The organism is Neobacillus terrisolis (genome assembly GCF_051233475.1).
In the GTDB taxonomy this organism is placed as follows: Bacteria; Bacillota; Bacilli; order Bacillales; family Cytobacillaceae; genus Bacillus_BU.
On the sequence record NZ_JBKFGH010000032.1, the window covers coordinates 1 to 44,545 of the forward strand.

The window sequence follows — 44,545 nt, forward strand, 5'->3', positions numbered from 1 at the left end:
CCACGTCACCATGGACACCCTTGCGTTAAGCTAACCACTACAACTGCCTTCGTGGCTCGGGACTTACACCCTATAGACTGCACCCATGCCGGGCGCACAACTATCGAAAAAAGCGTCCGGGGACGCTTTTTTGTTTTGCTTATTGGATTAGAATCGATTTTTTTCGTGAGCTAGGTTAAGCTTTTCGTCAAGTTAAACCAGGTCACTCCACCATGTTCGGAGTCCGAAACTCCTTTATTGATGTAACCGTGATTTTCATAAAAGCGAATGAGATTTTCCTTACAGGTTAGCGTTATTGTTTCACGCTGACTTGTTTTGGCTTCATATTCAAGGTTGGCAAGTAACATTGAAGCGACTCCTCGTCCCTGAAAATCCGGGTGTACGGCTAAACCTAAAATGCTTTGATGGCACCCAGACGCTGGATTTTCTTTAATATTATTAAATAAGTCATCTGAAATAAACTCTGTTTCTATGACTGGACCATTGATTAAGCCAACGATCTCTCCATTCTCTTCGGCTATAAAAAAACTATCCGGAATTAGTTCTATCCGCTTTTCAAACGCTGCCTTGGATGCAGCTTCTTCTTTGGAGAAACAAAGGTTTTCAATCGTGACTAGTCTTGGTAGGTCCGTGTTTTTTACATTTCGAATCGTCAGCATGATGTCTATTCTCCTCTTTTTCTATGTAGTGACCGAATTTTGGGATTTTCTTATTAGTTGTGGCATCACGAATCTCCCTTGTGGCCACTTTGGTGATTTTTCTTCTTCGTTTTGGTCACATGAACCGCTCATGTAGCCACTTTTGTGATTTTTCTTCTTCGTTTTGGTCACATGAACCCCTCATGTGGCCACTTTCATGAATTTTCTTCTTCGTTTTGGTCAGTGGGAGCCCGCTACTGACCACTTTTGTGATTTTTCTTCTTCGTTTTGGTCAGTGAGAACTTGCTACTGGCCACTTTGACGGGTTTTCTTCTTTGTTTTGGCCAGTGAGACCAAGCCACTGGCCACTTTCGCGTTTTTTCTTCTTCATTTTGGCCAGTGAACCCCCGCTACTGACCACTTTTGTGATTTTTCTTCTTCATTTTGGCCAGTGAGACCACGCCACTGGCCACTTTGCTGGTTTTTCTTCTTGATTTTGGCCAGTGAGACCGCGCCACTGGCCACTTTGTATTTTTGGTCACTGAACCTCTATGTGACCACTTTGGTGCTACCATTATACAACATATTCCCAGCTCGCTTTTTTCAAATCAATCTGGAGCAAGAACTTTATCTAAGACTTAAGACGTAGAAAAAATTCGGACTCTACAAAAAAGGTAAAACATGTAATATTTAAGACGTTGAACAAATAAAAGTGGTGATAGTGGAAAAAGGTTCAGGGGGGTGAAAACAACTACATCACGATCACGATATTTCAGAAGTGTAAATATTTTATATTTTTTGGAAATATTTGCCACGCTACATCAAAATTATGATATGATTTTACTCGATTTTATTTTTTAAGGAGGAGTGTTATCTGTGTCTATTTTTACAAAATGGGCGTTTCGGAACAAAGCTGCGGTCTCATTGATGACGATTTTAATATTGGCCATTGGGGTTGTGAGCTACTATCGACTGCCAATGGAGTTCTTGCCCTCTGCGGATAATCCGCAAGTAACCATCATTACGATGGGGCAGGGTACGGACTCTAAAACAATGGAAACGGAAGTGACCACTCCGATTGAGCGCTCAGTTACCGGGATCAAAGGTAAAAAATCGGTCTATTCGACAACCGGAGACGGTTTTTCAAAGGTTGATCTATTTTTTGAAGCAGGTTCTGATATGAAACAGGCAAAGCTGGATGTCCAAGAGGCATTAGCCAATCTGCCGCTCCCATCTTACATATCAAAGCCAATTATTTCACAGCTAAATACCTCCATGATTCCCATCTCAAATATCGCGATAACATTTGAAGATGGCCTGACAGCTGAAAACCTAGAATTGGTAAAAGAAAAAATTGAACCGTTATACAAAGACATTGACGGTGTGGCACGAGTCGATACTTACGGGATTGAAGATTCAGTTGTTTCCGTAAAAATCGATAATCAAAAGTTTGCCGAAAAACAAGTATCCCTTCAAGCCGTTATGGGCCTTCTACAAGGTCAAAACACCGCTATTGCTGTCGGTGAAAAGGTCATCGATGGAAAAACAAGTAATATTAAGGTGATCGGTGACTTATCAAGCTTAGAAAAATTAAAAAGCTTACCGGTTGCACCAAATGTAGCACTTAAAGATATCGCAACGATCGAAGAAACAAACCAGTCCAATTTTATTAATCGCTTTAACGGAAACGAAGCCTTAAACATTAGCGTTACAAAGGACAGTCATTCAAATGCTGTAACAATAAGTAAAGACATAGAGAAAGTCACGAAGGAAATCAACAAAAAATTTGATGCACAAGAATCTACTATCTATGTGGCATCCGCTGATATGGTTCAAACGTCTGTTCATACGATGGTAAAAGAAGTTCTCCTTGGTGCTTTATTTGCAACGATTGTCATTATGATTTTTTTGCGTAATATCCGAACTACTTTTATTACGATTGTATCAATCCCGCTATCGCTTTGCTTTACTCTTTTCCTATTGTCACGCTCTGGAGTAACCTTAAATATTTTAACGCTGGGCGGGGTTGCGGTTGCAGTTGGGCGCCTTGTCGATGATAGTATTGTCGTCATAGAAAATATTTACCGCAAAATGCAAACAGAGAAATTTTCCGTTCAAATGGTCATTGATGCAACAAAGCAAGTCGGTGTTGCGATTACGGCCTCTACCTTAACAACAGTCGCAGTTTTCTTACCAATGAGTTTATTAAATGGCGGACTTCAAGAATTCCTATTACCATTTGCGCTAACCGTAACGTATTCCTTGCTAACTTCCTTGCTGGTTGCCTTGACGGTGGTTCCATTAATGAGTGCGGGATTATTGAAAAATACAAAGGTTCCTGAGCATAAGCCTGCTGTTCGCTTTCCAAAGCTTGTCACCTGGTCTCTTAACCATAAATGGATTGTATTCTCGATTTCTTTCCTTCTTTTTATCGGATCGATCGGTGCTTATTTCATAATTCCGAAGGGTGCAGTCGATAATTCTTCTGCAGACTACGTGACAGCGACACTACGCTTTCCAAACGAAACACCTTTCAAGCTCGTAAAAGAAGAATCAATTAAACTAGAAGAATCAGTACGTAAAATGGATGAAGTAAAGTATGTTTTCACCCAAGTAGGATCTTCCGCTGATTTAGCTCAATTTGGCCAAGTCGGTTCTCCAACAGAAGCCGTCTTCAGTATTTTATTAAAAGATAAAGATGATACGGATAAGATCCTCAAACAAATTGAAAACAAGAAAGACCAATATTCGAATGCCGTCTTAGAAGTAGCCACCGCTTCCTTCATGATGGGTGGTTCACGTACAAATATCACCATTGATGTCATTGGCGAAGAGCCCGACCAACTCGAAAACATAGCAAACGATATTAAAGACAAGGTTCAAGACATTAAAGGTGTAGAAGAAGTAACGACTAATCAAGATGAAAAGAAAACAATCTACTCTTTAACGGTTGATCCTGCAAAAAGCAACACAGAACAAATTGCTCAGCAGCTTGGGGTGATGTTAAATCAAACACCGCTCGGAACAGTCAAAATAAATGACAAACAAACAAAAGTAGTTCTAGAACCTTTACTAAACACAAAGACACCTGAGGACTTGAAAAACATTCCTATAATGACCGATAGCGGAATGGTACCAGTCTCTCAAGTAGCATCACTTGAAAAGAATGAAAGCTCAACTAGTCAATTTCATAAGGATGGCGAAACCTACCTTCGTATCTCTGCGACCGTAGATCCTGCTAAGCTCTCTGAAATTTCTACTAAGATTAACGAAGAAATATTCGGTGATAAAAAAGACAATAAAGGGATGGAACTTCCTGACGATGTCGAAGTATTGGTAGGAGGGGCAAGCGCTCAACAAGCAGATGATTTTACCGATTTGTTCTTAACGATGCTTGTATCGATCGGAATCGTATTCTTAATTATGGTGATTACATTCAAATCGATTAAAGCGCCAATTGCGATCTTAGCCTCCCTGCCACTTGCAGCTATCGGTGCGATTTTAGGAATCCTCATCAGCCGAATTTCAGTGGATATTACCGCGTTGCTTGGGGCCCTGATGTTGATCGGAATTGTCGTCACTAATGCGATCGTTCTGATTGATCGTGTTCGCCAAAATGAAGAAAAAATGACGATTCGAGAGGCGATTGTTGAAGCATCTGCAACAAGAATGAGACCGATTTTGATGACGGCCGTTGCGACAATCTGCGCGATGCTCCCGCTTTTATTTAAAGAATCACAGACCGGAAGCTTAGTTTCACAAAGCCTGGCCATCGTCGTCATCGGCGGACTTGCATTAGCAACACTCTTAACTTTAATCGTCATCCCATGCATCTACGAATTGCTCTACTTTAAAAAATCAAAAAAACAAAGAAAGATCAAATCAACAAACGAAGCTCTACCAATGTAAACATAGGGACGGTTCTTCTGCTTCTTTTTGAAGCAGAAAAACCGTCCCCCTGATTACCCCTGATTAGAAAAGAATTTGAATTCCAGTCAAGAACAGCCCAATGATAAAGCCACAGACAGCTCCGTTAACACGAATCCATTGAAGGTCTTTTCCGATTTTGTTTTCCATCATGTCAATTAAGGTTTCATTATCTAGCTTATCTAAATTCTCCTGCACGAGATCCCCAATTTTCGAATGATTATTTTCAACGAGAACAGTGATTTGTTCCTGGATCCAATTATCAATCTTAGGACTGTTTTCTTTTACGATCTCTACAAGATGATTCATCATTGGCATAAAATAAGTATCGGTAAAGGTATCCTCCTCAATAAGTTGTAACACACTGTGTTGAACTTTTTGCAGACTTTCCGTAATGGCTTGATCAGGCTCCCATGTTGCTATTAATGAGGTTTTCCATTTTTCAATCCCGTCAATGAGCTCCTGATTATCGTTCAAACCGGTTATTTCTTTCTGAATATATAAGAGTAATGCTTGTCGATTCGGTTCGTGCTCATGTTTTAAACTATTAACACCAGATAATAAAAGGTTCCGGACTAATTTCCCCATTTTCTCTTCAGTCATTAGATTCTGAACGGATTTAAGGGCAAACTGAAGAAAGCCATCTACCTCGATCTTGTTGAGCACATTCATTGATATTGTACCTAATTGCTGAATCGTACTCCCCTTACTTAACCATATTTCTGCCTTCTTTAATCCATAATCCAAAGCTTTCTTATCAACCTGTTCACTAAGTAAATGCGAACTAACCAATGGAATAAATTTGCTCAATTCTATATTTGTCAGTGCTGACTCAATTTGTTTTTTCACAAACGGGGTCATCTTTTCAGCATCTAGGGAACCAATCATCTTCTTGATGAAGACAATAAGATTTTTCCTAAAACGCTCCGTCTGTATTTCTTTTTCTAACATAACAATTAACTTATCTGTAAAATGAATATGTTTCACTTTTTCATGGATGCTTTCCTTAGAAAGCCAATCATTTTTTAATGTAGAAACGAGTGCATGGGTCATTCTTTGGCGATTATTGGGCAACAAAGCCGTATGAGGGATTCTCAACCCAAGCGGATGGCGGAAAAGCGCCGTAACAGCGAACCAGTCAGCTAAGCCACCTACCAGCCCTGCTTCAAAGCCCCCTTGAATTAAATCAACCCATAATGAACCTTGAAATGGGAGGGTTGAGAGAAAACCAATCCCCATAATGATTAATGAAATTCTTGCAATTTTTCTTGACTCTTTTGTTTGTTTTGGCATCGTATACTCATCCTTACTTTAAATCCATTTACTAAACCCTATCATATAGAAAAAATCCTCTTCCGACTATCTTAATAGTATAACTTGAATAAAAAAATTTCCATTTCTAAGAAATATTTTCTGTTCATGTCAAAAGCAAAGCCTGTCTGCTCGATTTTTCCAGACAGGCTTCTGATATTAATAGTTTAAACGGTACTGACTTCACCTTGATTGTGGACCTAAATATAATCGTTTACTGATGTAGACGGTAATGATTAAAAGCAGGTTAGGATAAAGAATGTAATAATATGTGTCCCACCAAACTAAACTGTGTAAAATCCCGATCATTCTTAGAAAGATTGTCACAGCAAAAATACTAATCGAAATGATGATATATTTCATCCAACCATTTTTCCAATCGAGCTTAGCAAGAATGGTTAAAAGGAGACAAGAGCCTAAATAATAAATAGTCGAAAAGGCATTTGTATCCTGGGAAATATTGTCAAAAAAACCAAAATCATAATAGCGAGCAGAAAAAAACATGATTGGGAAAATGTGAAAGGAAGCTAATAATGGTCCAATGACCAATAATAAAAGTAACGTATGCAATACCCCTTTTTGAGGCTTCATGATCATCCGGTTCAACCATTTCGCAAACGGAAAGTAAAAAATTAGTAGTCCTAACGCTGTGTACTCTATTCTCCACCAGTTATGCGTATAAATTTGTACCTTTAAGAAAAGCCATTCAACTCCGCTAAAGAAGCCTATAAAAGCAACACTCCACACCCAATTCTTTCGTAATACCGCAAGAAAGGTGGCCGCAACTGGCAACGCCAAGGCATTGGAGGCAATTGCGCCTAGATTACTATCATATACCGGATCATGTTTAATAATATGAGGGTAATACTGATAGCAATGAAGGAAAATATATATAACCGCTTCAATTAGGTAACCTGTACCAATCGTTGCCAATAATGTTAAAAAGATTCGGCTACTACGTGTTTTAAAATAAACATAAAGTAAAAGGATGAAGCTTAAAACAGTTAATCCGATATACCAATATGAATTAGAACTAATAAATGCTCACTCCTTTACTTTAATTATTTATAATAGTATTTCACTTTTTAACAGAAACAAACATAGGGGCGGTTCTTCTGCTTCCAAAAGAAGCAGAAGAACCGTCCCCTATGCGACTTCAGCATTAGATTTTTCGACTAGTTCATGTTGTGGAATTTTCATCAACTGAATCCATTTATTGATGGATGCAATCATAATGACAACTCCAAGTGTCAGCATGATGATGGAAATAACTCCGTTTATAACGTTGTAGCCTGGGCTAGCTGAATTTAAATAAACATTTTTAATCATCCAATATCCAGCTACATTTACTGTCACATAAAGGTAGGCAAGCGGTACTAAACAGGTCAGCATATACCATCGTTTATCTGCCACTTTGAGAATGACAGTAGCACCGATAATTAATCCGATCGAAGCCATTAACTGGTTTGATACTCCAAATAATGCCCAGACCGAACTGATGTCACCGGAGAATAGCAGGTATCCCCAGAAGAAACAAGCAATCATACTGGCAATAATGTTAGCAGGCAGTGAATCTGTCCGTTTTAGAGGCTTAATAAAATCGCCTAAGAAGTCTTGAATCAGATACCTTGAAACCCGCGTCCCCGCATCTATAGCTGTTAATATAAACACCGCTTCAAAAAGAATTACAAATTGGTAAAAGAACGATGCCAGATTTCTGAAGAATGGAATTTCAGTGAAAATATAAGTCATACCAACTGCTAATGTAACCGCACCACCTGTTCTGCCGGCAAGGTCCATGCCCACCTCTGAACTAAGCTCATCGAGATGAACGGTTTCCATTCCCAATGTAGCAAATTTCTCCGGTGCAGAATTGATCGCAAAGTAATCAGCGGGCTGCAAGGATACAGCGGCGACTAAGGCCATAACCCCTACCAAGCATTCAACGAGCATCGAACCAAACGCCACTCCTTTAATGTCTCCCCAGCGATTGATCATCTTAGGCGTCGTTCCGGAGCCAACAAATGCGTGGAAGCCTGAAATGGCGCCACATGCGATTGTAATCGAGATAAATGGCCAAACTGGACCAGCCACGATAGGTCCTCCGCCATTAATAAAATCTTTAACGACAGTAGGGAATTGAATTTCTGGGTTGACGTAGAAAACTCCAATAATTAAGGCAATAAATACACCAATTTTCATAAATGTACTTAAGTAATCGCGCGGTGCAAGCAATAACCAAACCGGCAACGCTGCAGCGAAAAATGCATAAATAGGAAGAATAAGTGCTAATGTCGTTTTTTCAAGTGTTAATAAATCACCCAACCATGTTCCGTTCAAATCATGTCCAAAGAAGATGGCAGCCATAATAAGGACAAATCCAACAATGGTCGCCCACTTTAAGTTCCCTGTCTTCTTATGGTACAAGCCAACACCCATCGCAATCGGAATCGTACTTCCTACCGCAAATGTTCCCCATGGGTTTCGCTCAAGTGCACCCAAGACAACTAATGAAAGTCCAGCCATTGTAATCGTGATAATAAATAACATCGCTAAACCTGTACAAAAGCCAGCCACGGGACCAAGCTCTTCTTTTGCTACCTCGGACAACGATTTTCCGTTACGGCGCATCGATGCAAATAAAACAACCATATCATGGACTGCGCCTCCGATAACAGCACCGATTAAAAGCCAAAGTAAACCTGGCAAATAGCCGAATTGAGCGGCCAGGATCGGACCAACTAACGGACCAGCTGCTGCAATCGCTGCAAAATGGTGACCAAACGCCACCCATTTATTCGTTGGTACGTAGTTTTGCCCGTCTTCAAGTTTATAGGCCGGAGTCTGCTTTGAATCATCAAGCTTTAAAACTTTAGCTGCTAAAAACGTACCATACAAACGATAAGCAATTAACAGAATACATATGGCACCTATTACGATCGTAGCTGCATGCATTCTTTCATACCTCCTCCATCATTTTGTTAAGAACACCTTTATCTTACAAAATGAAAACGGATTTTTTCCTTTTTTGCTATGAAATGCAAAAATGGAGAGGTAAGTTGCAAAATAAAGGAGTTGAAATGCAACCAGTCGATCGACACTATAACCCGATATTTTGCTTCAATTCTTTAACATAAGTCCTGCTGACCGGCACTTTGGACCCATCCTTCATTAGAAGATTATAGGTAGAGTTAAACCAAGGCTCAATTTCTGCGATATGGTCCAAATTCACAACATAGCTTCGATGGACGCGAAGAAATTGATCCATGTTCAACTTTTTCTCCAACACAACGAGCGCTTCGTTGACTTTAAATTCTTGCTCCATTGTTTTAATCGTACACTTACCGTCATTTGTTTCTACATAAATAATGTCAGGATGAGTTAATAAAATAATTCTATCATCGACGAGAATGGCTATTTTACCGTTGTGTTCGTTTTTGTTCGGTATATGCATGGGAATCTCCTTATTCCCCATATGCTGGATTTTCCTGATTTTACTTAAAGTTTTTTGAACTCGAGCTTCATCAAATGGTTTTTGGATATAATCGACAGCATTTAACTGAAAAGCCTGAAGCGCATATTCGTCATAAGCCGTCGCAAAGACAATCGCTGGTGCAGGCTCAATCGAATTCAATCGTCTTGCTAAACTTAACCCGTTATCATCGGCAAGCTCAATATCCAAAAACACAAGATCAGGATTAAGCTCAAATATCCCTGAAACCGCATCCTCTATGCAATCACTTTCCCCAATAATCTCAACTTGCTTCGTTTGAATAAGGAGATATTTTAATTCATCTCTCGCCAAAGGTTCATCATCCACAATATAAGCTCTCAGCATGGTTTTCTATATCTCCTTTCCTATCAAATGGAATCGTAATGGTAATATTTGTTCCGAAATTCGCTTTACTTTTAACAGAAAAATGGGCTTGACCGTTATAAATTCCTTTCAGTCGTTCATTAATATTAAAGACTGCCATGCCATTTCCCTTGTTAGAATCCACAACTTGTTTACCCAGCAATTGAACCTTTTCCTCCGAAATTCCCGTACCATTATCCGCAATGATGATATGGATTTGACTGTTTTCAGAAAAAATCCTGATCGTAATCTTCCCTTTTGTTTTACTTCCCGGAAAGCCATAATGAATCGCATTTTCCACTAATGGCTGCAAAGTAAACGGTGGGATTAGGACGTTTTCAAGCCCTGGCTCGATTAATAAATCGACGCAGTATTTATCTGGAAAACGAGTTTGTTCCAAAGATAAATATGCCTTCACATTTTCTAATTCTTTTTCTAACGAAATGACCGTCTGCCTTGCTCCCTGAAGATTGCCACGTATAAAGGAACTCAATTGGATGAGCAGCGTACGTGCTTTATCCGGATCGGTTCTGCACAGTGCCGAAATGGTGTTAATGCTATTAAATAAAAAGTGCGGATGAATCTGTGCTTGCAAAGCCATAATCTCTGCTTCCTTTAAGAGCTTCGTTTGCCGTTCTGCCTCAGCTAGCTCTAATTGAGCAGAAAAAAGATTAGCCAGCCCCTCTGCTAATTCGCGCTGGACCTTATCTAGTTTTCCTGCCTCCGTAAAGTACATTTTCAAAGTACCAACGACCTTGTTTTTCACCTTTAACGGTAAAACAATCGCTTCCTTGAGCGGGCAATCTTCATGCATACAAAAGATCTCTTGTTTCGATGTTGCAACGGAGATATTCCCGCTTTTCAGTGCACTAATCGTCAACCCCGTCACAGGTTTTCCCTTTGGAATATGGTGATCGGATGCGGCTCCGACATGGGCCAAAACCTGATGATTATCGGTAATCGCCACGGCGTCGGCATCCGTCAGCTTTAACATAATTTTTGCGATCGCATTACAGGAATGAATGTTTAACCCTTGACGAAAGAATGGTAAGGTTTGATCAGCGATTTTAAAGGCAAGATTCGTTTGATTTGCACGAGTCCGTTCATCATCACGCATGACCCATTGAATAATGAACATAAACATCAACGTTCCAAACCCATTAACCGCAATCATTGGAAAAGCTATTAGCTCAACTAGGTTCCAGGCCTGGTCAAATGGTTTAGCTGTGGTGAGGATAATCAGCATTTGGATTGATTCCAAGGCTATCCCGGTCGTGACCGCGAAAGCAGAGGTAATCTTTTTGCCATTTTGCTTCCTTTTCATTCCTAAGAAACCCGCTACGATTCCGGCAATGATGGTGGAAATCGCACATGAAAAAGCCGTAAATCCTCCCATGGTAAAGCGGTGGATCCCCGCAATCAGCCCTGCACCGATTCCAACCATCGGCCCTCCTAGTAAACCGCCAATAACAACACCCATAACTCTTGTATTGGCCAGTGCCCCCTCCGAATGGATATCAGATAGCCACTCCGTCTGGCTAATAGTATTTTGATAGATTTCGATTCCCGTATAATTGCTGATCACCCCAAACATCCCAAACAGGAGAATAAGGGCAATTTTCTCATATACTTTGTGATCTCTTTGAACAAGTTGTTGAAAGGACTTCATTTGTAAAAGTAAAAAAGCTACGATAACAATGATTCCAACCTTTTCAAGCATAAACGGAACTAAATTAATCATTTAACCGCTTCCCTTTTTATGTAATGGCTAACTCGCACTAGAATCCATTTTTTTCACATTATACTACAAAAGCCCAACCACTTCTGAATATTCACAAAAGTTTCAGAGGCCGTTCTTCCTTTGAAACACGGGTAGCAAAGGGGACATCAACTTTCTCGAAGCTAATTTCTTGATAGTAGCCAAAAAATTCCAACCTTTTGATACAATTAAAAATAGTTCGAGGTTAGGCTTAACTAAAGAAATTTAATTTTTCCAGAAATCTAGAGAATAATAGCAATGGGACCGGACTATGCTTATAAAAACATGAGTACCGCCATCGCCAAAGGGGTTAATCACATGCTAAAACGGAATAATCTACTCCGCCTGCTTAAAATTTTGATACCGATATTGTTCATAATCTTAATAGGCTTTGAAGGTAAACAGGAACTCCAAAACATTGATCCATCACGATTATTACTGGAAATGAAAAGCATTACCTTTACGAAATTGGCAACAATGTTTTTCCTTGGATTCATAGCAGTTGCAACGATGTCCCTTTATGACCTGATTCTGGTAAAAAAACTTAATATCCACATCCCGCTGCTTAAGTTGTTTAAATACTCATGGATAGCCAACACCTTTAACAATATTTTCGGGTTTGGCGGTTTCACTGGAGCCGGTCTCAGGGGTTCATTCTATAAAAAATACACAAATGATACTCGTAGCCTTGTCTCCTCTATTGTTTGGGTAACCCCTTTCTTACTCACTGGACTTTCCATCTTGGCATGGCTTCCGATTTTTGACATAGTAAGCCTGGCGAGAATCTATAGTAATCATCCATGGATTTTCTATCTGATTTGTGGAATGGCCCTGTATCTACCAGGGTATTTGGTTGTGCTTTATTTTACTAGAAAAAAAGGTCACGGTTCTTCATGGAGCAAATGGAATAACTATGCAATCCTTGCTTCTTTGGTTGAATGGCTTTTTGCCGCCATTTTACTTTGGGGAATCAGTCATGTTCTTGGCAGCAGTGTCCCCTTCCGTTTCATCCTTGGAGTCTTTTTGGCTGCGGCTGCTACAGGAACAATTAGTCTTGTACCTGGTGGTCTTGGTTCTTTTGATTTAATGATGTTAATTGGAATGCACTATTACGGAGTAGATGAACATTTGATTTTAATGATTTTGTTATTTTATCGTGTATTTTATTATTTGGTACCATTTATAATTGGTCTTATTTTTGCTTCAACTGAAGCAGCGATCTACACAAAATCATTACTATTAAACTCAAAATTTGGCCCTTTTCTCACTCGATATAACTATATTCCAGAGAAATACCTTTCCAACTTAAGCCATTGGGCTCTCGCAATACTGGTTTTTTTCAGCGGGATTATCTTGTTGGTATCTGCTGCTACACCAGGAGTACTCGTAAGAATGAAATTTGCAGAAAAACTTCTTTCGGTTCCGATATTGCACCTCTCACACCAGCTGTCTGTTACAGCAGGGATATCCCTTTTGTTGCTTTCACGAAGTATACAGCTCAAGGTAAAGAATGCCTATCAGTTAACGTATTTCATTTTGATTGTTGGCGCCATTTTCACTTTTTCAAAAGGATTTGACTTTGAAGAAGCATTCTTTCTAATTGGAATTGCCCTCCTGTTGAAAGGGAGTAAAAAGCGTTTTTACCGGGAGGGGCATCCCCTATCCTTTCGTGCTTTTTTGATTATGAGTGCCCTTATGATTGGCTCAATGTTGACCTACATTTCAATTGGCTATTTGGACCAGCCCTACGCGAAAATCAGGGTTCCAATGCAAATCAAAGATCTCCTTGTTAAGCAACCGACAGACCTTCTGTTTTCCGCTGTAATTGGATTTGTATTTGCGATTATTTTCAATTTGCTCGGGTTCAGGTTCTTGGCAGGGAAAACAGAACCCCTTCAACTAAAGGTAGGAGACTTGAATGAGTTTCTTAAAAACCACAAAGGGAATGAACTTACTCATCTTGGTTTTCTTGGGGACAAGCAATTTTTTTGGTCGGAGAATTTTGATGTGGTTATGCTTTTTAGTAAAGTATCCGATAAATTAGTTGTCCTAGGTGATCCCATTGGAAATCCCGCTTCCTTTCCAAAAGCAATCGACGAACTTCAGCAATATGCTGACATTAAGGGTTTGACGCCGGTCTTTTATCAGGTGAAAAAAGAGTGGCTTCCTCTCTATCATGAATATGGCTACCAATTTTTCAAGCTGGGTGAAGAAGCGTATGTGGACCTAGATGAATTTAATCTTACCGGAAAGAAAAAAGCCACATTGCGGGCAATCAAAAACAAGTTTATCCGTGAAGAATATATGTTCCAAATTATAGAACCTCCCTTCTCAGAGGAATTTATAACAAATTTGAAGATTATTTCCGACGAATGGCTTGGAAAGAGGATGGAAAAAGGATTTTCGCTCGGCTTTTTTGATCCGAATTATATTCAAAAAGCTCCTGTGGCGATCCTTACAGCCCCCAATGGATCGATCTTAGCATTTGTAACGATTATGCCGAGCTATGACAAAAATAACACTATATCCATTGATTTGATGAGGCACCTAAACAAAGTTCCAAACGGTGCAATGGATATGATTATGATCTCCCTTATGCAGTATGGTAAAGAACAAGGCTATAAATGGTTCAATCTAGGCATGGCCCCTCTCTCCAATGTTGGTAAAAATAAACATGCCTTTTTTGATGAAAAGGTCGCATCAAAAATCTATGAACATGGCAACTATTTTTATCAATTCGAGGGAGTCAGAAAATATAAAGAAAAATTCGCAAGCCGTTGGGAACCGAAGTACCTAGCTTTCAGAAAAAGAACATCACTCCCCATCACAATGCTTCAACTATTAAAACTAATTTCAAAAGCGCAGAAGAAAGGCACAGAGGGGGGCGCAGAAGGGGGCGCAGAGGGACGGTTCTCTTGATTCAATAAAATAATAGATGGTCATTTTCTACCCATTTTTAGTAATGAAATCTAATCCTGCACCATAATAAATAGTAATGAGGCTGGAAAGGATGGATTAGATTGACAAGAAACTATCACTTGGATCCTGGGTATATAACAATTCCTAGCGCTAGTAAGATAGTCAGACAAAAACTAGGCATCGTGACGGATGAAAAATTCTATTATATTAAAATATTGAACGGTGCCAAAAAAGGCTGGTTTAGCGGAAAAATGCACGGGAGAAGAATGTTTCAGGTGCGAAGAAATGAAATCATCCAATATGCCGAGGAGTTGCTGCAAGCAGAAAAATATAATCTATTTACTTTTGGAAGTCATACCAGTAAAAATGAATAACTATTGACCATTATTGCACATAAACACATTTTATTGAGATAATAGTTTAGAATCCTTCCGAAATAATGATGTAACTTTCTGTATAATTGTTGTATTATTCTAAATAATAAGACAATTATACATGAGGTGATTCTTGTTGAAGAAAATGATCCAGTTATTATTCGGAAAACCATTTAAAAAAGAAAATAGTTTTATTTCTAAATATTTCAGATTTACGTATTGGGGAATGATTGCTTTTTACTTTTTCTCATTAAGCCTGCTTGGATTAAGTACATTTTATAATATAAGTGCCCTAACTGGATTGGTTATTTGGGGTGTTTTCCTGCCGGTTACTTTCAGATTAACCTATAATCTCGTTGGTAAACTGAACGGCTTAGAAAAAGAAGGATGAGATTCGCAGCCAATCCGGTTAAATCCTACTATCTATCACTTTAATTACAATAGCTAAGATATTGAGCGGACATAGAGGCCCTTATTTTAACAAAATAAACCTTTTTCTAGACTTTAGAGGACACAGAATCCGTTATTTACAGAAAAACCACTGTTTAATGCCGATTTTTGATCAAATAGCGAATCTGTTGTCCGCTTAGCCTATCAAAACAACCTTTTTCGTGAAAATAAGGGCACTGATGTCCGCCAAAAAATAATTGCCAATTAAAATGCAGGAAATTATACAGGAGTACACCATTCATTGAACCTCAACAAATAGATATATTCATGAAAAATGACTAACAAATTACCGTGCAATTTGTTAGTCATTTTTTATTACATTTTTAATGTTTGCTAAAAGGTTAAGGAACACTGTATCAAGATGTTAGGCCCTTTAACTATTAATATATCAGGTATTTTCCCAACAAACACGTATACCTATTCCTGGTACACAAAAGCGTCAAATCCAGCATTCTTTGCTCTGTTTGCCAATTCAATCGCATTTTCTTTTACTGTGAAGGCCCCGATCTGAACTTTATACAGGTTGTCTCTCAGTAATACAATCGCGTCAAACCCTTTGGCTTTTGCCTCGTTTGCAAGACTATCTGCATTGGATTTATTACTAAATGCCCCGATTTGAACTTTATATAAAGTCGTAGGTTTTTTAATTAAATTAAAAGCTCTTGCTAAGCCATTAGCGTGTCCTCTCGCAATACTGGCTAAAAAGCTTGCGGACTTCAATTTGCTGGCATCATTCGCATTATCAATAAACCCATTTTCAGTTAATAATGCTGGCATATTGCTTTCTCTTAACACATGAAAATTGGCTGTTTTTTGACCACGATTTGTAAAATTTGTTTGCTTAATGACCTCTTCATGGATGATAGATTGATATGTGGTCGTTGGTGCTCCAACTCCTGGATAAATATAACTTTCGAAGCCTGTCCCGCCACCTGCATTTATATGAATGGATAGGTAATAGTCTGCGCCCCATTGGTTAGCAGCATCTGTTCTTTGACTTAGACTCACTGTCTGATCACTTGTCCTACTTAAAAGCAACGAAACACCTTCATATTCATTTACGAGGATATCTCTAAGTGATAAGGCTATTTGTAACGTTAGATTTTTTTCTTGCAAACCGTTCCCCACTGCACCAGGGTCTGAGCCCCCATGACCTGGATCAATAAAAATTTTCACCATATTGTATTTTCACCTCCGTACCTATAATATGAATTAAATTATAGGATTGCTTGGACACTACTATATGATAAGTTCATACACCCTACATAATCGGGCACGGATTGTCGGATGGATACTTTCTGTTCCTGCTATTCTTTTGATAAAGGAGGTCAAATAAATGGATTTGCTTAAAAACATGAATGGAGCACTAAAGTATATTGAAGATCATCTGACTGGAGAAATAGATTTTAAAGAAGTGGCCAGGCAGGCGTTTTGCTCCGAGTATCATTTTAAAAGGATGTTTTCTTTTCTTGCCGGCATTTCTCTATCAGAATACATCAGACGCAGACGCCTTACTCTTGCAGCATTTGATCTTAAAGACACAAACGTAAAAGTCATAGATATTGCAATCAAATATGGGTATAACTCTGCTGACTCATTTACACGGGCTTTTCAAAATTTACATGGCGTGACTCCGTCAGAGGCCAGACAGACAGCCTATTCACTTAAAGCTTTTCCTCCAATGACCTTCCAGCTTTCAATTAAAGGAGGAACTGAAATGAATTATCGAATCGTTGAGAAAGAAGCATTTCGGATTATCGGGATTATGAAAAGAGTTCCAATTATTTTTAACGGAGTGAACCCTGAAATTGCCTCGATGTGGCAAAGCTTAACTATGGAAAAAATAAATAAGCTTAAAGGTCTATCCAATGTCGAACCAATCGGACTTATTAGTGCATCTACCAATTTTTCTGAGGGTAGAATGGAAGAAAAAGGAGAGCTGGATCACTATATTGGTGTAGCAACAACAAAGGAATGTCCCGAGAACATGGCACAGTTGGAAGTTCCAGCATCAACTTGGGCTGTATTCGAAGCAATCGGGCCATTTCCCGAAACGCTCCAAAATATTTGGGGACGAATCTATTCCGAATGGTTCCCTTCCTCCAACTACGAACAAAAAGAAGGTCCAGAAATCCTCTGGAACGAGAGCAAGGATACTACCTCACCAACCTTCAAAAGTGAAATTTGGATACCGGTTTTGAAAAAGTGACACGGGGACGGTTCTCGTGCGTCCAAAAGGACGCATGAGAACCGTCCCTCTGTTTCCCTCTGTTTCCATTGACGGAAACTCTTGGTATTGCTAGAATTATCCTGACATAACTTTTATAGATTCAGAGATTTGAATCTAAATCTATAAAAACATATTAATCAAAGGAGTAATACATAATGAAAAGAATCGTAACACTTAGCACTCGAAAACTGATCGATACTGTGAAGCATGGTGGATGTGGAGCATGCCAAACATCTTGTCAATCAGCTTGCAAAACTTCTTGCGGAGTTGCTAATCAAAAGTGTGAAAACACAATGAACCATTAAGAAGCATAAAAATTACCGCCCAACTGCCAGACAGCTGGGCGGCCCTTTTTATGTTCAGAAGGAGCCTGATTATTTAGTATGATTCATCAATATAAATTAAACGGATACAACATTGTGCTTGACACCTACAGTGGATCGGTCCATGTCGTGGACGACCTCGCCTATGATATTATCGCACTTTTCGAGCACACTCCAACAGAAGAAATTGTAAACATGATGGTAGAAAAGTACGCACAAGATTCTGCAATCTCAGAAAGTGAAATTCGTGAAACGATCGCCGCTGTTGAAGAGCTTAAACAGGATGGACAACTCTTTACAGAAGATGAATATAAGAATCTATCCGTAGATTTAAAATCCCGAAAGACTTATCTAAAAGCGCTCTGCTTTAATGTTGCCCACACCTGTAACCTTTCCTGTGACTACTGCTTTGCCAGCCAGGGAAAATACAACGGCGACAGAGCGATCATGACCTTTGAGGTTGGAAAAAGAGCAATCGATTACCTCCTTGAAAACTCCGGACATCATCGCAACCTCGATATCGACTTCTTCGGGGGCGAGCCGCTGATGGCCTGGGATGTTGTCAAACAGGTAGTGGCTTATGCGAGAAACAAGGAAAAAGAATACAAAAAGAACTTCCGTTTCACGTTTACCACAAATGGCATGCTGCTAAACGATGAGGTAACCGAATTTTTGAATCAAGAAATGTACAATGTCGTATTGAGCCTTGATGGTAGAAAAGAAGTCCATGACCGTCTTCGTAGAACGGTAAATGGTAAAGGCAGCTACGATTATATCGTGCCGAAGTTCCGAGAATTCATCGAAAAACGTGGCGACAAAGAGTACTATGTCCGTGGGACCTATACCCACAACAATGTTGATTTCACCAATGACATCTTTCACATTGCTGATCTTGGTTTCGACAAGCTCTCGATGGAGCCAGTTATCTGTGACCCACGGGAACCTTATGCACTCACCGAGAAGGATCTCCCGGAAATTTACAACCAATATGAAATTCTCGCAAACGAAATGATCAAGCGCGATGAAAACGGTAATGGTTTTACCTTCTACCATTACATGCTTGACCTGTCAGAAGGACCATGTATCCAAAAAAGACTGACTGGATGCGGCTCCGGAACCGAATATCTCGCAGTGACACCATGGGGTGAGCTCTTCCCTTGCCACCAGTTTGTCGGGGATAAAGAATACAGCATGGGTAACATCTGGGACGGAATCACGAAACCAGAGATTCAATGCCAATTTAAAGAAAACAATTGCTATTCGAAGCCAGAATGTCAGGACTGCTGGGCCAAACTTTACTGCAGTGGCGGCTGCCCTGCCAACGCCCTGCACGCAACAGGCTCTCTAAATGGAACCTACGACTTTAGCTGCGACATCTTCAAAAAGCGAATCGAATGCTCAATGATGGTCAAAGTAGCAGAATCCATGCGAGAAATGTAAACAGAGGTGTAAACAGAGGGACGGTTCTCCTGCTTCAAAAAGAAGCAGGAGAACCGTCCTCTCACTTTACCCTCGCTTTAATCTCTCTTCTTGCCCTCTTTCTTCTTTCCTTTTTTGTCCTCGTCCTTATGATTTTTCTCTTTCTCTTTCTCTTTCTCTTTCTCTTTCTCTTTCTCTTTCTCTTCTTCTCTTTTTCTCCGTTTTTCCTCTTCCTTTAAGAGGTCACTAAGCTGTTTTTCAATGGAGGATAATTTGAATTCAGTCTGCGAAAGTTCCGATAAAGACCCTGAAAGTACTTCTTTAAAAATTTTAGTTACAGTAGATCCACTTGAGTCGACTAAATAATGATTTTCATCCGTCTTATCGTATCCCAGCCAAACTGCTCCTACAAGTTCTGGAGCGTAGCCGACAAACCAATGATCCTTTGAACCACTTGCGTTGGCAAAAGGAAGTTCTGTTGTACCAGTTTTTCCGGCTATCTCCAAACCATCTATTTGAGCCTTTACTCCTGTACCTTCTTCCACAACCCCCTTAAGCATATAGGTGATTTTCTGGGCTACAGCAGAATCCGTCACTTTAGTAGCATTATGATTCCACTTTGCAATAACAACTCCATCGGCGTCTTCAATTTTTTGGATAGAATGTGCTTCCACCCTTACTCCATTATTGGGGAATGTGGAATACGCTTGAGCCATCAATAACGGTGAAACCCCTTCATTCATGCCACCAAGAGCTAAACTAGGATTATAATCCGCTTCAGTTAATTTAATTCCAAAGCGCTCCACTGCGTTCGTACTGTAATTGAGGCCCATTCTCTGCAATAACCATACCGGTGGTACGTTGTAAGAATGAACAAGTGCATCATACATTGTAACCTCCCCACGGAATTTCCGATCATAATTCATAGGCTTATATCCATCTATTTCAAGAGGCACATCCTTCAATTTATCAAAAATATCATAACCTTGTTCTAAAGCAGGAGTATACGCAGCCAGTGGTTTCATCGTTGACCCTGGTTGGCGTTTTAACTGAGTGGCACGATTAAAGCCTCGAAATGTATGTTCTCCTCTTCCCCCTACAAGTGCATTTATTCCACCAGTTGAAGGGTTAATGAAAATGGCTCCACTTTGTAACAATTGGTCCTGTTCACTTACTGGAAACAACGCTTCATCCTTATACACCTGTTCAACTGCATTCTGTATAGTAGGATTTAATTCCGTATAGATATGAAGGCCACCTGAAAGTATTTCATTTTCTGTAAGCCCATATTTTTTTATTGCCTCTTCAATAATGTTATCTACATAATATGGGTATTTCCCTTTATATTCATCGATCTTTTTACCCGCTAAGACAATAGGCTGTTCTTTTGCTTTAACTATTTCGTTTTTACTGATATAGCCTTCCTGTTCCATTAACGATAATACAATATTTCTCCGCTCCACCGATTTTTCCAAATCTTTTAATGGGGAGAGATAGGAAGGCGCTTTTATAATCCCAGCAAGCATTGCCGACTCACCAAGTGTCAATTCACTAACATCTTTACCAAAATAAGTTTGTGCAGCCCGCTGAATCCCCCATGCACCTTCTCCAAAATAAATCTGATTCAGGTACCGCTCGATAATTTCGCTTTTTGAATAAGTTCGTTCAATTTTTTTTGTCAAAATCAGTTCTTTAAACTTTCGAGTGTAAGTTCGTTCATGCGTTAAAAATGCATTTTTGGCTAATTGCTGTGAAATGGTACTTCCTCCCGCTACAACTTCACCACTTAATATGTTTTGGGTTAATGCCCGAATAATTCCAAAGTAATTTATTCCGTTATGTTTATAAAACCGCTGATCTTCTGTAGCAATAACGGCATTTATAACATCTTGAGGAATCTGTGTAAATCGAACTCCTTCAATATTTGAAGCGGCAATCTTACTTGCTACACCGCCATTCTGATCATAAATAATTGTTGGCTGTGGAGCAGGAGCATCCAATTTACTGACATCACTCGTCCATATTAAAATATTGAGTAAAAGAAAACCAATTAATGCAACCGCCGTACCAATCGTTAATATCTTCAACTTCATACTTTTAGAATTCAACTTACTCCATATCTCTTTTTGTGATTTTCGTTGTTTCCTTCTTTCCATTCTTCCCACGTTTTTGTTCCTACCTTCTAATCCGTTGATGTTCATACCTATATTATTCATAGGATCTAGTCCTTTTGTGACCGTAAAAACAGAGGGACGGTTCTCCTGCTTCAAAAAGAAGCAGGAGAACCGTCCCCATGTTTCACTTTTTCTTTACATCATCATTTGGCGAATTACCTGTTCCGTTTTTGTTTTTGCTATTTGGTGTACCAAATATTTGATTATCTTTTGTTATTTTGGCTCCCTCTAAAAAGTTATCCTTGGTTTTCATTCTGATCATCTCCTATATTTTATTGACCAACAACCATTACCTATTATCTAATTCGCCCCTTAATCCCGTTATCACCAATAATCGTCTCACCAATTTTCGGCTTACTTGCAAGCTTGGAGTCCTTTGTTTCAATTTTATTCTCCGCTTCAGTATCTCCAGTTGATATTAAAGGTTCTCCTACAAAATCATAAGAATTTCCGTTTTTTTGCATTCTTAACTCTCCTTTCTACCTTTCCTATTATCTGTTCAGCAGACACGAAACATGCACGAATTACAGCCAGACTTCAGAGGGCCAAGGCTTTGATTTATATCCTATCTAGAAAGCTGTTCTTCCACATCTTTTCTTATTCTCCCCATCCATTTATCCAACTTTTCATTGTCAAAAAGATCATTCAGTACCATTTGGCAATGTAAAATAAAGTGGAGATTTTTCTGTTTATAAAAAAGTTTGAATTTTGAGCTTATCGAAGGTTTCCCGGTCGAAGAGCTCCCTTGGATTGAAAATTCACTTTCAAGTTTCGTTCCCAACTGTTCTTCTTTTAATACACTTTGACTTAGCAAAAATAGGTCCACAATCCGTTCAACTACAACCGATAAAGCAATATTAATCGATTGGGCAATTTTATCCTCTTGATACCGTGCGAAAACATCTTCAATCTTAGTAAGCTTCATCCCGTTTTCATGCAAATAATCAAAAATCGAATAAAGAAATACTTCGCGAAAATCGTCTGCGCTAAAATCATGAATCGTTTCGTTCAATGTGATCACCCTTTATATTTCGTTTTCCCTTCTATGATATTTTTTTACATTAACAACAAAACATTCAGGATTTTAATAATTTAAACATGACTAAAGCAGCCGCCACAGCAACTGCTTTAAAGGTTTCCGACATTAAACTTCAACAAAACAGCCCTTACTCACTAAGCAAATTTTGCATGTCTTTCACTACCAATGACATCTTCATAAGACGATAGTAAATTTTCAAATATATGCTCCCACTTTTGTGTTAAAGCATACTTCCTGCCTTCCATGCCCATTTGAAATCGGAGACTATCATGATTCAGCAGCATCTGGATAGCATCTAGGAACTCTTGAACATTTCCCGGCTCAACAAGTTTTCCTGTTAAACCAGATTGGATGATGTTTTTAACCCCACCGGCTTTTGCGCCAACTACAGGAGTCCCGCTTGCTAACGCTTCAAGGACAACATTCCCAAATGTTTCAGATGAAGATGGAAAGACAAAAACGTCTGAAGCAGCATAAACCTCTGCCAAAACCTCGCCTTTTAAATAACCGGTAAAGAGCATATTTGATGGGGCTTCTTTCTCCAATGTTTCACGGAGAGGGCCATCGCCGACGAGCAACCATTGTACGTTCATATCCGCTGGAATCAGCCTTGCAAGCTCTAGAAGAAGGCTAACATCTTTTTCAGGGGCTAATCGTCCAACATAGGTAAGCAGGTGCTTTCCTGTCACCCCTAACTTTCTTCGGACTTCATGCTTATTGTAGAAAGGGTGAAAAAGCTGACAATCCACCCCTCTCGGCCATAATTCAAGCTTCGTAAACCCATGGCGCTTAAGCTGGATCATTGTTTCATAAGAGGGAACAAATACTTTTTTAAACGGACGATGAAACCAATTCATGTACTTCCAGAGGTATTTTGCGAGAAAAAGGAGATCATAATATTGCAGATAATAATGAAAGTCAGTGTGGTAGGAGCCGACAAGGGGAATGTTAAGCTTCTTGGCATAATAGACACCACAAAGACCCATATTAAAAGGAGTCGCTACATGGATCAAATCCGGTCCAAAGCTTTGCAGTTCTGACTTAATATCGAGGAGATTCGGGAACGCCAACCGACATTCGGGATATAAGAAAAACGGCAGACTTTTAAAACGATAAAGTTGGCTTGAAACATATTCCTCAGAATGCGTATCAGGTGCAAAAATCTTAACTGAAATATTTTGTGAAGCCAAATAATCGGTAAATCGTTTAAGAGTCCCTGCCACACCATTGATGTCCGGATAAAAGGTATCAGTAAATAACGCAATCTTCATGTTATCCCCTCCACAGAAACCCAATAGTATTCTTTTTCTATTAAAAATAAGGATGAACCTGGCACAGTTACATCACTAAATAGTAGCAAATTGTCCCTGTGCCAATACCTAAAACGGCTCCTGCTAAAACGTCTGATGGATAATGAAGCCCTAAATAAATTCTAGAAAGACCGACACTTAGTCCTAAAGGAATCAGGAATACAAACAGGTGTGGAGCTAATAACCCCAAAGGCATGATTACAGAAAATATAGCCGTTGTATGTCCAGAAGGAAACGAGTGATCTTTAAGCGGATTGGCAGGAAACCTCGTTTTTTCCAAAATCAAATAAGGTCTTTTCCTCGGATAAAGCTTTTTGGCTAGTTGAACCGGAATATGGCTTACAGCTAAAGCAAGCGCACTCGACATAGCAGCTATCCTCGTTTGATTAGAACTTAGAAAAATAACCACGAGTGTCGTTGCAACCATAAAGCTGGCCCCACCAACATGAGTAATCCACCGGAAAAAGAAATTTAACAACCTTTTATCAAAATGTCGGTTTACTTCCTTAAATAAACGGCATTCATAATCGTAAAATGAATACATAATTTTATTCACGGTCATCTCCCCTCCTCTCTTTTTAAGTAATTATAAAGAACTTTTTCGATATTCGTGAATGATAGCCGGGCGCCCAATGGAAATATAGGTTAGCGGATACTGTTCTATTTTTTCAAGTGGATAACAATTACGTCCATCAATGATAATGGGCTCCTTCATGTATAAAAGAAAGAAATCGAGCGGCGTATGTTTGATTTGATCCCATTCGGTTGCAATAATCGCGAGTTCTGCTTCAAGAAGAGCGGTTTGAATCTCAGTGGTGTATTCAATTCTATCTCCTAAAATATTTTGTGCATTTCGTACCGCAACCGGGTCATATGCCGTAATAACCGCCCCCTCTTCAAGCAAATCGTTCACAATCGTTAATGAAGCGGCCTCCCGAACATCATCTGTATCGGGTTTAAATGAAAGACCAAGCACAGCAACTTTTTTTCCACGCAACGACCCGATTAGTTCCTTCGCTTTTTTTACCGGTAGTGAATGCTGATGATTGTTCACTTTAATAACGGCCTCTAGCAATTCAAAGGGGTGTTCAACATTACCTGCGAGCTGAACAAGTGCGTTCGCATCCTTCGGAAAGCATGACCCACCGTAGCCAATTCCCGCTTTAAGAAAGCTTCGGCCGATGCGATGATCTCCGCCAATTCCATTGGCCACCTCTTCGATATTCGCCTCAACCTTCTCACAAATGGACGCGATTTCATTTATAAAACTAATCTTTGTTGCCAAAAACGCATTGGATGCGTATTTAATCATTTCTGCACTTCTTATGTCAGTCTTCATGATCGGGATTTTAAATGGAATAAACAGTTGTTCGACAACACCACTTGCCCATTCGCTGTCACTGCCAATTACGATACGATCGCCATATAAAAAATCAATGATCGCTGAACCTTCACGCAAAAATTCCGGATTCGCAACGACTTCGACCTTAAGATTGGGCGGCTTTGTACTATTCATAATGTGCTTAATTTGATCGTTCGTCCCAACCGGTACTGTGCTCTTCGTACAAACAATTACATCATTTTCGATTGAGTTGGCAATGTCAGATGCTGCACCGTAAATGTATTCAAGATCGGCGGAACCATCTGGTTTTTCAGGGGTTCCAACCGTTATAAATACAATCTGTGCGTTACGGTAGCCGAGTTTAAGGTTTGTTGAAAAATGCAGTCGCCCATTGTGCAAATTGCGTTTTAATAAAGGCTCTAGTCCCGGTTCATAAATCGGTGACCTCCCCTCTTCAAGCAACGCGATTTTCTCTTCTTCAATATCAAGACAGGTCACATCATGGCCCATTTCGGCCAAACAAACTCCGGTGACAAGCCCAACATATCCCGTTCCAGCAACTGCGATTTTCATCCAATTCCTCCCTTTTTAAAAAACTTGTTAGCTTTATTTTATTAGAGGAATAAGAAGCAAATTTTGATAGAGCGTAAAGAATATGTAAATTTTAGCAAAATCAATAAAGTTAAAACCCCGTTTACGATTGCCTCCTGTTTAAACACGAAATTTCTTGATCAAAATAAGGCTATAAAATGTGTTAAGGAGGAATTTTCATTATTAATTTTATCGAAAAGGGCTCCGGTGAACCGCTTCTGTTCATTCATGGCTTATGTAATAATGTTCAACTATGGGACTCTCAAGCTATTCTGTCGGACCAATATCGTTTAATCATTCCTGAATTAAGGGGACATGGAGAATCTAAACTTTCAACAGGGATGAATGTTTCTACGTTTGTTTCCGATATCCTTTCACTTTTAAACTATCTTGGCCTGAAAAAAGTAAATGTTTGTGGTTTATCTTTAGGGGGGATCATCGCACAGGAATTAATTATTAGAAAACCATCAATCGTACAATCATTAATCCTTTGTAATACGGTGTCCTATACACCATACATGGTTAGAAATTTCGTTTTATTTTGGGGATTCAAGCAAATAATCGAAAAATCGCAAGCGGAATTGAAAAAATTTTTTGTATCACAATGTATTTATAACAATGTGGATACGGCGTTATTAGAATCTGCTGAAGCCTCCTTTTCAATCAATAAAATGTCCTATATACAAGCTTCACTCTCTTCTTTATCAAGAAATTATCTCCCCTTCCTCCCTTTTATTAAAACTCCCGTATTAGTACTGGGAAGCAACAAGGATAAGATCACACCTGTTTTTTCCGCTCTGCAAACCTATTCCTTATTACCAAAATCGGAATTACATATCTTCAAAGAATGCGGTCATCTTTCAAATATTGAAAAGAAGGATGAATTTAATGATCGAGTATTATCTTTTTTGTCAAAGACTGTTTAAACTAGGTAATACTGTAAACTCTTATTGAACCTTTACACAATAAAGAAAAAGCGATTCTTCGGTATAGAAGAATCGCACCTTTAAGGCATATATTAAGTCCTCGCCAGGCTTGCTTCAAAAAGATCGATGATTTCCAAAAACCTTTCAGCTTCTCTAAATGTGTGATCAGCTAAAAGTGGATGGATGTTACTCTTAATACGGCATGCTTCTATTAACTCTCTTGCTGTTCTCTTAAAATCCCTTAACGAAGCTACTGATACTTTATTTTGATTTAAAAATTGACTTAATATAGGTCTAGTTTCTGATTGTGGTCGCATAGAATCCAAATCAACTGCTTGAAACACCAATTGGTCAAAATCATGACTAAACTCTCTAGCCTGTTCTACTAATTTTCTTTCAGAGGGATCCAAAAGATGACCGATAAACTTAGCATGGTCTGCCATAATTTTTAAGAAGAATACATTTTCTTCAATCACTGCATCGGGGGTTGGAGCTAATTTCCCTTCATTAAGTTCTTTTAATCGATTAGCAAAGTATGCTGCTTCTCTGCTAATATGATCAACGAGCAAAGGGTAATTGTTTGTACGGATTTCACAACGTAGAGTTAATCCTAATACCTTCCGTTTATAGTTCCATATTGCCACTGCCGCTTGGTAAACCTCGATATTGAAAGCTTGAACTTGACGTAAATCGGAATTAACAGTAAAGGTAGCTAACTTTCCCTCGATTCTTTCAAACAAAGATATAAACTGCCTTGCTTCATCGATCAATTGTTTCTGCTCATAAGTAAATCCCAAGCTTAAAAATAAAGCATGTTCTTTCATAATTCTAGACCAAAACTTAATTTCATCTAAAGACCTTGCCACAATTGGGTTCGCCATTAAAACTCCTCCCCCATATTCACTTCCTTTGTATATATATTCTTATGTTTTTGTCCTAATTCCTCATTAAAACTCGGAAACTTACTGCCGCATTTCTAATAAAAAACATAGGCGCTTAAAAGAGGCTCTCTTGACGGTTTAAATTCATTCCTGTTATTCTAAGTCCATTGTTTTGTTGAATACCATCATTAAAAGTTGGAGGTATTTTTTTGAATCCTTTAGTATCCAAATTAAAAAAAATGGCTTACAAACATATTTATTTGTACACGTTCATAGCAGTTTGTTTTGGAGCTTCTGTTTTTTTTGTTCATTACAATTATTCATTCTATGAACGCCCAATTGCCAAAGTCACCAAAACGACTCTGGAAGATAAAACTGAAATGATTGATATACACCATAATAAAGATCATCTATACACTCAGAGTATAATAGCCGAACTAAAAAATGGAAAAGAGAAAGGACAACTTATCCATTTGACAAATGACTATTCATCTTCCGGAGCTTATGATCAAGAATATCACGTTGGAAATGAATTATTTGTTGAGATTAAGCAAAGTACAGAGGAAAATGCAAATTTAACTGGAACCATAAAAGATGTAAAACGTGATCAATACGTTTTGATTGTAGCCTGGATGTTTATCTTTACTTTACTGTTCGTCGGAAAAAAGCAGGGGCTGTTTTCTATACTAAGTTTAGCCATTAATGCCGTTTTGTTATCATACGCTTTAGATGTTTATCTAAAAACATCCGATATTAGTTTATTATTGATATGCAGTATAAGTGGTATTTTATTTACTGTCATTTCATTATTACTCGTTAGCGGTTTTAATGAAAAAACATATGCAGCTATTATTTCGACCCTGCTCGGAACCTTTATTACTCTGTTGATTACCTATCTTGTTATGTGGTTTACTTCAGGAAAGGGGCTCCGCTATGAAGAAATGCAATTTGTAACCCGTCCGGTTCAAATGGTGTTTATGGCAGGGGTATTTGTCGGATCATTAGGAGCGGTAATGGATGTTGCCATTACAATATCATCATCAATTTTTGGTTTGTATGAAGAAAATAACAACATTCCTGTAAAAGCACTTAAAACATCCGGTATTGATATTGGAAAAGATATAATGGGGACCATGACCAATATTTTGTTTTTTGTTTATATTAGTGGTTCCATTCCAATGCTTATTTTATATTTGAAGAATGCATCTCCATTGGGGTTTACCCTTTCGATGAACCTGTCATTGGAATTGGCTCGTGCCCTTGCTGGTGGGATTGGAATCGTGTTAACGATTCCGATAGGTCTATATATTTCTATTTTTTTCGTTAATCGAATGAGGGCAAAAGTATGAATGTACTAGTGTTGTTGGCAACCATTTTATTGATCTTGATGATCCTTGTTGGTGGAAAAAAAGGAGCACGGTCGTTTATTGCTATATTCTTTAACTTCGGGGTACTCTTCCTTTCGGTACTGATAATGACAATTCAAATAGTTAATCCCATTATCTTGACTTTAATAGCATGCATATTGATTAGCTGCATTAATCTATTTTATATAAATGAATGGAACAGTAAAACAATAATCGCATTTATTTCAACTGTCCTTACAACTGTTATTTTATTTCTGTTTATTGTCATCGTGACAGAAAATTCGATGATTCAGGGATTTGGTGAAGAAGAAATAGAGGAACTGAGTATATTTTCCCTTTATATTGGCGTAGATTTTGTTAAAATTGGAGCTTCCATCATTATTATTAGTACGATTGGAGCCATTATTGATGTGGCTATTTCCATTGCATCGCCCATGCACGAAATATATCATCATAACCCATTGATTAGCAGAAAAGCATTATTTACTTCTGGAATAAGTATCGGGAAGGATATATTAGGAACAAGTACGAATACATTATTTTTTGCTTTCTTTGGAAGTTATTTAGGATTGCTTATATGGTTTAAAGATTTATCTTATTCTATTGGAGAAATCGTCAATTCCAAAATATTTACTGCTGAAATGATTAATATTCTATTTGCTGGAATTGGCGTAGCGCTGAATATTCCAATTACAGCTGGGATTACTGTATTTTTTTTAGTGAAAACAGGACAAAAGAACAAAACATTTAAATAGCTAAATGACATAACCCCCTATTTCCGCATTCATGTTGAAATAGGGGTTAATTTGGATTTGGTATTATAAAGTCTAGATATGCCCTAGCCTGAGCAGGGTTCCCTTCTTAAGTAAGCTGGTTTTTCCAAGTATTTGTCATTCACTTTTTTTCCATAACTGCAAAGTAATTTTCTTCACTATCTGCAAAGTTAAATACCTTACCAAAAGGCATATTTACTATTTCTCCAACTGTGATATTTTTATTTGTTAAGTCGCTATGTAATTGATCGAGATTTTCCGAGAAAAACATTAAAGAAGGAGTCCCAAGATTTAATTCAGGCGACATTTTAGCAACAAATTCCTTATTATGCAGAATGATACTCGTTTCGGCATCCTTTGTTGGAGCAATTTCAATCCATCTCATTCCTTGGCCATTGTCTTCTTCGGCAATTACACGAAATCCTACTTTTTCAGTCCAAAAATTTACTGCCTCATCTTGGTTATTTACATACAACATAATTTGGCCAACTTTACTAATCATTGATTTCACTCCCTTGTTCACTTTCTTTAAATTATATCAACTTTACCATTATATGCTACGGTTCAATTTTCATACCGTTTTGAGATTATGAAAAATTCATAGAGTTAACCTTAGAATCTGTATAGCCACTAAATTATTACAATGGGCTGAACAAGAAAAAAACTCTTTAAAGTAAGAGTTCTTGGAAAGAAATTTTAGTGACTTTTTTCGAATTTAATTTTTGACCTGTTTTTTCTCAACAAAGTATTGAACACCGTACATTATAAATGCTTTATAAAATAAGTATAGAAAAAATTGTGACCCGCTTAATCTTTTTAAATTTGCTATTTTCATTTTTTTAAGCATTTTAATGCCTGGAAACGCAAATAATCCATCTGCGACTGCATTTAGGAATAGAAACTTAATAAAATTCCCGTACGATAATTTAAGAATCCACATAGCAATCGGCATATACGGACCAATACTAAAGGGGAGTACATCTTTAATGAACGATTTAGGTTTATCATAGAAAACCCACCAGCTCCGCTGTTGTCCAATCACCTGATTGAGCATTTCTAATATGACAGTAACGGACCCTGTTAATGAATAACGCCTTATATTACGCTTTCCTAAAAACAACACTGATAACCAAGGTAGCAAAATAAGAGCAACATTAAATGTGAAATGCCTTTTGGAAGTCATTAGCAATCACTCCTTAAACTAAATTCATCTATTTTATAAAATATCCAAATGAACTAATAACATACACTTTTATCTAGACACAAGAAAAACCCGATTTCCCTTAGCAGGAAGATCGGGTTTTCTCATTAATCCATTCATTTTACTATTACATATTAGTTTGCCGTCTTATAATGCAACGTTATTGGTTGATTCTTTTCCATTGTAGCTTTATATAAACGAATATTTCCGACAGTCGGTTCAGAAGTATCAGAGTGAACCACAAAATTTTCATTTAATGATATGGTCCAAGCAGCTTGATCATTTTTCTTTAAAACAACAGCGAGTGTACCAAACTGCTCAATATTCTCCCATGAAAACAATTCCGTTTTATTATCAACTATAACAGTTATCCCCTGTTGGTTACTAATCACTTCGATGTTTTTCCCTTGCCATTCTCCATGGATTTCTGCTCCGACATAATAATAAGTCATGCCATTTTTTCGATCCCCATATGTACCGATAAATTGTTGAATGGTTTGATTGGTTGTGTTATAGGTTACGGCTGCTATATCATTTGCTAACCACTTCACTTTAAAATTCCCTATTGCCTCACCTGGTAATTTATCTTTTGGTCGCCCTAAAAGACCATAATACGATCTATAGTAAAAGGACTCGCCGCTCTTTACATCTTTCTTAATGGATAATACATGTTTGAAATCAGGTGATATGCTTGTCACATTAATAACATCCTTGTTAGAATCAAAAAGTAATGCCACATTCACGATAATAAATAGGCCCACGATGGCGGCACCGAGCCAATTGGATCTTTTATTGAGCCTAAGTAGAAATAATAATGCTAGGAACAAACTGATCACGCAGAAAATATTTATGATGTAAAATAGACGATTGTCAATATACTCTACTTGATACCTCTCATGGATGAGCAAATAGCCCAGTTGTAAACCGAAAAATCCAATTGCGAAAAGAAATAAAATCGAGCCGGCTAGTTTATTCTGTTTCAATTGGCTGTACCTCCATGGAAAATTCCCATGTTAAACCGTTATCATTTGAAATAAATTTTCCTTTCACCTTTCCACCTTCATAATCACCATTAGGACCTTGATTAACCAAAACAGCTAAATGATCTCCCTCTTTTACCGGAATTTCTGCCGTAACAAAGATTCTATCGTACTGCTCAGGAATATTTATGATGGCCTTACCCCAAGTATTTCCGCCATCCTGTGTAACATAAAAATCTGGTTCTTCTGGATTAATCGTTCCAAAGGACAAAAATCCTGTGGTTTTATCTATAAAGCCACCATCCGAAATTAATCTCATTGTCCCAAAATCAGCTGTTGCCTTCCAGCTCTTTCCCCCATCATGAGTTAAAAAGGCGAGTGAATACTCTGAAGACATGGTTCGACCACCAGAAATAATTACATAACCGAACTGATCATTTATGAAATCTACTTTTCTAAAACGCATGTCTGGGAAAGATTCCGTAACAACACCATCTAGCCAAGTTTTTCCTTGGTCGAGAGAATATTTTAATAGAATCCTTTTTGATTCCCAGTTGAAACCCTCCGAATATAAGAATGCGGCTCGGTTTTCCGTAAGAATATAACTCCCATCAATTAACTCTTGTTTGTTGCCACTGTACTCCCCTTCAAACAATAAATCTTTTTCAATCGGAACCCTTAACCAATCTTTTCCTTTATTGTAGGTAATGTTTAGCTCATTGTTTTGCAGAGTATAACTAATCGCATGATTATCTACTGGTTGCAAAGACTCAGGCTGAGGTTGTTCTAGTTCATTTGGCTGATTCAAGTGCGGAGGTGTAATCGGGTCTTGATTTTGATAAAAGTAAATTCCAATGATTAAGCCAACCAACATCATAAAAGAAAGCACTTGGATAATATTTTTCAAAAGAAGGACTCCTTGTTAACTTTAAGAAATAAGAAAAAAAACAAACCTTTAACCTACCAGAAGTTATTGTACCAGGTATCAGCAATATCCGTTAATCATCGACTATTAATTTTTCAAGTTAAAAATCCCACCATGAAGATATAGGAATTTGTTTGCCTGAATCTAATCGTGCGGTTTCGCCAATTTCAGGTGCAATTAGGTTAACTTCTTTTTCTTTTGCCGCTTTTAAGGCTCGCTCTATCGGTTCTGTCCAGCCATGATAGGCAAGGGTAAAAGCTCCCCAATGAATTAACATCATATTCTTCCCATTTACATCTAAGTGTGCCTGTACAGCTTCTTCGGGGGTCATGTGGACCCAAGACCATCGTCGATCGTATTGTCCGCCCTCAATTAAAGTAATATCAAAAGGTCCGTATTTTTTTCCAATTTCCCTGAAATGTTGATCATAACCTCCATCTCCACTCGTATAGAAGCGGGTTTTCTTTCCAAGAATGACCCAACCGCCCCAAAGAGTCGAATCCCTATTAAAAAGCCCTCTACCAGAGAAGTGTTTGGATGGAGTCAATGCTACGGTTAGTCCTTTGAACTCCGTTTCATCCCACCAATTAAGTACTGTAATTTTTTCTTTCGGCACTCCCCATCGTATTAAGTGGGTACTAACGCCGAGAGGGACAAAGAAATGAGCGACCTTGTCCTTCAACTTTCGTATCGATGGATAATCCAAGTGATCATAATGATCATGTGTAATAAAGACAGCATCAATAGATGGCATTTCGTCAATAACATGCAACAGATCTCCGGTGTAGCGTTTGCTTCCTGCAAATGAAACGGGTGAAGCAGTTGGACCTAGCATGGGGTCGACGAGAATCTTTTTATTATCAATACTTAGCAAAAAAGCAGAATGCCCCAACCAAGTTAAACTATCTTCCTCACTGTTAATTTTATTCCAATTAATCTCGGAAACAGGAATTTTTGCACCTGGAGTCCTGTTTTCACCACCTGAAAAAGATTCCTTCAGCATAGATAAGTAATCAGATAAACTCATATCCATACTTGTTGGCACCTGATTGACAAACTTCCCCTTGGCATAATGATCAAACTTTTTATATACCTCTTGTTGTTCTTTACTTATGGTTCCGCCGAAAACTGGATGTAAATTCAAAAACAACGTTATGACAACACATAATACAACTAAAATAACAAATAAATACATCATTATTTTTTTCATGATTCCTTTCCTATTTCTTGGTGTGATTTTCCGAACAATCACTTCTATTATATAAATAGGATACACACTGCTTTCAATCATTATTTAAACGTGATTCGTTGCTTATTCAACAATTATTAACGATTTGTTGTATAAACAACAAATTGCATTCATTTAACCATTGAAAGCAATTCGTTTCTATTTAAAATTATAAACAGATGTTGATTTACCTTTCAATGTCAACTTTTATAGGGATTTTTTTCGTCAACTTAGAAACGATGATCAATCCCTAACTGGAAAAGATTTTTCCAAAGCAAAATAAAATTGAAAATGAATCTAGGAGGTTTTATTGATGATCACTGTAAAAGCACGAGCTGTCGACGGTCCAGACAAACCGTTTCGAGCGGCTGAAATTAAAAGACGGGACCTTGATTCACATGATGTTTTAATTGAAATTAAATATGCAGGTATTTGCCATTCTGACATACATACTGCACACGGTGAATGGGGTCCTGTGAATTATCCACTCGTACCTGGCCATGAGATTGCGGGGATTGTTACGGCTGTTGGTCCTAATGTTACAAAATACAAGGTTGGAGATCGCGTCGGTGTCGGATGTATGGTTGACTCCTGCGGTGATTGTGAGAACTGCCGCAAAGGTGAAGAACAATATTGCCTTAAAGGAAATATCCCTACCTATGCAGGTGTTGACAAATACGGTGAGCCTACACAAGGCGGCTATTCTACCCATATAGTTGTAACAGAGAATTTCGTAGTCAGAATTCCTGATAGTATTGAACTTGATGTCGCTGCTCCATTACTTTGTGCAGGGATTACGACCTATTCGCCACTAAACCATTGGGAAGCTCGTCCGGGTAAGAAAGTCGCGGTTGTTGGGATGGGCGGTCTTGGTCATATGGCTGTCCAAATTGCACATGCCATGGGTGCGGAGGTTACCGTTCTGTCACAATCATTGAAGAAAAAGGAAGATGGCTTTCAATTGGGCGCAGATAACTACTATGCCACTAGCGACCCGGAGACATTCAAGATACTTACGGGGAACTTTGATTTAATTATTAACACGGTAAGTGCAAAAATCGATATTAGTGCATACCTCTCACTATTAACGCTAGATGGTACTCTAGTAAATGTTGGTGCCCCTGCAGAGCCATTACCAGTAAACGTATTCTCTCTCATCGGCCATCGCCGTTCATTTGCAGGCTCAATGATCGGAGGCATCCGTGAGACTCAGGAAATGTTAGATTTCTGTGCAAAACACAATATCGTTCCTATGATTGAAGTTATTTCAGCTGACCAAATTGACGAAGCCTACGAACGCGTATTGGCTTCAGATGTTAAGTATCGATTCGTGATTGACACTAGTACTATGTGATTTGCTGCGTAAATAATCTTATAGAGGGTGTCCCAAAGTCTAATTTTTGGGACATCTTTTTCTGTTCCTTCAAGAGGAATTAAGACTCTGACAATCAATTGGCTTTGAGTGGTTTTAAGGTGATTTTGACAAGTCGGAATCCGATGCTGGGTTACCCCAGCATTGTGACGTTCGCGGACATTGAATCCGCTATTTGTCCTTTAAACACCCATTTGAAGAATTAAGCGGACATACAGTCCTCTATTTACTCCAAAATCGCATTAAAATGGCGTTTTTCCAGTAAATAAAGGAACCTGTGTCCGCTAATCTTTAAAATCATACGTTTTTGGCTCAAATAAAGGAACTGGTGTCCGCTAATAGAAAACTTTATAGAATCCTCTCCATTAAAATCCCCAATTCCTTCGCAATAACCTTAGGTGGTGTAGGCATCCCATCCTTTATCCATGATTCCAAAACTCCTACATAAGCATTTGCGGCGAATTTAACAATCATATCTTCACTTAACCCGTCATTTTTTCCATTTGTTTTATGTAATTCCTCTTTGAATCCCTCCGTTACATACTCTAGGAACTTACTACGAAACGAAGGGGTTGCTTCTTTGCTCGCTAACATCGTCGAAAAAAACAAATAATGAGTCTGAAAGTATTCAGCAAAAATCTGAATTGCATCTACCCATTCCTCTTGACATGCCCATTCACTTGTTTCCTTGAGTTCGTTTACATGCCCTTCTATCATTTTATCTAGTAAATCATATTTATCCAAGTAATGAAGATAGACAGTACTTCGATTTACATTTGCCCTGTCTGAAATATCCTGAATGGTAATATGATCAAAATTTTTTTCACCCATTAATTCAAGAAATGCTGTTTTTATTGCCTGCTGTGTTTTTACTACTCTTCTATCTACTTTTGGCATTGTTCCATCACCAGACTTTCCTATAGATAATCAACAATAAAGATTACATTGTTGCGTAAACTACAAAATGCATTCATTTAACCATTGAAAGTATTCTGCTTCTTTTTATAATTATAGACAGATGTTGCTTAAACAATCAACGCTGACTTTTTTACTCATACTAACATTAAAAAGAGATTAAAAAATGGAAAAACATTCTCACATCACTCAATCCAAGACAGAAACCTCAGGATGGGATAAGTCCTTCCCTCTTAGCGACAATGTAACTGTCGAAAGCCTAAAATTCTTTCAATTTCAATTCGTTTAACTCGCATCCGCACTTCCTCTATAAGGTTCGGATGACATCACACTTCCTATTGTAAAAATAAGTGAGATTCCCCAAAATAGTATTTTATGATTAGAAATTATTTTCATAAAGAAAATTGGATAATTCTTTCATTTAGAAGCAATCTATATTTTGTAAAATAAACTCTCATTAGGAGGAATTAAGACATGGCAAATCAAATAGACACTAACAAATTAAAACAAGCAGAGGCAGCAGCTTCAATCGCAAAAGATATGATTACTTCGGCAATTGAACAGTCTTCCGCTAACTCAACGCTTGCTTCCGAAGCATTAAAGCAAGCATCCAATGAAGTAGCACAAATACAAACATTAATAAGTCAAGTACAATCTCAGCTTCAAAGTCCATCTTCTTTTTCAGAGGAATAATCTCTTATAATCGTTTGAACTAATTAATTTAGGAGAGTATTCAATAATTGAACAGTCATTTACTGTATGATATGCTCAAAGCAATAAGAATATCATAATGCGGTAACTGACGGCAGTTGTGGAATAAACCACAAGGGAATCGCATTTTTATTACGTCGGGTCGTCTGGGCAGAGATAGGGATATAAATCCTTATCTCTTTTTATATTTATAGGAGGTTTTAAAAATGGAAAAGGTAATTTTAGATGGTAGACTTGTTGCAAAAAATATCACAGAAAGATTAATTGACCGCGTCAAAGATTTAAAATCGAATGGGGTGACCCCATGTCTTGCCACGATTCTCGTTGGTGATGATCCTTCATCAGAAACATATGTAAAAATGAAAGGAAATGCCTGTGAAAGAATTGGCATAAACTCATTACGGATTCATCTTCCAAAGGAAACTCAAACAGAAGACCTTTTAAAGGTAATTGAAGAATTAAATCAGGATAACTCAGTGCATGGAATCCTCCTTCAACACCCAGTACCTTCACATATTGATGAGCGGAAAGCATTCGAATCTATTGACATAGAAAAGGATGTAGATGGAGTGACAAGTACGGGCTTTGGACAAACTGCATTCGGTTTTGGGAAATTCCCTTCCTGTACCCCTGCAGCCATTATGGAAATCATTAATTTTTACAAACTCCCAGTTAAAGGAAAACATGCAGTGGTCGTAGGCAGAAGTCCGATCTTAGGTAAACCGGTATCTGCTTTACTTTTAAATGAGAACGCAACGGTAACCACTTGTCATTCGTACACAACAAATTTACCTGAAATGTTAATGCAAGCTGATATTGTCGTAGCTGCAGTCGGAAAGCCGAATTTTATTAAAGGTGAATGGATTAAAAAAGGGGCAGTTGTCCTCGATGCGGGATACAACAAAGGAAACATCGGTGATGTCGATTACGAGGGGTGCTTCGAAAAAGCTGGTGCCATCACCCCTGTTCCTGGCGGTGTAGGTCCAGTGACGATTTCCATGTTATTAAAACATACCGTAGATGCAGCAGAGTCAACGATAAAATATTCTTAATAAAAATTTTTAGAGTCGGAGATTAGGAGAATTCCGACTCTTTGTTCTATCAAATACCAATCCCTATTCAAGTTAATACATTCTTCAATAGTGGTTCGACTCTTTTCTATACTCTAGTTAATTGGTTTTGTGACGTTTCCCAATAATACGTTTGAAGTACATCGTTCATTATTGTATCTGCAGCATTTGGTACGTGGATTTTCTTTAATGATGCCTTCATTTGTACTAATTTCACTTCATCATATACGAGTTTCAGTGTTTCTTTAACAAGATGGTCTGAGTTTTCCTGAAGGATTGCAGCTCTGTGACGATGAAAAAACAGAGCGTTTTCAGTTTCTTGACCAGGTGTGGCTCTTGGAAGAACAATCGGAACGGTTTTGTTTAATGCCTCCGATAAAATAATTCCACCGGGCTTTGTAATCACACATGTGGCCAACTCGAACAATTCTGCCATATTCGTTACATAACCAAACACCTTAATATTATTTTCCCTCTGAAATTTCATTCTCAACTGATCATAGAGCTGATGATTCCTCCCACAAACGATTAAAATTTGTAGACGGTCGTCGTTCTTTAATCCCTCACTAATAGTTTTTATTTCTTTGGAAACGCCATAGGCGCCCGCAACAATTAATACAGTTTTTCGATTTGGGTTAAGTTGATATTTGTTAAATAGTGTTGGTCGGCAAAGAGATTGTTCAAACTGACTTTGCACAGGTATACCTGTAATCGAAATTTTATTTTGATGGATCCCATTTTGGGCTAACTGTTTTTTTAGCCTTTGTGTTGCTACATAATATTTACTTATTGCAGGATGGATCCATGAATGATGAAGGCAATAATCGGTGACAACATTATAAGTTGGGATGTTTGTATTTGTTTTTTTTAGAAAATGTGGAACAGCTAGTGTTGGAAAGGTATTTATGATCGCGTCGGGTTGCTCTACAGCAATTATTTGACCTAATTTAGAAGATCCATATGGAAAGATGCTCAAATATTTTCGTTTCGTTATTTCTTGACTGCCATAATAAAAAAAGCGATAAATCTGTCTGCCACTCTTTGTATAGCTTTTTAAATACAATTTTTTAGTCCATTCGTGTAAGCGCGGATTGGTTTCTTGATAGATATCTCTCGATACAACATCAGCAGCGTTGGTGATTTTAAATTGTTCTTCCAGGGCTCGCGCTACTTGGAGATGTCCGTTACCATAATTTGTCGTTAAGATTAACACTTTTGGCTTCCTCATGATTGAACAAACCCCTTTGTGTTTTTTTCGATATCCTGTTTTGGTAAAAAAAGTATTTTTTCTTCTAATTAAATCTTATCAGACAAATTTTGAGGTTATATTAAGGGGAAGTAAAATTTTCAACAGATTCTAACTGATTGGATACAATCGTTTAAAAACATGTATTAAAATATTATTGATTATTTAGTGATTAGTAGCTTAAAGCGCTTCACTTGTATGGATTAAGATTTGCTTAAACACATCAATAGGCCTTTCTTCCGTGATTAAATGTCCTGTTTTTTCATACGAAATTAATTGTGCATTTGGTAAATCACGGACTAAGCGCTGGCCGACTTCCAAAGGCACGACTCGGTCCTCTTGCCCCCAGATCAATAAGGTTGGAATTTGAATTTCCTGTAACTGATGAGGCAATAAATCCCCCTCACGATGACGCAGCAAGCGGATTAATGCCTGATAAAACCCTTTTTCGGATAGAGGTCGAGCAAATTCATTTATTATTTCATCGTTTATCAATGCTTGATTGTAAAAAACGTTTTTTAGGTGGTCTTTAACCTCTTTTCTCCCAACATAATAGCGAACAAATTTTTCAAAAAATGGTAAATATGAACTGTACACTTGAAGTTTTCTAGCCTTCTTTAAATACCCGGAACTACATAACAAAATTAACTTGTTTATTTTCTCAGGAGTCATTCGTGCCATATTTAAAGCGATTTGGCCCCCCATCGAGTGAGCCACAATTGCTACATTCGTAACATCTAACTGATGCAAACATTTAATCAATAACTCCGCGTAGTTTTGATAACTATATACAAACGAAGTAGATTTCTCACTTTTGCCAAAGCCGGGCAGGTCCACTGCTATGATGGAAAACTGCTTTTGTAAAAAAGGAATAATCCTGCGGAAAGTATAAGTAGAAGATGCGAAGCCGTGGATGAGAAAAAGCGGTGGCTTACCATTCAATACGTACTCACAGTATAAGTTGATATTATCTACTTTAATATATGATTGATTCAACCCATTGAACGACACGTAATTCCTCTCCTTAGTTCCCTCTAGTTCAGAAGTATTATTTACCAAGGCGAGGAAGATGATTCAAGAGAATAAACCATTAAAAAAGCACCATCTTCATTTGATGATGCTCGCTCGGCATAAGGATTCATGGGGACGGTTCTCCTGATTCATTTTTTGTGGGGTTCATGTGGATTCACAGGGACGGTTCTCCTGATTCATTTTTTCATACGGAACTCGCGGACATACGTTCCGCTATTCGAGCCAAAAATTAGTGATTTTACTTTTTAGCGGACATACGTTCCGTTATATAGCTTAAAAGTTGCCATTTTGCTGGTTTTTTAGCAAATAGCGTACTTGGTGTCCGCATAATGGTCCCGAAAGGGCATTTTTATGAAAATAAGGGACTGTATGTCCTCTAAAAAGTTTTTACATAAGAAATCGTTCAGACAGTACACAAAAAAACGCATGGACTCATTTTTAACCATGCGTTTTAGGGTACTATTTAAATGGCAATTCTTTCTCAATATTTTTTACTTATCATTTAATCCCCTTCCATTGAAAATTTGTTGGATACATTTTTCAATTCTTGCCTCTCGAGTTTTGGTTTGTTTTGGCCCCGAAAAATAAAGAATGTATGCTCTTTGTCGCCCAGGAGTCAATGCATCAAAAGCAGTTTTCAAACCCGGGATTTCTTCGAATTTATTTTGAAGTTCTTCAGGAATTATGTACTCTGTATGCTTTTTTAAATTCACTTCCAAACCGACTTTTTCAACTTCAATGGCTTCATCAATATAAGCTTTCAAGATGGGTTCCAATTCAACTATTTCTTGAACATTGGTAAAGCGAATCTGGCGCGCAGCCTGTACATTCTCAGTTTGTTGGATTAGAATTCTATGGGGATCCTTTAACAAGGCACCTTTATGAAAAAGAAACGCACAATATTCTTTAAATCCATGTATTAAAACGATGTTTTTTCCCTCAAACGTGTAACAAGGATGCATCCACTTAAATTCTTCCGTCAGCTCACAGTCTAGAACGATATTTCTCAACTTCTCAAATTCTTCCTGCTACTTGTTAGCTTTCCTTAAAAATTCTTCAACCTTTGGATTCAGGCTACGGTTAGTCAATAAGGAACCCCCCTGCTTTAATTTTTCAATCAGTAAACAGTCAAGAATGATCATTAGTTCTTTTATTCACTATAAGGGCTTAATATTGATCTACCTCTAATCATTGCCATGAGCGTTAACCCTTTCACTCCGTTCTCCTTATTTTAGCCCAAAAGGTTTGCTAAAAAATATTGAAAAACAAAAGCTCCCAGAGAACTGATACTTGCCACTAGAACTGCAATAGGTAGCAAAGCATATTGACCCGATTGATGTTTCGAATGAAATAAAAAAAGAATGGATAAACCTAAACTAATTAAGAAAAAGACAATCCATAGTGTGTTTAATGTAGAAGAATCAAAATGGATAAGGTAACTCGCTATATAAATAACATTAATCAAAAGCATAAGAATTAAGGTGAATCTTTTCATATAACATCATCCCTTTATGTTTTGATTTATCCAAATTATAACAGTATTTTGCTAAATTGTTTTTTTTAGATTCAATTTAAAGCTTCGTTAATCCTTTTAGATCAACGCATCCTTTTTTTGCACGAACAGAAAATAATATATTCCAATATTATCGTTTGCCTTTGTTTTCATAAAAGAATACTCTAAAAGTAGACTTGAAGATACATTGGCGCCAACAATGGAAAGTGTTTTTTGGTAAAAAGGAGGTGTGAGAAATGAACAAGTTCGATTACATTATAATCGGAGCAGGAATGGGCGGTTTAAGCACGGGAAACTTTCTTGCTAAATACAAGAAAAAAGTACTCATTCTAGAAAAAAACAATATCCCTGGAGGACTCGTTATCTCTTTCAAACGAAAAGGAGTACAGTTCGACCTCGGCATTGAAGGTTTGAATGAATTAAAAGAAGGTGAGACAATTCCCCAATTCCTGAAATTTTGGGGAACATCTGTCCAATCTCAAAAGAATGTTGGAGATATTTGTTGTTTTATTGATGGAAAAAAGTTTATCTTTCGAAATGATCGGTTGAGAGAGGATTTTATAGACGCTTTTCCTGATAACAAAGACGATGTAAACCGCATTTTTGATATAAACGAAAAAATCTTTTCAGAAATGTATTCAGGAACCGAAGCACCTAAACCACCCTATGAAATGAATCTACTCGATTTGATAAAGTTTATTATGAATAATTTTCGGAAAAAGCCTACTTTTATGAAATATGGAATGAAGAACGCTAATGCTGTATTAGATAAGTTGACGCAAAACCCGGTGTTGCGTTCAGCTATATTCTCCAAAGGTATTACGCCAATGGTGTATATGGCCTACGCTTACCGTTGGAGTATTATAGGCAAAGATTATTATCCAACAGATGGAATGCAGGCTATTCCTAATGCTTCAGTCAAAAGTTTTGTTGAAAATGGCGGAATGATTAAACTAAATAAAGAAGTCACAGAAATCCTTACCGAAAACGGTCAAGCTATCGGCGTAAAAACAGAAGATGGAAACTGTTTTTATGCAAATAATATTATTAGCAATGCATCCCCGCACTTTACATATGATTTACTTCCCGACAGTCTCTCACAAAAAAACAAGATGATGCAAAAGATTAACCAAAAAGCAATATTTCCAAGCATCTGTGCTTTGTTTCTTTCCGTAAAAAACAACTATGATTTTGGAAAGACGAGTTGTTTTTCTTTCTTAAGCAGTACCAATTACAAAGATGATTACCAAACCTATACTCCGGACAATTGCCCAATCGAGATGGTTGTTTACAAACAAAAAGCAACTGAAACCAATAGATCCGTCGTTGCACTACTGCCCATTCCATATGAATACCATAACAATTGGGAAACTGGTTTAATACGAAAACGCGGTGAAGCATATTACAATTTGAAAAAACAAGTAACAGATGCGATCGTATCAAGAATTGATTCATTGTTGGGCAATGGATTCAAAGATAGCTTGGAGTTAGCAGAGCTGTCAACGCCGATTACATTTGAGCGATACACGTACAGCAAAAATGGCTCGTTTATGGGGTGGGCGATTGATGCTAAACATTACGGGAAATTTATGAAGCAGAAAACAGATGTTCCAAACCTATATTTAGTTGGCCAATGGGTATTTCCGGGATTTGGTGTTGCTGGTGTAATGGCTAGCGGATATTATCTTGCCACGGACCTGCTAAAACTAGACGGTATTGACTTGGAAAATGATTTTAAAAAATTCGTAAAAAGATAAATTTTTAAACTCGCCAATTGGCGAGTTTTTGTCTATTTAAACCATTTGAAGGATCAAAATGTGCATCCTATTAGTGTTTAACTAGTTATATTTTGTCAGAATATCTTATTGTTTTTTACATAACATAAAGACGTTAGGAGGTGAAGCGAATTGTCTAATCAAGCTGGGAAAAACAACAAACAAAATAACCAAACTGTTTCTGAGAACATAAAAGATGGCGCTGGGGCGGCATTTCATTCTATTCATAAAGGGTTAGAAGCCACTGAAAATGCTGCAATGAATGCTGTTGACGCAACTGCAAACGCAGTTAACAATTTAACGAATAACAAAAAACGATAATTCAGCAGAAGAAATTGAAATTATTACGACGCCAGTATTTGGCGTTTTTTCTATATGTACTATCATCAACTCTTCACTCTTTAATTTAATTTAAAGACTAGAATCCTTGGAAATCTCCGAAAATCGGTTGAAGTAATGAATTGATAAGTGTAAATTTATCAAAAAACAAAATAATTCCCATCACTATCATTATCACCCCACCAATTTTCATTACAGTGCCACTGTATTTTTTTAACCAAGTAAATTTAGTAATGAACAATGCCATTAAAAGAAACGGAATACTAAACCCTAATATATAAGCTGCCATATACCATAGACCCTGTGATGGATTTGTACCTACAAGTGCTAATGTAGCTGCTAAAATTGGACCGGTACAAGGTGTCCAACCTACTGCAAAAGCTAATCCAATTATAACGGAACCTAAATAACCAGCTGGTTTATTTTGAATATGTAGTTTATGCTCCTTCATCAAAAATTTTGGTTGGAGTAGCCCAATAGTAATCAATCCAAAGACAACCATTAAAATAGCACCAATTTGTCTAATTAAATCTCCATATCGAAAATACCAAGTCTCTAATAAAGTCGCACTTCCTGCCGTACCGAATCCAAGCACTAAGTAAATTATTGAAAATCCAAACAAAAAGAAT

General features: G+C 37.9%; 39 protein-coding genes, 1 pseudogene and 1 riboswitch. Of the genes and pseudogenes, 15 read left to right on the plus strand and 25 right to left on the minus strand.

Going from position 1 to position 44,545, the window contains the following annotated elements; all coding sequences use genetic code 11:
- Positions 1 to 170: 170 nt before the first annotated feature.
- On the minus strand, positions 171 to 659 hold the full coding sequence (locus tag ACI48O_RS18340; RefSeq protein WP_435563307.1) for a GNAT family N-acetyltransferase: 489 nt from the start codon (positions 657 to 659) through the stop codon (positions 171 to 173).
- An 855-nt stretch (positions 660 to 1,514) separates the two neighbouring features.
- Here ACI48O_RS18340 and ACI48O_RS18345 point away from each other — a divergent pair.
- Positions 1,515 to 4,547, plus strand: a complete 3,033-nt coding sequence (locus ACI48O_RS18345) for an efflux RND transporter permease subunit (RefSeq protein WP_435563308.1) — start codon at positions 1,515 to 1,517, stop codon at positions 4,545 to 4,547.
- Positions 4,548 to 4,610: 63 nt separating this feature from the next.
- Here the strand turns inward: ACI48O_RS18345 and ACI48O_RS18350 are convergent, their stop codons facing one another.
- The 5 genes from ACI48O_RS18350 to ACI48O_RS18370 all read right to left on the minus strand — a co-directional run bounded on the left by ACI48O_RS18350 (position 4,611) and on the right by ACI48O_RS18370 (position 11,473).
- Entirely contained in the window at positions 4,611 to 5,858 is a 1,248-nt protein-coding gene (locus ACI48O_RS18350) for a DUF445 domain-containing protein (RefSeq protein ID WP_435563309.1), read from the minus strand.
- Positions 5,859 to 6,059: 201 nt separating this feature from the next.
- Complete coding sequence (locus tag ACI48O_RS18355; RefSeq protein ID WP_435563310.1) at positions 6,060 to 6,809, minus strand: hypothetical protein; 750 nt, start codon at positions 6,807 to 6,809, stop codon at positions 6,060 to 6,062.
- 213 nt (positions 6,810 to 7,022) lie between these two features.
- Positions 7,023 to 8,831: a carbon starvation CstA family protein gene (locus ACI48O_RS18360; protein ID WP_435563311.1), complete on the minus strand. Its 1,809-nt coding sequence runs from the start codon at positions 8,829 to 8,831 to the stop codon at positions 7,023 to 7,025.
- A gap of 145 nt (positions 8,832 to 8,976) precedes the next feature.
- Positions 8,977 to 9,714: a LytR/AlgR family response regulator transcription factor gene (locus tag ACI48O_RS18365; protein WP_435563312.1), complete on the minus strand. Its 738-nt coding sequence runs from the start codon at positions 9,712 to 9,714 to the stop codon at positions 8,977 to 8,979.
- Positions 9,689 to 11,473, minus strand: coding sequence for a LytS/YhcK type 5TM receptor domain-containing protein (locus ACI48O_RS18370; protein ID WP_435563313.1), 1,785 nt, complete (start codon positions 11,471 to 11,473; stop codon positions 9,689 to 9,691). The genes ACI48O_RS18365 and ACI48O_RS18370 overlap by 26 nt, the downstream gene beginning before the upstream one ends.
- A 336-nt stretch (positions 11,474 to 11,809) precedes the next feature.
- Here ACI48O_RS18370 and mprF point away from each other — a divergent pair, with 336 nt between their 5' ends.
- From mprF to ACI48O_RS18385, 3 genes are all read left to right on the plus strand, one after another.
- Positions 11,810 to 14,410, plus strand: a complete 2,601-nt coding sequence (gene mprF / locus ACI48O_RS18375; protein WP_435563314.1) for a bifunctional lysylphosphatidylglycerol flippase/synthetase MprF — start codon at positions 11,810 to 11,812, stop codon at positions 14,408 to 14,410.
- Between the two features lie 101 nt (positions 14,411 to 14,511).
- Entirely contained in the window at positions 14,512 to 14,784 is a 273-nt protein-coding gene (locus ACI48O_RS18380; RefSeq protein ID WP_435563315.1) for a hypothetical protein, read from the plus strand.
- Between the two features lie 136 nt (positions 14,785 to 14,920).
- Positions 14,921 to 15,175, plus strand: coding sequence for a hypothetical protein (locus ACI48O_RS18385; protein ID WP_435563316.1), 255 nt, complete (start codon positions 14,921 to 14,923; stop codon positions 15,173 to 15,175).
- Positions 15,176 to 15,651: 476 nt separating this feature from the next.
- On the opposite strand, the gene ACI48O_RS18390 is transcribed toward ACI48O_RS18385, so the two are convergent.
- Complete coding sequence (locus ACI48O_RS18390; RefSeq protein WP_435563317.1) at positions 15,652 to 16,413, minus strand: N-acetylmuramoyl-L-alanine amidase; 762 nt, start codon at positions 16,411 to 16,413, stop codon at positions 15,652 to 15,654.
- Positions 16,414 to 16,570: 157 nt separating this feature from the next.
- On the opposite strand from ACI48O_RS18390, the gene ACI48O_RS18395 reads away from it, so the two are divergent.
- The 3 genes from ACI48O_RS18395 to scfB all read left to right on the plus strand — a co-directional run bounded on the left by ACI48O_RS18395 (position 16,571) and on the right by scfB (position 19,227).
- Complete coding sequence (locus tag ACI48O_RS18395; RefSeq protein WP_435563318.1) at positions 16,571 to 17,443, plus strand: AraC family transcriptional regulator; 873 nt, start codon at positions 16,571 to 16,573, stop codon at positions 17,441 to 17,443.
- Between the two features lie 176 nt (positions 17,444 to 17,619).
- Positions 17,620 to 17,769 (plus strand): six-cysteine ranthipeptide SCIFF, encoded by a 150-nt coding sequence (gene scfA / locus ACI48O_RS18400; RefSeq protein WP_435563319.1) that lies wholly within the window; start codon positions 17,620 to 17,622, stop codon positions 17,767 to 17,769.
- 78 nt (positions 17,770 to 17,847) lie between these two features.
- Positions 17,848 to 19,227: a thioether cross-link-forming SCIFF peptide maturase gene (scfB, locus tag ACI48O_RS18405; RefSeq protein WP_435563320.1), complete on the plus strand. Its 1,380-nt coding sequence runs from the start codon at positions 17,848 to 17,850 to the stop codon at positions 19,225 to 19,227.
- 77 nt (positions 19,228 to 19,304) lie between these two features.
- Here the strand turns inward: scfB and ACI48O_RS18410 are convergent, their stop codons facing one another.
- The 7 genes from ACI48O_RS18410 to ACI48O_RS18440 form a co-directional block, all read right to left on the minus strand.
- Positions 19,305 to 21,362: a transglycosylase domain-containing protein gene (locus ACI48O_RS18410; protein ID WP_435563342.1), complete on the minus strand. Its 2,058-nt coding sequence runs from the start codon at positions 21,360 to 21,362 to the stop codon at positions 19,305 to 19,307.
- Positions 21,363 to 21,504: 142 nt separating this feature from the next.
- The gene (locus ACI48O_RS18415) at positions 21,505 to 21,633 is read right to left on the minus strand and encodes a hypothetical protein (protein WP_435563321.1); all 129 of its coding nucleotides are present in this window, start codon (positions 21,631 to 21,633) and stop codon (positions 21,505 to 21,507) included.
- Positions 21,634 to 21,676: 43 nt separating this feature from the next.
- Positions 21,677 to 21,844, minus strand: coding sequence for a hypothetical protein (locus ACI48O_RS18420; protein WP_435563322.1), 168 nt, complete (start codon positions 21,842 to 21,844; stop codon positions 21,677 to 21,679).
- Between the two features lie 101 nt (positions 21,845 to 21,945).
- Positions 21,946 to 22,392 carry a hypothetical protein gene (locus tag ACI48O_RS18425; RefSeq protein WP_435563323.1) on the minus strand — a complete coding sequence of 149 codons (447 nt, stop codon included), beginning with the start codon at positions 22,390 to 22,392 and terminating at the stop codon, positions 21,946 to 21,948.
- Positions 22,393 to 22,553: 161 nt separating this feature from the next.
- Positions 22,554 to 23,690 carry a glycosyltransferase family 4 protein gene (locus tag ACI48O_RS18430; protein WP_435563324.1) on the minus strand — a complete coding sequence of 379 codons (1,137 nt, stop codon included), beginning with the start codon at positions 23,688 to 23,690 and terminating at the stop codon, positions 22,554 to 22,556.
- 67 nt (positions 23,691 to 23,757) lie between these two features.
- Positions 23,758 to 24,285, minus strand: coding sequence for a phosphatase PAP2 family protein (locus ACI48O_RS18435; protein WP_435563325.1), 528 nt, complete (start codon positions 24,283 to 24,285; stop codon positions 23,758 to 23,760).
- 30 nt (positions 24,286 to 24,315) lie between these two features.
- Entirely contained in the window at positions 24,316 to 25,644 is a 1,329-nt protein-coding gene (locus ACI48O_RS18440) for a UDP-glucose dehydrogenase family protein (protein ID WP_435563326.1), read from the minus strand.
- A gap of 242 nt (positions 25,645 to 25,886) precedes the next feature.
- On the opposite strand from ACI48O_RS18440, the gene ACI48O_RS18445 reads away from it, so the two are divergent.
- The gene (locus ACI48O_RS18445) at positions 25,887 to 26,588 is read left to right on the plus strand and encodes an alpha/beta fold hydrolase (protein WP_435563343.1); all 702 of its coding nucleotides are present in this window, start codon (positions 25,887 to 25,889) and stop codon (positions 26,586 to 26,588) included.
- Positions 26,589 to 26,680: 92 nt separating this feature from the next.
- On the opposite strand, the gene ACI48O_RS18450 is transcribed toward ACI48O_RS18445, so the two are convergent.
- Positions 26,681 to 27,469 carry a DUF2935 domain-containing protein gene (locus ACI48O_RS18450; protein ID WP_435563327.1) on the minus strand — a complete coding sequence of 263 codons (789 nt, stop codon included), beginning with the start codon at positions 27,467 to 27,469 and terminating at the stop codon, positions 26,681 to 26,683.
- A gap of 239 nt (positions 27,470 to 27,708) precedes the next feature.
- Between ACI48O_RS18450 and ACI48O_RS18455 the strand changes: the two genes are divergently transcribed.
- Together ACI48O_RS18455 and ACI48O_RS18460 are read left to right on the plus strand one after the other, a co-directional pair.
- A complete protein-coding gene (locus ACI48O_RS18455; RefSeq protein ID WP_435563344.1) occupies positions 27,709 to 28,818 on the plus strand; it encodes a YibE/F family protein in 1,110 nt (369 codons plus the stop codon).
- Positions 28,815 to 29,591, plus strand: a complete 777-nt coding sequence (locus ACI48O_RS18460; RefSeq protein WP_435563328.1) for a YibE/F family protein — start codon at positions 28,815 to 28,817, stop codon at positions 29,589 to 29,591. Before ACI48O_RS18455 ends, ACI48O_RS18460 begins: the two co-directional genes overlap by 4 nt.
- 139 nt (positions 29,592 to 29,730) lie before the next feature.
- Here the strand turns inward: ACI48O_RS18460 and ACI48O_RS18465 are convergent, their stop codons facing one another.
- From ACI48O_RS18465 to ACI48O_RS18485, 5 genes are all read right to left on the minus strand, one after another.
- Complete coding sequence (locus ACI48O_RS18465; RefSeq protein WP_435563329.1) at positions 29,731 to 30,111, minus strand: VOC family protein; 381 nt, start codon at positions 30,109 to 30,111, stop codon at positions 29,731 to 29,733.
- A gap of 213 nt (positions 30,112 to 30,324) precedes the next feature.
- The gene (locus ACI48O_RS18470) at positions 30,325 to 30,792 is read right to left on the minus strand and encodes a hypothetical protein (RefSeq protein ID WP_435563330.1); all 468 of its coding nucleotides are present in this window, start codon (positions 30,790 to 30,792) and stop codon (positions 30,325 to 30,327) included.
- 152 nt (positions 30,793 to 30,944) lie between these two features.
- Entirely contained in the window at positions 30,945 to 31,793 is an 849-nt protein-coding gene (locus ACI48O_RS18475; protein ID WP_435563331.1) for a hypothetical protein, read from the minus strand.
- On the minus strand, positions 31,780 to 32,697 hold the full coding sequence (locus tag ACI48O_RS18480) for a WD40/YVTN/BNR-like repeat-containing protein (protein WP_435563332.1): 918 nt from the start codon (positions 32,695 to 32,697) through the stop codon (positions 31,780 to 31,782). The genes ACI48O_RS18475 and ACI48O_RS18480 overlap by 14 nt, the downstream gene beginning before the upstream one ends.
- 118 nt (positions 32,698 to 32,815) lie before the next feature.
- On the minus strand, positions 32,816 to 33,913 hold the full coding sequence (locus tag ACI48O_RS18485) for an MBL fold metallo-hydrolase (RefSeq protein ID WP_435563345.1): 1,098 nt from the start codon (positions 33,911 to 33,913) through the stop codon (positions 32,816 to 32,818).
- 343 nt (positions 33,914 to 34,256) lie between these two features.
- Here ACI48O_RS18485 and ACI48O_RS18490 point away from each other — a divergent pair, with 343 nt between their 5' ends.
- Entirely contained in the window at positions 34,257 to 35,297 is a 1,041-nt protein-coding gene (locus tag ACI48O_RS18490; RefSeq protein ID WP_435563333.1) for an NAD(P)-dependent alcohol dehydrogenase, read from the plus strand.
- A 366-nt stretch (positions 35,298 to 35,663) separates the two neighbouring features.
- Here ACI48O_RS18490 and ACI48O_RS18495 read toward each other — a convergent pair whose 3' ends face one another.
- A complete protein-coding gene (locus ACI48O_RS18495) occupies positions 35,664 to 36,212 on the minus strand; it encodes a TetR/AcrR family transcriptional regulator (protein ID WP_435563334.1) in 549 nt (182 codons plus the stop codon).
- Between the two features lie 492 nt (positions 36,213 to 36,704).
- Between ACI48O_RS18495 and ACI48O_RS18500 the strand changes: the two genes are divergently transcribed.
- The gene (locus ACI48O_RS18500; RefSeq protein ID WP_435563335.1) at positions 36,705 to 36,923 is read left to right on the plus strand and encodes a hypothetical protein; all 219 of its coding nucleotides are present in this window, start codon (positions 36,705 to 36,707) and stop codon (positions 36,921 to 36,923) included.
- A 92-nt stretch (positions 36,924 to 37,015) separates the two neighbouring features.
- A riboswitch (ZMP/ZTP riboswitch) is annotated at positions 37,016 to 37,100 on the plus strand.
- Between the two features lie 47 nt (positions 37,101 to 37,147).
- On the plus strand, positions 37,148 to 37,993 hold the full coding sequence (locus ACI48O_RS18505) for a bifunctional 5,10-methylenetetrahydrofolate dehydrogenase/5,10-methenyltetrahydrofolate cyclohydrolase (RefSeq protein ID WP_435563336.1): 846 nt from the start codon (positions 37,148 to 37,150) through the stop codon (positions 37,991 to 37,993).
- Between the two features lie 106 nt (positions 37,994 to 38,099).
- Here the strand turns inward: ACI48O_RS18505 and ACI48O_RS18510 are convergent, their stop codons facing one another.
- From ACI48O_RS18510 to ACI48O_RS18520, 3 genes and pseudogenes are all read right to left on the minus strand, one after another.
- On the minus strand, positions 38,100 to 39,239 hold the full coding sequence (locus ACI48O_RS18510; protein ID WP_435563337.1) for an MGDG synthase family glycosyltransferase: 1,140 nt from the start codon (positions 39,237 to 39,239) through the stop codon (positions 38,100 to 38,102).
- 198 nt (positions 39,240 to 39,437) lie between these two features.
- Positions 39,438 to 40,268 (minus strand): alpha/beta fold hydrolase, encoded by an 831-nt coding sequence (locus tag ACI48O_RS18515; protein ID WP_435563338.1) that lies wholly within the window; start codon positions 40,266 to 40,268, stop codon positions 39,438 to 39,440.
- Between the two features lie 512 nt (positions 40,269 to 40,780).
- Positions 40,781 to 41,377, minus strand: a pseudogene (locus ACI48O_RS18520) (YdeI/OmpD-associated family protein).
- Positions 41,378 to 42,038: 661 nt separating this feature from the next.
- Here ACI48O_RS18520 and ACI48O_RS18525 point away from each other — a divergent pair.
- Both ACI48O_RS18525 and ACI48O_RS18530 read left to right on the plus strand, forming a co-directional pair.
- On the plus strand, positions 42,039 to 43,559 hold the full coding sequence (locus ACI48O_RS18525) for a phytoene desaturase family protein (RefSeq protein ID WP_435563339.1): 1,521 nt from the start codon (positions 42,039 to 42,041) through the stop codon (positions 43,557 to 43,559).
- Positions 43,560 to 43,709: 150 nt separating this feature from the next.
- A complete protein-coding gene (locus ACI48O_RS18530) occupies positions 43,710 to 43,898 on the plus strand; it encodes a hypothetical protein (protein ID WP_435563340.1) in 189 nt (62 codons plus the stop codon).
- Positions 43,899 to 43,995: 97 nt separating this feature from the next.
- On the opposite strand, the gene ACI48O_RS18535 is transcribed toward ACI48O_RS18530, so the two are convergent.
- The coding region (locus ACI48O_RS18535) for a cytochrome c biogenesis CcdA family protein (RefSeq protein ID WP_435563341.1) at positions 43,996 to 44,545 on the minus strand (550 nt) is incomplete at its 5' end.

What these genes read in the sequence shown, in the direction of transcription:
- ACI48O_RS18495 (WP_435563334.1), bottom strand. Translation starts at nt 36,212, where the DNA reads ATGCCAAAAGTAGATAGAAGAGTAGTAAAAACACAGCAGGCAATAAAA.
- ACI48O_RS18410 (WP_435563342.1), bottom strand. Translation starts at nt 21,362, where the DNA reads ATGGAAAGAAGGAAACAACGAAAATCACAAAAAGAGATATGGAGTAAG.
- ACI48O_RS18450 (WP_435563327.1), bottom strand. Translation starts at nt 27,469, where the DNA reads ATGGCGAACCCAATTGTGGCAAGGTCTTTAGATGAAATTAAGTTTTGG.
- ACI48O_RS18440 (WP_435563326.1), bottom strand. Translation starts at nt 25,644, where the DNA reads ATGAAAATCGCAGTTGCTGGAACGGGATATGTTGGGCTTGTCACCGGA.
- scfB (WP_435563320.1), top strand. Translation starts at nt 17,848, where the DNA reads ATGATTCATCAATATAAATTAAACGGATACAACATTGTGCTTGACACC.
- scfA (WP_435563319.1), top strand. Translation starts at nt 17,620, where the DNA reads ATGAAAAGAATCGTAACACTTAGCACTCGAAAACTGATCGATACTGTG.
- ACI48O_RS18420 (WP_435563322.1), bottom strand. Translation starts at nt 21,844, where the DNA reads ATGCAAAAAAACGGAAATTCTTATGATTTTGTAGGAGAACCTTTAATA.
- ACI48O_RS18465 (WP_435563329.1), bottom strand. Translation starts at nt 30,111, where the DNA reads ATGATTAGTAAAGTTGGCCAAATTATGTTGTATGTAAATAACCAAGAT.
- ACI48O_RS18510 (WP_435563337.1), bottom strand. Translation starts at nt 39,239, where the DNA reads ATGAGGAAGCCAAAAGTGTTAATCTTAACGACAAATTATGGTAACGGA.
- ACI48O_RS18430 (WP_435563324.1), bottom strand. Translation starts at nt 23,690, where the DNA reads ATGAAGATTGCGTTATTTACTGATACCTTTTATCCGGACATCAATGGT.
- ACI48O_RS18455 (WP_435563344.1), top strand. Translation starts at nt 27,709, where the DNA reads ATGGCTTACAAACATATTTATTTGTACACGTTCATAGCAGTTTGTTTT.
- ACI48O_RS18505 (WP_435563336.1), top strand. Translation starts at nt 37,148, where the DNA reads ATGGAAAAGGTAATTTTAGATGGTAGACTTGTTGCAAAAAATATCACA.
- ACI48O_RS18490 (WP_435563333.1), top strand. Translation starts at nt 34,257, where the DNA reads ATGATCACTGTAAAAGCACGAGCTGTCGACGGTCCAGACAAACCGTTT.
- ACI48O_RS18485 (WP_435563345.1), bottom strand. Translation starts at nt 33,913, where the DNA reads ATGATGTATTTATTTGTTATTTTAGTTGTATTATGTGTTGTCATAACG.
- ACI48O_RS18470 (WP_435563330.1), bottom strand. Translation starts at nt 30,792, where the DNA reads ATGACTTCCAAAAGGCATTTCACATTTAATGTTGCTCTTATTTTGCTA.
- ACI48O_RS18500 (WP_435563335.1), top strand. Translation starts at nt 36,705, where the DNA reads ATGGCAAATCAAATAGACACTAACAAATTAAAACAAGCAGAGGCAGCA.
- ACI48O_RS18525 (WP_435563339.1), top strand. Translation starts at nt 42,039, where the DNA reads ATGAACAAGTTCGATTACATTATAATCGGAGCAGGAATGGGCGGTTTA.
- ACI48O_RS18365 (WP_435563312.1), bottom strand. Translation starts at nt 9,714, where the DNA reads ATGCTGAGAGCTTATATTGTGGATGATGAACCTTTGGCGAGAGATGAA.
- ACI48O_RS18350 (WP_435563309.1), bottom strand. Translation starts at nt 5,858, where the DNA reads ATGCCAAAACAAACAAAAGAGTCAAGAAAAATTGCAAGAATTTCATTA.
- ACI48O_RS18415 (WP_435563321.1), bottom strand. Translation starts at nt 21,633, where the DNA reads ATGAAAACCAAGGATAACTTTTTAGAGGGAGCCAAAATAACAAAAGAT.
- ACI48O_RS18390 (WP_435563317.1), bottom strand. Translation starts at nt 16,413, where the DNA reads ATGGTGAAAATTTTTATTGATCCAGGTCATGGGGGCTCAGACCCTGGT.
- ACI48O_RS18395 (WP_435563318.1), top strand. Translation starts at nt 16,571, where the DNA reads ATGGATTTGCTTAAAAACATGAATGGAGCACTAAAGTATATTGAAGAT.
- mprF (WP_435563314.1), top strand. Translation starts at nt 11,810, where the DNA reads ATGCTAAAACGGAATAATCTACTCCGCCTGCTTAAAATTTTGATACCG.
- ACI48O_RS18370 (WP_435563313.1), bottom strand. Translation starts at nt 11,473, where the DNA reads ATGATTAATTTAGTTCCGTTTATGCTTGAAAAGGTTGGAATCATTGTT.
- ACI48O_RS18360 (WP_435563311.1), bottom strand. Translation starts at nt 8,831, where the DNA reads ATGCATGCAGCTACGATCGTAATAGGTGCCATATGTATTCTGTTAATT.
- ACI48O_RS18340 (WP_435563307.1), bottom strand. Translation starts at nt 659, where the DNA reads ATGCTGACGATTCGAAATGTAAAAAACACGGACCTACCAAGACTAGTC.
- ACI48O_RS18460 (WP_435563328.1), top strand. Translation starts at nt 28,815, where the DNA reads ATGAATGTACTAGTGTTGTTGGCAACCATTTTATTGATCTTGATGATC.